The following is a 56,856-nucleotide window of genomic DNA, read 5'->3' as shown; positions in this document are numbered from 1 at the left end:
TGCTACCCGTTCTCCGCTGATCTTGACGTAATAGGTTTCACTGTGATCGATCACGGCCTGAGTATTTTCCTGGGTCAGCAAGGTCGGCCGAGACACCACCTGGGCATTTCCTTCATTTTCCAGCAGATTGACCCTGGCCAGCAGATAATCGAGTCCTCTGGAGTCCACCAGACTGCCGAGAGCGGCCCCCCCTTCTATCCCTTTGCGGTCCCCCGTGGTCTTGATAATCACCTGTTGGTTGGAACCGGTACGGATCCCCACTCGCCAATCAACCCCCAGCTGGGAGAGATCCTCGGCGTTGATGTCAATGATGGAGAGCGCAACTTCGATACGAGCGGCAGGTTTGTCCAGAGCCGCAATCAGCTTGCCATACATGGCCATCCGCTCCGGCGCATCACGTACCAGCACGGCATTGAGGGAAGGGTCTGCCTGGACAATGGCCTGGCCCGAATGGGTGCCAACCCCTTTTGCGCCTTCGCCATTGACCATCTGTACACCTGCATCGCTGAGCAACCGGGAAAGAATGGTGGCGACACCGGGGGCATCGACATCTTTGTCACGATATTGAATGGCCCGGTCGGTGGCTGACGCGTACTTGAGCGGAAAAATCTCGATGGCAAGTGGTCCAGTCTTTTCGCTGCGCAGTTGGGACTGCTGCTCCAGCGCCATGGCGGTCTGCTCAATAAGTTCGAGGTAACGCGGAGGACCGGAGACATAAACCAGACGATTATCTGCGTCCGGACGCCAGCCAAAACGAGGCTCCCAGATACCTGCACGCAACAGAGCCTGCTTCAGCTCCGCGGCACCGGTCTGTGCCAACTTGATGAGCCGGGACTGGACTTCACTGTTCTTGAACACATACAACACGTTGCCGTCGTAGTACCAGACCAGGTTGTAGAGGGATGCCAGCTGCTGCAAGAATGCCAAGGGTTCCTCATGTTCAAACTGGCCATTCACCTGATCGTTGATCTTGTCGCTCACCACTACGGAAACCTCGTAGTTAGCACCAAAATTGACCAGTACATCCCGCAGACTTTCCCCTTCAGCTACATAGCTGTAAGGCATGGGAAGCCAATCCAATTCTTGCGCCAGAGCGGGGCGAGACCATGCCATCGCTCCCATACAGAACCACAACAGAGGACGAAGCAGGCGTTGCACGCTCAGGGATGCCATATCATCTGTCTCCATTGGGGGGCCATGGCCGCCTCATTCAGTTGGGGCTCCAGTTTTTCCAGCAGGGTAATGTGCTGGCTCAAATGCACTTCCAGCACATGCTCATCCAACCACTCAAGGGTGAGTCGAGCCTCCAACTGCAGATTGCCCAATTCGTCCAGTACCAAAGCCTGGGGTGCATGGCGCGCCCAGGCGACAGCTTGTTGCAGAAGACGCTTCAACAGCGCCGGTTCCAACACTTGGCCTCGCTGCCCGGCGGCACTTGCCAGGGGCGTACTCACCAAGAGTTCATTTGGTCTTGGCAACAGAAAAAGAGGATAACCATCAAGCCGCAGATGGTACTTTCCCTGAACATCGGCAACAAAAGGCCCTTGGCCCAGCTTTTTGGCCAATCGATTGAGTAGAGTTTGCATAGGTCCTCGGGTTATCTAGCGGGCCTGTGGCAGCCAGTAGAAACGATCCTGGGAAAGGGCCAATCCTCTTTCTGCCAGCCACGCATGCAATGGCTCGGCAGCTGTGGACTGAACTGGCAGGGCTTCCAGCAAATGCCAGAATTTTTCCAGCTCCAGCGGGACCGGCATCAATGTCTGTAGCTCGCCCTCTGTTGTGTGCCGTGCATACCACGCAGGCCAAGCCAGATGAAGACGTGTTTCACATTCGGCTTGCAACTGCAGCAGCTCCTGTTCACGCCGAGTCAACTGGGCAAGCTGGGCGTCAATCTTGCTCTCGATACCGGATTGGACATCCACCACCGTCTGCCAGAAAACTGCTTGAGCATTCAATTGACGCCGCATGATCTGCAGTTGCGCCAATTCGGTTGTCCAGCCTGAGTGGAGAGGCTCCTGATGGCAAACCCACCAGCGATGCAGGGGGTAGAGCACCCAGTGCCACAGTAACGGGCGTTCAGCCAGGTTGATAGCATCTCCCAGTTGCTCGACCCAGGAGCCCTCTTCTGCGTTCGCAGCCGAGCGCAGGATCCGTTGCATGTCCTGACGTGACACAGCCATGGCAACCTCCATGCGGCGCTGCAGCCAGACAGATGCAAGCAGACCCTCCAATCGGGTTCTGGGCAACACACGCTGCAGCAGGTTCAGTTGCTGTGCCGTGAGCACACCGGCATCCTGGTAGCAGAGCACGGATTGCTGGCCAACCAGCTGCTCTAGAGAAAGACGCTCTGGCTGGACAACCGTAACCCGACGGCCTGCAAACAAGCCTCGTTTTGGGGAGTGGTGATCTTGCTGACTCATGCTATGCCTTGCTCATCTTGCTGCGGGCAATAATCGAATAGTGTGTTGATATGCGGGCTATTCTATCCATTACTCCCTCTTCCGACTTATAAAAAACGTCAGATTATTTTAGTCCGGCGTTAATCTTTGCCATGTCTGGCGCGGCTTGGCGTACAACCAAACCGGCGCCGATAACTTTGAGTGAAATAGGACTGGCTGGAGAAACCGGCCTCCATCGCAATATCCACTATGCTCATCTCGCTATTGAGCAATAACTGATGAGCATAGAGAATACGGCGCTCGCTGATCCAGGCACGAGGAGAGACACCATAGATAGAGCCGAAAAGCTCCTTGAAGGTGGTCAGTCCCATACCAAACTCTTTGGCAAACTCGCTGAGTTTCCACTCCATCAGGTAGTGCTTTTCCATGAAATGCTGCAAGCGCTCAACCTGTCGATTACTCAGTTGACGCAAGATGGACATCAATTGCGGACCGTGCTCCCCAAATGCCAGCAGAAACAGCAGTTCCTCGGTACGCAATTGGGCAAGGGCTGGTGGATATTCGTGTTCAGTCAGGCCATGCAACCCTTGGATGCATTGAGCCAGCAACGGTGAGGTGCCGAATGGCAATAAACTAGGTGCAATCGTGTCTATTCTGGGCACGTCACTCAACAGTGCACCAAAACGTTGCAAAAAACCTTGCAGAAAAGTATTTGAGAGGGGTAACCAAAGCAGGTGACAAGGCGCTTCACCGGTACAGACCGCATAATTGCCACGGCGCACGAACATCAACTCGTTAGCGGATAACTCGTAAGTATCGGTGCAGTCCTGCCAGGTCATAGTTCCATCCAAGAGGATATATATTCCCTCCTGCGAATGCTCAATGACACTAAAAGCAGACATGCACCACTGGAGCTGGGCTATATCGCCCTTCTCTGTGGTTGTAATGCCTTTCATATTGTCGTTTTCCTGAATCTGCGCGTGGTGCCTGTGACTCCTCAGCAAAGACAGGATTTCTGCCGGGCGTCTTATTATTGGCGTTTTATTTATTCTGTATTGAATTAACTGATTCCAATATAGGCAATTAATTAATCACCTTTGAAATGAGGGGGAGCATCCTACAACAGCTATGCGCAAGAAAACCAGTCATAAATTAGAGCCAATACACTATTGATGTATCATTTTGATGACTAAACTAAAGCTGTCGTTATATGAGGATGATAGTTTGTTACAAAAATAAACTTTTCCAATAAGACAGATTGTTGATAAACAATTGATTTTAGCGTCGTTTGTTAGTTCAGCATTTATTGACATTGTGGATAACAAGATCTTGGCCGCAATTCGAAATGATATGTATCCGGATTAAATTCCTTAAAAACTTTTTGTTGATACGCTGCTTGCACAACTGAACTGTCAAGGAAACGCAATCTGGCTCGCAGATATATATTGCCTTCTGCCATTTGCAGCGGTGTCAGACGTAGCTCGAATGTCAGTGGCAACATGGTTACTTCGTATTCCGTTGCAGCCACCACCAGAGGACGACCGTCGATAACGCTCAGCGCAGTGACCTCCACTCGGGCAGGCCGAGGGAGTGTTCCAGCCAGATGAACCTCTCCCTTCAATTGCCTCAACGCTGGCTTGACCATCGGCGTCGTGACGCAGCCTGTCAGCAGGCCCAACATCATCAACACCAGCCATTTTTTCATACGACCCTGATCCTCCGCTCCGACAGTGGCAAATGTTCTCCCTGCTGCAAGCGTTGCAACGCCACCTCATGAGTTTGATCAAGGTGGATGGAAGCACGCAATTGTACCGCCAACGGTTGAGGATCACTGCCAATCGAAACTATATGCATCTCCCGCCCGGCAAAGTTGCCATCTTGAGATCGTGCGGCACCTTGCGACAGGGCCGTCACTTGCTGCTCTTGTATCTTCATGGTTATACCCGAACACCCTGCATCTCATCATGATTCGTCTCAACGTGATGTGATGACCTCAGCAGCTCCTGCCAGAACTCGGCATGTTCAAGCATGCTGGCAAGGCTTGTTTCAAGAGAGGCCAACGTCAGCTGGCTGGCTGGCATCTGACGATAGAGCTGTACCATCAGTGACGATTCGTCAAAACCGAAGTGCAAATTGAATTGATACCAATGACGGTTGAAACTAGCCAACTGGCGGAATATACCCTCACCAACCTGATGCAGCTCGGCTACGTTGGCCTGCAAGACCAGCTGATCTCGCTCTGAAACCAGGATCAAGGCTAGTTGCAAGTGATCATCAAAACACAATGCCGCAACACCTTCCTGGTTCAAAACCAGAGATGGCAGGCCGTACTTGGTAGCAAACTCAGCAAGCAGCTGATTGATGATGAGGGGTAGATCCATGATGTCCTCCAGCAGAGAGGAGAGGATGGTAGCCTGCCATTCCACCTCAGGCTGTCACTCAAGGTCGGCTCTTTTATGAAAAATGGCCGGAAAACAAAAAGGCGCCCGAATGGGCGCCCCGACGATCATGGTGTTTATGCAACACCAAAGGCCGCTTTCCAAGCCTGGTTCTGGCTCTGAGCATACTGCTGCATCAGTTGCAGCACGTCTTTCATGAAGTTGACATTGAAGGACATGTTGTCCTCAATCTTCTGCTTCTCGGCCTGACTGATAGTCGCTTTGACCTCGTCTTCCTTGGCCTCTGCCTGGCTCGTCCCCTGCGATACCTGCACTGCAGAATTACTCATTTGTCCCACTGACTGGGTCACGGTGCCGGCAAGTTGTTGACGGCTATTGTTGGCATCAAACTTCTTGTTCAACGTCAGCAGGGCTGCCTTGTCGTTCTTGATCCTTGCAGTCAGATCCTGGCCAGCATCCCCCATCTCAAGACCCGCCGTCTTCTTGATATCCCCGATCTGCTTCAGCTCCTGCTGTCGCCCGGCAATATTGGCATTCAGCGCCTTGTCCTGTTTGATCGTCTTGGCCGATTTGGCCATGGAGAAGCCTCCCATGACCGCCGATGCAACAGCCATCACACCGGAGACCACGGCAGTGGCAATCATCAACATGGCGCCATGGCGCATCTCATCGACTTGCGCCTGCTGATGACCGATAACCAGCTTGTTCTCGGTATCCCGCTGTACCAGTCCCATTTCACGGGCCTGACGTGCCAGCTTGAAGAGCAGCGACATCATGTCCATCACGCTTTCAAGCTGTTCCGTCATCTGGGTAACGCCCTTGGTATCAAAGGGAACGGAGGGACGCGGAAGCACTGGCAGGCTCTTGTTCTCTGCCGCTCGCTGACCGCCCGAGCCAGCAGCCTCATGGATCGTTTCCGGGTGACGAACCTGTTGGCTCTCGCCGGTGCGCATTTCGGGTAACAGGCTGGTATGGTTTACGCCATTGGCATAATCACTGTTAATCATGAGCAATACTCCTTAGATAGCGGCCGGCCTGCGGGCCAGGTTGTTCATCATGTCACCCTTGGCGTTGAGCATCTGAAAGATCATCTCCATGGTCTGCTGAAACGCCTCGATCATCTGGGCAATCGCCTCTTTGAGTTTGTCGATCACCCCTTGCAGCGCCGTCATCTCTTGGCGGTTCTCCAGTAGATCCGCTTGCTTGAGCAACAGCTTGGCCTGGTTTGCACTATCAACGGTCTTGGTCACACCATTGCCCACATCGACGATGATATCCGCTGTTTGGGTACCTATCTTGGCCATTTTCGCCGTGGTACTCGCGGCATTCCCTGCTACTTTGGCCGAGATGTCGGCGGCCTTCATATAAACCTTGGCGGAGTTCTGGATAAGCTTGAGGCCCATTTCACTCGCCCCCTTGCCCGCCATCTTGAAGCCCATTTTTACCCCCAGCTTGGCAAGTCCCTTGACCGCTCCCGCGCCAAACGTCACCACCGCCGAGGCAACTGCGAGGATAATTTCCACCGCCATAAGCACAGGTCCCAGCTTCTCCATCACCTCCTTGGAGATAAGACCATCCTCAGCTGCCTGCTGTACCGCCATATTGACGACACCGACCGCACCAGCGGCAATCATCAGTGCACCTGCTGCGGCCCCGACACCGGTCGCCACCATGATGGCCCCGATGATCATGGACGCGATGGCACTGATCCAGCCAAAGATCTTGCTGGCCAGACCTGATTTTTTGGCCTTCTGGGCACTCTCTTCAGCCTCTTTGATCTTCTCCTGGTTCTCGGCGATCTTCTTCTCGTTCTGGGTGCGGGCCCGATCGAGATCGGCGAGTTTGAGCCTGTTCTGGGTCTTCTCCAGATCACTGGTCAACTTGCCCAGCTCAATTTCAAAGGCTTCCGGCGAGGTAAAGGCGGCCGAAACCAATGCGTTGGTGTGCGGCAGGAGCAGGGTGGCATTCTGCTTGACCTGTGTCAGCAATCTGCTGACGTCAGTCAATTGCTGAGAAGCGGGTTGACCATTGCTCACTGCCAGGGGGGCGTTCAAAGAAACACCCGGCTTGCGGACCTGCCCACTGGCTGAGGCCGTCGCGGCATCGAGCCGCGTTTCACTGTGAGGCTGAGCAACGGGCTTCAGACCCGTTACGTCACCTGTGTTTCCCAGCGAGGAAACGCTTCTTTCATTGCTGATCGGGTTCATCTTGCTGATCCCTTCTGATTGCGATGGCTTCCAACATGACCTTGGCGCTTGCCGCCAGATCGGCCTGCGACGGATCCGCGTCCGCCAGCAGGTGGGCCGAGTAGAAGCCACTCTCGGCCCCGTTCAAATCACCTTGTTGCAACCGGCACTCGGCGGCATGAAACGGGAAACGGGGATCGTTCAGATCGAGCATGGCGCCAAAGCTGTAGCTCTCGACCGCCGTCTCGAACTCTCCCATCGCCTGCCGGCAAGCACCGAGCCCGAGGAAATAGCGCGGCTCGTAGTGATCCAGCATGCAGAGGGCCTGAAAAATCTTGTGGGCATCCTCCCACTTGCCTGCCTGATACTGACCAAAGGCCAACGCATAAAGCTGCTCCAGGGTGTCACCTGAGATATCCTGCAGCATGGCCAGGGTGCCACCATCGGCCATAAAGGCTTCCAGCTTTGCTTCATATTCCGGAGTCTGGGTGGTATCGGTCTGCATGTTCTCTCCTCAAATGGCGCCAAGAATGTCGCGCATGATGCTGTCGTATTTCTGGATAAAGCGGTTGAGTGCCTCGATGGCGGCGTTGTAGCGCGAGCTGACGTCGTTGAGGCGGGTGGTTTTTTCACTGACCTGATCGTTGAGCGGCCGCGAGCGGTCACTCACGCTGGTGGAGAAGTTGCCAAGCTTGTTGTTGTCCTTGTTATAGGCATACTCGGCCTCTATACCACTCATGGCTCCGCTCTGCTTCTTGTCGCTTTCAAGAAATGCCTTCACCGTCACCTTGCCGGCACTATCTTGCATTTGCGCAAGCAACTTGAACTCAGCCCCCAGTTTGAATTGAGCCTCCGAGCCATAGCCATAGAGCTTGTAATCCATCAGGTTGAAGTCGGTCTTGAAGGTCTGGTCAGATTTTGCAGAGAGCGCCTTGTTGATCTCCGACTGGATCACCCCATAAATCTTCAGCTCGGCGGTCATCCCCTTGAGCTCGTCACTGAGCACCTTGCGCTTGTTGTCCTGAAACGCCATCACTCCGGTAAAGGTGGTGATGATGTCGTCATCCAGACGATCCATGGTCAACGCGCTGAGAGATAGCAGCATGAATTCAGATACGCTCCACTGTGTCTTCGGCGGAGTCTGATTCTTCCCCCGCTCGATCATGCCTTTGATGGCATCAATTGCCGCCTCTTGGCCTGCCTGGAACTGGCCTGTGGCCCAGCCCCCATGAATGGCGTCAGGGTTGGTCAGATAGGCGGCCAACAACTTCTCAAGCTGTGCCTTGGTCAGCAGTGTCGGTTGGTCGGCGCTGAGGGTGATCTTGCCGTCGAGCAAGGCGAGCAACTCGGCCAGTTTGGGATTTTTATTGCCAGGCAACTGGTCGAGCGATTGCCCGTCGAGCCAGCCGACGAACCCGCCGGGGTTGGTGTTGTAATCAGGGATAGTGCTCATCACGACTCCTTAAATCATCAGTCCGCGCATCATGGTAGGGCGACGGCTCTTGCGGGACTCTCCCGGCTGGGATGGAGATAACGCCTGCCGGCGCTGGATCTCCGCCAGCATCTCCTGTTCGGCCACAGCCACCTGTTCGGTCGGTGCATCGAACAGCAGTTGACAGGTCTGTTCTGACAGATCCAGTCCGGCCAGCATCTCCTGCAACAGGGCATGGCGGTGATCATTGTCTGCAATGGCCTGCTCCGCCTGGGCGACGGTTTCGCTATGGTGGGCATAACGCGGTTGTTTCATCTTGGCTCCTATTCTATGAGGCCCTTTTGGGCATGCCTGTCACGCAAGGCCGCCCTTTTGTCGTTTTCGCATATCTCGCAATGAACAGACGCGCTCGGCCGCCAACATGAACCAGCCCGGCTCGGGTTCGCTGGCGCCGGTCCAGCGCGAGTAGAAGCGGCTGAGCCGTTCGCCGCTCAAGGAGCTGCCGCGAAAGACATCGACGTTGCCGTAGAGAAAATGGCCCGGTCCGAGCACTGCCAGAGTGGCTTCAGCCAGCAGATAGAGGGCGGCGAAGGGGTTGGCCAGCCCGGGCCGCTCACCGTGGCGGCGTACCAACAGTATCCACACCCGCCGGGTTGCGGGATCGACCCGCCAGGCGAGATAGACACTGCGGTACCAAAAACCGTGACCAAGCTGGACTGGGGTATTGCCGAGATAGTAGGGCGCCACCTCTAGCCCCCTGGCATGCAACCAGGGTGTCAGGGGCTCGCAGGTCGGCCGCTCGACACTCACAGGCAGACCCTTCCTAGCGGCTGAATATTGATCTGCTGGGTCAACTCCTGATAGGAGAGCACCGGCAGGGCATTATAATCCCCCTCAATGAGCTTGCGCACATAGCGGCGGATATCCATGGAGACGATGAGCACTGGCTTGTTCTGCATCTGCGTCAAATCTCCCACCGTATGGCGAACCTGATCGAGAAAGCCTTGAGTAATGGTGGGATCGAGCGCCAGATAACTACCGGCACTGGTCTGGCGAATGCCACCGCGTATCTGCTCTTCCACCTGCTGATCGAGCAGATACGCAGGCAGTATGTTGTTGCCGTTGGCGTACTTGTAGCAGATGTAGCGCTTGAGACTGCTGCGGATGTACTCGGTGAGCTGCACCACATCCTTCTCCTTCTGACCCCACTCCACCATGGCTTCCAGGATGGCTCGCATGTTGCGGATGGAGATGTCCTCCCCCACCAGCCGCTGCAGGATTTCGGTCATGCGCTGCAACGGAATGATCCGCTGAGCCTCCTTCACCAGCTCCCCATAGCTGCCCTCCATCTGCTCCAGCAGATAGCGGGTCTCCTGAATGCCGATGAAGTCCTCGGCATACTCGCGCAATACATGGGAAAGATGCCAGGTCACCACCTGATCGGGGGTCAACGAAGCCAGCCTGGTCTTCTCAAGCCGCTCCTCGTGCTCCCTTGCCACCCACAGGGTCGGTTGTCCGGGCAGCAGAGGTGCCCCCTCTTCATAGGGAACCCCCAACAGATCGAGCTGGGAAGCACTCTCCTGCACCAGCAGATGACCCGGTCGCAACAGACCACGAGCCACCGGGACCTCTTGCAACTGGATCAGGTACTCACCCTGCCCCATGCCTTCATTGAAACGCAGATGAATACCCGGAAAGGGCACCCCGAGGTCGAGATACAGCGCCCGCCGCACCCGTACCAGCTCATCGTTGAGCGCGATGGCTTCCAGCTCGGCCTGCAGGGCGGCATCCACATCGATCAGAAGGGGCACCGTCATGGCGAACTCCTCCTTTTCAGCAAGCTTGCCGCGAGGTTTGCTGCCGGCCTTGGGCTTGCTACGGGCAGCGGGCGCCCCGGCCCCCTGCGCCAACACAGCAGGGAGATCCTGGCTGTTGTTGCTCAGCGCCTTGTGCTGGCGCACGCCGATAAAGTAGCCGCCTGCCGTGACCACAGCGGCCAAAGTAAAGAAGGTGATCATGGGGAAACCCGGGATCAACCCGAACAACACCAGCAGTACGCCGCCAATCAGCATAGCCTTGGGCTGGGCCACCACCTGGGCGCCGATATCGGAACCAAGATCGGCGGACTCTTCGGAAGAGACCCTGGTGACGATAATGCCCGCCGTAATGGCGATCAGCAGGGCCGGCACCTGAGACACCATGCCATCCCCCACCGTCAGAATGGAGTAGAGTTGCAGAGCCTCGGCTGCCGCCAGCCCCTTCTGGGTGACCCCTATGGTGACCCCGCCGAGGATGTTGACGAAGATGATGATGAGGCCCGCGATGGCGTCCCCTTTCACGAACTTCATGGCACCATCCATGGAGCCGAACATCTGGCTCTCCTTCTCGATGATGCTGCGCCGCTCCCGTGCTTCATGGACATCGATTACGCCAGCACGCATGTCGCCATCGATACTCATCTGCTTGCCAGGCATGGCATCCAGAGAGAAACGGGCACTGACTTCCGCCACCCGCTCCGACCCCTTGGTGATCACCAGAAACTGGACGATGGTGATGATGAGGAAGATGACGATCCCCACCACCAGATTGCCCCCCACCACGAAGTTGCCGAAGGTGTAGACGATCTGCCCCGCATCAGCCTGCAGCAGGATCATCCGGGTGGTGCTCACCGACAGGGCAAGCCGGAACAGGGTGGTGATCAGCAGCACCGCGGGAAAGGCGGAAAACTGCAGCGGCGAATTGATATAAACCGCCATCATCAACAGCACCACCGAGATGGTCATGTTGATGGCAATCAGAATATCGAGGGCCACCGGCGGCAGCGGCAAGACCATCATGAAGACGATGGCCAGCAGCAGCACCGCCAGCATGATGTCCTTGCGCTCGCCTATCCGGCGCAGCAGCTCAAGGGAGCGTTGATTCATTCTGCTCTTCCAGTTCGAGATAGTGTTGATAGGCGAAGCGGGCTTCATCCAGTCTTCCTGCCAACTGGCAGGCACGGCTGCGACAGAGCCACAAGGCCCCATCCGCCTCACCTTCAGCCACCAGCTGTTCCACGTGCGCCAGCGCCTCCTCGCCACGGCCCAGCTTGAGCAGTGACACCAGCAGCATGCGTCGTCCGGCCTGATGCGCCGGGTAGAGCTGCAACAGGGCGGCCAGCAGTGTGGTCGCACGATCGGCGTGGCCGTACTGCAGATGCAGCCAACCAGTGAGCAGCAACAGATCCTGCTGCTGTGACGAAAGAATCATGGTCATACCTTGTGCAACAGATGGAGGGTCATCTGCATCAATTGTTCATCCTCGTGCATCCGCTCGAGCAGTAATCCGGCCGCCTTTAGCTCGGCCGTCTGCCCCTCCATCAGCACGGCTCGTAGCCCCTGCATCGCCAGGCTGAAATCCCGCGGTCGCCGCAAGTCGTGAAAGCCACGGTCTGGCGCAGCGAAGTCCAGCAGCGCCCGCTCGGCCAGACGCTCGGGATAAAGCCTGGTGATATGGGGTTCGATGGATTGGCCATCCGGCAACAGGGCATAACGCCCCGGCAGGCTCTGATCCTGCTCGTCGAGCCGGATGGCACTCAGTTGCTCGATACCGATATGGGCCGCAGTAATACGACTCATGACACCAGGGCCTCACGCTGCAACTGGGTCAGGGTGTGCAGCGCCTGGTGCAGAAGAGGAAGGGTGACGTTTCGCTCATCCAGTGTGACGAACAGGATCAACTGATCCTCTTCCAGCCAGCCGCAACGTACCGGCAGGGCGGGAGCCTGAGCTGCGGCGGTGAGGCTCATGGCACGGCGGATGGCCTCACCACTCTGGTGCCATGGCACTCGGCGAGCCAGCCAGAGGGTCAGCTGCCCCTGATGACGTTCCAGTTGCAGGGTGCCGCTCTGCTCCAGTTCAAGCTGGATCAGGGAATGGGGGTTATCCCCGATGGTAATACCCAGATCCTGGCAAAATTGCACCAGCTGAGGTTCAATCCAGTTCATGACGGGTCTCCAGACAGCTCATCCTCTTCGCGCTCGATGGCGTTATCGAGCGCCCCCTGACAACATTGCAACAGGTTCTGACGCTGCTCTTCTTCACTGAAGAGCTCCACCGGCAGCAACCGGACCAATCGCTTGAGCTCCTGGTAGAGCAACACCTGCGTCTGGACCTCATCCAGTTCAAGCGCCGCCCCGACCTGCTCCACATCACGGACGGTTGCCCAGCGTTTTTCCACCAGTGCAATCAGATCGCCCATCAGATCAGAAGGCCCGTATGCCATGGGCCGTTCCCTCCTTCACTCGTTGCCACAGCTCATCTACCTGGGCCGACAAGGTATTGAGCAGCCGCAGTTTGTGCATGTCGCTCATCACCCGCTCCAGCTTGACCGGATCGAGCCAACGTTGCTGGCTATCCAGATCGGCGCTGAGGGCCTTCATCATGAAGCCGGTTACCTTTTCCAATGCACCGTTGCCAAAGCGGCTGTGAATATCACGCCAGGCCACCGAGAGTGCGCGATAGTCTTGTACCGCATCACGGTAGAGATCACGCAAGTCCTGCTCACTGCCGACTCCTTGTCTGGCTGCATCGGCCGCCGGCCCTGTGATACGGGCACCCAGCACGATAGCGGCACCTTGCTCCTCAGCCAGCTTGGCCAGCGCCTGCTCGATAAGATTGAGGGTTCCCTGCATCTCGGGCCGCCCGGCCAGCGCCTTGCGGGCCTGACAGAGCGCCTCAAACTGTTCACTGACTTCGCCGGAATAGCTTTCCAGATAAGCCAGCAGCTGAGAGAGATTGGCCAGCCTGCCGCTGCCAAGATGGCTGACCATCTCCTTGATCTTCTGCTGGCGCTCGAGCTCGGGCACCTTGTCCAGATAGTCGCCCACCAGTGCCTCGATCTCGCTGATACGGGCATGGCTGTCACTCAGCTTGCGCTTGGCGAGCGAGATCTCTGAACGTTCGGAGAAGACAAAGGTGAGCTCTTCCGCGGCATCTGCCAGGGATTGAGACGCAGAAGCCAGCACGACCCGCTCGCCCTGAAACAACCCTCCCGGCAGAGGAAGTTGTTGCCGAGAAGCCTCCTCCCCGCGTCCTTCATGTTGGGTAGCGGTAACGTAGGGGTTGCTCTGGATAATGGCCATGGAAACTCCCGTGATGAATGGTTTGATGAGGGTGGCATTATAAAAACCGCCTCATTGCACCTATGCCAAAATCAGCCGTGAATTTTTAGGCCTGCCCCAACCGTTTTCTAAAAAGTCCCGACTCGTGCTGAAATCCAGCACGACAGGGTTTCCTTATAGTGGCCACCGTTTCCACTGGTGCAGTTTCATGACCCTTTCCCTCGACCACATCTCCGGCCAATTACGTCATGCCATCGACGAGTGCCGTCTTATCCAGATCCGTGGCCGGGTCACCCAGGTGACCGGCACCCTGCTCAAAGCCGTGGTGCCCGGAGTGCGCATCGGCGAGCTCTGCCATCTGCGCAACCCCGACAACACCCTCTCCCTGCAGGCCGAGGTGATCGGTTTTGCCCAGCATCAGGCGCTGCTCACCCCGCTGGGCGAGATGTTTGGCATCTCTTCCAATACCGAAGTGAGCCCGACCGGTGCCATGCATCAGGTCGGGGTCGGCGAACATCTGCTGGGCCAGGTACTGGATGGCCTTGGCAACCCCTTCTCGGGCGGCCAGCTACCGGAGCCCGCCGCCTGGTATCCGGTCTATCGGGATGCACCGGCCCCCATGAGTCGCAAGCGAATAGAACAACCAATTTCGCTGGGCATTCGCGCCATCGATGGGCTGCTCACCTGCGGCGAGGGGCAGCGGATGGGGATCTTCGCCGCCGCCGGTGGTGGCAAAAGTACCCTGCTGGCATCGCTTATCCGCAGCGCCGAGGTGGATGTCACAGTGCTGGCGCTGATCGGTGAGCGGGGCCGGGAGGTGCGGGAATTTATCGAGGCAGATCTGGGGGAAGAGGGTCTCAAGAAAGCCGTGCTGGTAGTGGCCACCTCGGATCGCCCCGCCATGGAGCGGGCCAAGGCCGGCTTTGTCGCCACCTCCATCGCCGAGTATTTTCGGGATCAGGGCAAGCGGGTTCTGCTGCTGATGGACTCTGTCACCCGCTTCGCCCGCGCCCAGCGCGAGATTGGTCTGGCCGCCGGCGAGCCGCCGACCCGGCGAGGCTACCCGCCGTCCGTCTTCGCCGCCCTGCCCCGCCTGATGGAGCGGGCCGGTCAGTCGGACAAGGGCTCCATCACCGCCCTCTACACCGTGCTGGTGGAGGGGGACGACATGACAGAGCCGGTGGCCGATGAGACCCGCTCCATCCTCGATGGTCACATCATCCTCTCGCGCAAGCTGGCGGCGGCCAACCACTACCCGGCCATCGACGTGCTGCGCTCCGCCAGCCGGGTGATGAACCAGATCATAACGCCAGACCATCAGGCACAGGCCGGTCGCCTGCGCAGCTGGCTGGCCAAGTACGAAGAGGTGGAGCTGCTGTTGCAGATCGGCGAATACCAGAAGGGGCAGGACAAGGTGGCCGACGAGGCGATCGCCCGTATCGAGGCGATCCGGCAGTGGTTGAGACAAGGAACCCATGAGCCGAGCGCCCTGCCAGACGCGCTCGCCACCCTGGATGCACTGACCCAATGATCGGGCGTTTGCAAAAAATCAAGCACTTGCGGCTGGAACGAGCCGAGCAGCAGCTCGCGGCCCAGCAGGCCCGGCTGCAACAGGCCCACGCCCGTCAGCGGGAAGCCGAACAGGAGAGCCAGGACTACCGCCAGTGGCGCCTTGCCGAGGAGGACCGCCTGTTTGCCCTCTGTCAGCAAGAGCAGCTCGATCGCAAGGGGCTCAAGGCGTGGCAACAGAAGGTCGCCCTGCTGCGAGAGAAAGAGGCGCACCTCGAGCAGATGGCGGCCGAGCAAGGCGAACGGGTGGCCGAGGAGCGCACCCGCTTGCAGGCGTGCCAACTGGCGGTGCACCGCGCTCGCCAGCAGCAAGAGAAGTTTGCCGAATTACACCGACAGGAGCAGGCCGCCCGGCAAGCCCTGCGCGACTACAACGAAGAGCAGGAACAGGAAGAGTTCCGCCAGCAGATCAGGATGTGACCAGAGATGAACCGACTCATCACCCCCAGTGCAGACACCATGGCCGCCTCCGAGCCGCTGAGTCTGCGACAGGAGCTCATCAAGGCCGATCAAGCGCAGCAGCAGCGCTTCGAGCAGGCCCTGCGCCTCGTGTCCACACAGCAGAAGGCAAGTGGTCCACAGGAGCGGCTCGGCAAACCGAACGAGAGCCGCAGGTCGACACCGGATGACGACCTTGCCGGCCGCCAGGGCGCCGCCGAAGAGAGAAGACTCGCGCAGAAGCGGCAAGCTCGCCAGGCCCCACGGCCCAAGGAATCCTCCGACCTGCCAGAGGGAAGCGATCGGCAGGAAGCCCAACCACTGCCCGCCGCGTCACCATCAACAGGGGAAGGCAACACGGCGCAGGTTGCACAACAAGGGAGCGAGGACGCTCAGGAGACGAGGTTGCCGCGCGATATCGCAAGCGATGCCACGTCCCCTGTTGCAGCCGAACCCGGTGCGCAGGAACAACCCTATGTGCACGCACCGGCTCTGCAAGTAGAAAGCCAGCCCCCGACAGAGAGCGACACACTGCCGGAGCGCGGCGAGCTCGCATCCCTGCGATGCCTTGAGCCGTCACCACCAAAAGAGGAGCCGCTCGAGAGTGCGCCCATCAGCGACGAGGAAGTACCACCTGAGGGGGGAAGCTTTGTCGGCTCGCTCATCCGGGTGCCCCCCCTCACAGTGACACCGGGGGATCTGCTGTTGGCTCGGGTTGCCCCCAGTTCCGATAACCACGAGCTGAGTCAGCTGCTGCGCCGGCTTGCGGTAGACATTCAGCTGGAAGTGGGTCGCCCGGATCGCCCTCCCTTGCTGCAGCTCACCCTGCCTGCACTCGGCGATCTCGCCATCCGCATCGAGCACCATCAGGGGGCGCTGCAGGTGGAGATCCTCGCCAGCGAGCAGGGACAGCTGCTGCTCAATCAGGGGCGCAGTGAACTCATCGATCGCCTGCAGCGCCTCTACCCCGGTGAGCGGGTCGCCTTCGATCTCTTCACCCGAGGCGACAGCGAACAGGGATCGCGCCAGAAACGATCCATCTATGACGAGTGGGATGCCGACGCATGACATCGATTGCCTTTACCTTTGCCTCGCAGACTGAGCTGACCCTGCAGCAGCGGCTCAGCCAGTGCCGCCACCACTACGACTGGAGCGGCGGCGAGCTCCGACTCGCCATCGCGCCGCTGCCGGCCAGCCTCGACTGCCGCTTGCAACTGCAGTGGCAGGGGCTCTCTGTGCCACTTCTGTGCCATGGCGCCGAGCTGGCCCGCTGGCTGGCACCGGATCTGCAGCAGGCGGCCCTGCTGAGCCTGCCCGAATCCCTGCAGCTGGCACTGATCGAGCGGCTGGGGCAGCCCCTTGGCGGCCTCATCTGCTCGGCGCTGGCCGCTCATGCTATCGGTGAAGAAGCCGACGAGCCTGCGCTGCAACTCCTGCTCAAGCGCGAGGGGGCGACCCTCGCCCTCTGGCTCGCCAAGCCCGGCCCACTGCTTGGCAAACTGCCTCCCCGGCCTATCCAACAACGGTTGCCGCTGCCGCTCACCCTCTCCTTGCAATGGGGGACTATGCGCGTCGCCATCGCCGATGTCGAGACGCTGGCCTGTGGCGATGTGCTGCTGCCGCCGCCGAGCCCCTTGCTCGGCCAGCAACTACTGGTCTGCGTCGAGGGACGCCCCTTTGCCTACTGCCACCCCCATCAACAACATCTGGAACTGACTGCCATGCACAACGCCGCCCCCGATGACACCCTCGACGCCAGCCAGCTGGAGGGCCTGCCCGTTCAGGTCACCTTCGAAGTGGGCCGCCAGACGCTGGATTGGCACACTCTCACCACACTGCAACCGGGCTCCCTTGTCGATCTCGGCGCCCCCATCGATGGCGAGGTGCGTATCATCAGCAATGGTCACCTGCTCGGCAGCGGTCGACTGGTCGAAATCCAGGGACGGCTCGGGGTACGGGTCGAGCGCCTCAAGAGCGAGTCGCAATCATGATCCAGTTGCCGGACGAGCTCAATCTCATCGTCGGCTTGGCCCTGCTGGCCCTGCTCCCCTTTATCGCCGTGATGGCCACTTCCTTCGTCAAGCTGGCGGTGGTCTTCTCGCTGCTGCGCAACGCCCTCGGGGTGCAGCAGATCCCCCCCAACATGGCGATGTACGGGCTGGCCATCATCCTCAGCATCTATGTGATGGCACCGGTCGGGTTTGCCACCCAGGATTACCTGCGCCAGAACGAGGTATCGCTCACCAAGTCAGAATCGGTGGAGAAGTTTCTCGACGAGGGGATGGCACCCTACCGAGCTTTTCTGAAAAAGCAGATCAAGCCGCGGGAGCATGCCTTCTTCATCGACAGCACCAAGCAGCTCTGGCCCAGCGAATATGCCGACCGGCTGGAGCCAGACAGCCTGCTGATCCTGCTACCCGCCTTTACCGTGAGCGAGCTGAGCCGTGCCTTCGAGATTGGGTTTCTGATTTATCTGCCCTTTATCGCCATCGATCTCATCATCTCCAACATTCTGCTGGCGATGGGGATGATGATGGTCTCCCCCATGACCATCTCGCTCCCCTTCAAGCTGCTGCTGTTTGTGCTGCTCGATGGCTGGGCCCGCCTCACCCACGGGCTGGTTACCAGTTACGGAGGCTAGTCATGAGTCATGCCGATATTCTTCACTTCACCAGCCAGACCCTCTGGCTGGTGCTGATCCTCTCGATGCCCCCCGTGCTGGTGGCAGCACTGGTGGGCACCCTCGTCTCGCTGCTGCAGGCGCTGACCCAGATCCAGGAGCAGACGCTGGGCTTTGTCGCCAAGCTCGTCGCCGTAGTGATCACCCTGTTTGCCACCACCGCCTGGCTGGGAAACGAGCTCTACAGCTTTGCCGACATGGTGCTGCTCAAGGTACCGCAGATCCAATGACCTTCGAGAGTCTGCAGGGCCAGATGCTGGCCTACACCATGCTGCTGCCACGCTTTATCAGCTGCTTCGTCATGCTGCCTGTGCTGAGCAAACAGATGCTGGGGGGGGCGATGATCCGCAACGGCGTGGTCTGCTCGCTGGCGCTATTCGCCTATCCCATGGTGGCCGACACCCTGCCCCCCACCATCGATGCCCTCGATCTGGCGCTCTTGGTGGCCAAGGAGGTGCTACTCGGCCTGCTGATCGGTTTTGTCGCCGCCATCCCCTTCTGGGCCGTCGAGGCAAGCGGCTTTCTGGTAGACAACCAGCGCGGTGCGGCCATGGCCTCGCTTTTCAACCCGAGTCTCGCCAGCCAGACCAGCCCCACCGGCCTGCTGCTGACCCAGACCCTGATCACCCTCTTCTTCTCCGGAGGTGCCTTTCTCGCCCTGCTCTCGGCCCTGTTTCAGAGCTATGCCAGCTGGCCGGTCACCCGCTTTTTTCCCGCCATCGGCGATCTCTGGGTGAGCTTCTTCTACAGCCAGTTCAGCCAGATGTTGCTGCTCTGCGCCCTGCTGGCGGCGCCGCTCCTGATCGCCATGTTTCTGGCCGAATTCGGGCTGGCCCTCATCAGCCGCTTCGCCCCCTCCCTCAACGTCTTCGTACTGGCGATGCCGATCAAAAGCGCCGTCGCCAGCCTGCTGCTGGTCATCTACATCAAGCTGATGATGGATCACGCCTATAGGCAGGTGCTGGCGGTGATGGATCCCCTCCGGCTGCTTGCCCCCATACTGGAGCCACGATGAGCGGCGAGAAGACCGAACAGCCCACCGCCAAGAAATTGCGCGATGCCCGCAACAAGGGGCAGGTGGTCAAGAGCAAGGAGGTGGTCTCCACCGCCATCATCCTGAGCCTGGTCGGCATGCTGATGGCGATGTCCGATTACTACCTCGAGCATCTGGGCAAGCTGATGCTGATCCCGGAGTCCCACCTCAATCTCCCCTTTGCCCAAGCCCTCAACCATGTGGTTGAGAATCTGTTGCAGGAGCTCGCCTACCTCTGCATCCCCATTTTGGCGGTTTCGGCGCTGGTGGTGCTCGTCTCTCACATCGTCCAGTACGGCTTTTTGCTGAGCGGCGAATCGATCAAACCCGATATCAAGAAGATCAATCCGGTAGAGGGGGCCAAGAAGATCTTCTCCATCAAGAGCCTGATGGAATTCGTCAAATCGCTGCTCAAGGTGAGCCTCTTGAGCCTGCTGGTGTGGGTCACCATAGAGGGTAACCTGCAGGCCATGCTGCAATTGCCCGGCTGTGGCATGAGCTGCATCGCGCCTGTGCTGGGAGGCATGCTGGGCCAGCTGATGGCGATCTGCGCCATGGGTTTCGTGGTGATCGCCATCGCCGACTATGCCTTCGAGCATCATCAACACATCAAGCAGCTCAAGATGAGCAAGGACGAGGTGAAACGGGAGTACAAGGAGATGGAGGGGAGCCCCGAGATCAAGAGCAAGCGTCGTCAATTCCACCAGGAGCTGCAATCGAGCAACATGCGCGCCGACGTGAAGCGCTCCTCGGTCATCGTGGCCAACCCGACCCATATCGCCATCGGCATTCGCTATGAGCGGGGGGAGACCCCGCTGCCGGTGGTCACCCTCAAGTTCACCGATGCCCAGGCACTGTTGGTGCGCAAGATTGCCGAAGAGGAGGGTATTCCGGTGCTGCAGCGCATTCCGCTGGCCCGTGCCCTCTATCGTGATGCCCTGATCAATAATTACATCCCCGCCGATCAGATAGAGGCGACCGCCGAGGTACTGCGCTGGCTGGAGCAGTGGCGCCAGAGTGAAGGTCCGCAGTGGTAAACGCAGCCCCCCTGACACGAAAAACTGACAAATCCCCGACCGCGGATTGATATAGCACACATCCATGACTCGTTATGATTCGTACTCGTCAGCCATTTCAGGAACAACAGCATGGCCTTATCTGCCATCGGGGGACCCGTTCAGCAAGCCCCCGTCTCTTCCCAATCATCCCAGGGCAGTCCTCTGCTGGCTCGGGGGAACACACTGTTTGAGCAATCGGTACAGCGGGGCATCGGTCATTTTCAGAGCGGCGACCTGAAGAGTGTCATTCATGCGCTGCGCCAACTGCAGACCACCCCGGATGCAGGCAGGGCACAGCGGGTACAAGACGCCATCCAGCACTGGGAGCAGCATCACCCCAAGGAGGTGGCGGCCCGTGGCGCTCGTCTGACCGAGTTGAAACAGGCGCTGGCGGAGCAGGGTGCCATCGCCAGACCCCAGCAACAGACCACTCGCGTGGTCGGCGGCGGAGCACAGGCGTTATTGCAACGGAGCATGGCGGGCCTGGAAAAGTTGGGCAGCTATGCCTGTACCGATGCCCAGACCTTCGTGCAGCCGAGTAACCCGTCGTACCAGAAGATCATTGGCAAGCTCAATGCCTTCGGACAGGATCCACAACGTCTGGCCGCCAATCAGCGCGCCAATAACAGCGCCAACATGGCCGCCATTCAAATAACCCGTCACAAGCAGCCCATCTCACTGCGTACCATGGAGAACATCGCCAAGGCGGTGGATGAAGCCAAAGCGGGTTGCTGTTCAACCCTGGCCTACTCGGCCGCGGCCGAGCTGCTGCGCCACAACAGCGATCAGCGGATCGAAGTACTGGCTCATCGTGGCGCTCAGGGGCACTCCCAGACCCACTGCTTCGTGGTGATCGGTCGGGCCGAAGGGAGTGAACTCTCCAAGCCCCAGAGCTGGGGCCCTAATGCCAAGGTTATTGATCCTTGGGCTGCCACCATCGGCGCTCGCCTGGTCGGCACACCGGACAAGCCCCCGATCGCCAATCTCTGGCCGCCCACCGAGTCCGTTTTTGATACCACCAGTCAGGAGTCCCGATGATGTTCAATGCCCTGCTATCTGCCCTCTGCCGCCATCTCTCCCTGCCACAGGAGTATCTGCATGGGGATGGACTGGACATCCCGGTCGGCGCGCTCAGCCTCCATGTCCGACAGCGGGATCAGCTGGTTACCCTGTTCATTCCGCTGGGGGACGTTCAGGCAACATCGCTCGCCAATATGGCCGATTGGCCGGTGCTACAGCTTAGCAGCACGGATGAACACACAACCCTGCTCTGGGCTCGTGAGTGGCTGGACAAGCTCGATCTGGAGATCATGGTGGACCTGATCAGTCGCATGCTGCATCAAGCAGAGGCTTTGACTCTCGAGAGCCCCCCACTCACGGCCTTTGCAAGCTGCCAGCACTCGGCGACCATTCGCGGTTAAAAGTGCAAGGGGGCATCACGGGCCCTTCGTTCTATGGTCAAATCTGCATAGCAAAAAGCCCCGGCAACCAGGTTGCCGGGGCTTTTCTGAAGATGGCGGAGGAGGTGGGATTTGAACCCACGGATGGTCGCCCATCGCCGGTTTTCAAGACCGGTGCATTCAGCCGCTCTGCCACCCCTCCGAACGGCGTGCATACTACGTCAGCCCCTTGTTCATATGCAATACATATTTGATTTGGAATAGTAGGGGGCAACAGGCTGGGGTGGGGCTTGAAATCAGCGCTCGTCATCCCGACATTCAGTGCATACAATGCGTTAACGAGGCGGCGTTGCCGTCTCACCCCGGAAATCAAGAGGACACCCAAGATGGATACCCGTTCTATCTATACCGGCACCCAGAGTGCCGCGCGCGATACCAACAAGGTACTGCGCAACACCTATATGCTGCTCTCCCTCACTCTTGGCTTCTCTGCCGTGGTGGCCGGGGTCGCCACCGTGATGAACATGCCGCCCCTGCACTGGGCCATCTTCCTCATCGGCGTCTACGGTCTGATGTTCCTGACCGAGAAGAATCGTGACAACGGCATGGGGCTGGTGTTCACCTTCGCCCTGACCGGTCTGCTGGGCTATAGCCTGGGCCCCATCATCAACATGTACATGAACAACGGCGGCGGCGAGATCGTGATGACCGCGCTCGGCGGCACCGCGCTCACCTTCTTCGGTCTGTCGGCCTATGCCCTGACCACCAAGCGTGATCTTTCTTTCATCGGCGGCATGCTGTTCGTCGGTTTCTGGGTGCTGCTGGTGGCCATGATCGCCAACATCTTCCTGCAGATGAGCGCCCTGAGCCTGGCCCTCTCCGCCATGTTCATGCTGTTCTCCTCCGGCGCCATCCTGCTGACCACCCAGCAGATCGTGCGCGGCGGCGAGACCAACTACATCTCCGCCACCGTCACCCTGTATGTCTCCATCTACAACATCTTCCTGAGTCTGCTGAGCCTGCTTGGCGGCAACCGCAACTAATCAAATACCCCGCTTCGGCGGGGTTTTTATTGGCGCCTGTTTCTGTCAGGATAAGTTGCAAATCAAGGATATGAAGCGAAGTGGCCCTGATCCAAATCAGGGCCACTTCGTTGTTGACCGGTTATGCTCTCGCTTTCGTTTCGCTCAAGGGTTGCGCTCTCCCATGCCCACGGATTTCTCTGGCCTGCTGCGCCGGCTGCTGACTGACAGTCATATCTATTTCGCCCTCAAGGTGTTGCTGGCCATCATGGGGCTGCTCGCCTTCACCCTGGCGACCGGCGACATCCAGCTCACCGTGCTGCTCTCCCTCGGGGTGGTGGCCGGCGCCATCGCCGAGACCGACGACAGCCTGTGGGGCCGGGTCAAGAACCTCGCCATGACCCTGCTCTGCTTCCTGTTCGCCTCCCTCTGCGTGCAGTATCTCTTCCCCACCCCTTGGCTGTTCGCCATCGGGCTCGCGGGCTCCACCTTTATCTTCGTGATGGTGGGGGCGCTCGGTCAGCGTTACGCCACCATCAGCTTTGGCTCCCTGCTTATCGCCATCTACACCATGCTGGGAGCCGCCAAGGCGCCGGATCTCTTCTATCAGCCGCTGGCCCTCGGCGCCGGGGCGCTCTGGTATGGCCTGGTGTCGCTGGTCTGGCTCTGGCTGCTGCCCTACAAGACCCTGCACGAGCAGCTGGCCCAGAGTTACTTTGCTCTCTCCCGCTATCTGCTGGAAAAATCCCGCTTCTTTCCGGCCGACGAGCACGGCGCCCAGGCCATTCGCCACAACCTAGCCCAGCTCAACATCAATCTGGTCAATGCCCTGACGCTCACCAAGTCGGCGCTCAACGCCCGCCTCAGCACCCGTCACCGGGCCTCCCCCGAGCTGGCGAGCCTGCTGCGCCTCTACCTGCTGGCGCTGGAGATCCACGAGCGGGCCACCTCCAGCCACTACCCCTACAGCAAGCTGGAAGCCGAGCTCAAGCAGGGCATCGTGCTGGATGGCTTCCAGGAGGTCTTTTTGCAACTCTCCGAGGCGTGCCAACGGCTCGGCTACGCCATCCTGGTGCACAAACCCTATGCCCACAACAAGCGCATCCACTGGACGCTGGAGGCCCTCGGCGATCAGCTGGAGTTCACTCACCTCAAACAGCACTACCCGAAAACTCTGCTGACGCCGATGAAGTTTCTGCGCCGCAACCTGGCCAGCATCAACCAGCTGCTGCAAAGCGCCGAGGAGCTGCAAAATCCCGAGCAGGCCCCGCTGAGCCTGCCGCCCCTGGCCAGGCCCGCCCGCCTGCCGCTGCTGACCCAGCTCAAGCAGCACCTGACCCCCAATTCCATGGTGTTTCGCCATGCCCTGCGACTGTCCCTCGGGCTGGTGGTGGGCTATGGCATTCTGCAGGCCTTCCAGCTGGACAAGGGCTACTGGATCCTGCTGACCGTGCTGTTCGTCTGCCAACCCAGCTACAGCGCCACCCGTCGTCGGCTGGTGCAGCGCATGCTCGGCACCTTCGCCGGCCTGCTGGTGGGGATCCCGGTGCTCTGGCTCTTCCCCGAGCTGCACGTGCAGCTGGTGGTGATGGGGCTGGCCGCCTTCCTGTTTTTCACCCAGGTACGCAGCAACTACAGCGCCGCGGTCTGCTTCATCACCCTCTACGTGTTGATGGCGTTCAACCTGCTGGACGGCATCGGCTTTGCCATCCTGGGGCCGCGCATGCTCGATACCCTGCTCGGCTGCCTGCTCTCCTACGCCCTGGTGGCCTGGCTCTGGCCGGACTGGCAGTACAAACGGCTGCCGACCCTGATCGCCAATTCGCTCTCCGCCAACGCCCGTTACCTCTCAGCAGTGCTCGCCAGCCTGCAGCAGCAGCGGGATGAGTCACTCGACTACCGGGTGGCGCGCAAGAGCGCCCATCTGGCGGACAGCGAACTGGCCATGGCCTGGCAGAGCATGCTGGTGGAGCCGCAAAAGCGCCGTCGTTTCCTCGACCTCTGCTTCACCCTCACCTGGCGCAACCATGCCCTGCTCTCCTACATCTCGGCGCTGGGCGCCCATCGCGACAAGCTGGAGGCCATCGGTGAGCTGGACGAGATCAGCCGCCACCTGAGCCACACCCTGGAGCGGGCCGCCGGCCATCTGGCGGGAGAGATGCCGGAGCAGATCGAGGGGCAGTGCCCTGTCATCACCCCGGACAGCAGCGAGGAGCAGCTGATGCTGACCCAGCAGCTCAACCTCATCAGCCAGCTGGCGGATGAGTTGCTCACCCTGGCCAACGAGAGCCGGTTGCTCACCCGGGAACAAGGCGCTACCATGCCCGCCCAATCCTGACAGGCCACAAGGAGCCCACCATGTCCGAGCATCACCAGCTGGAATTCAACGGCCAACTCATCGAAATCGATGCCAAGGGTTATCTGCTCAACAGCAACGACTGGAGCGAGGCGCTGGCACTGGTACTGGCCGAGCAGGAAGGCATAGTGCTGGAGGAGCCGCACTGGGAAGTGGTGCGTTTCGTGCGCGCCTTCTATCTGGAGTTCAACACCTCCCCCGCCATTCGCGCCCTGGTCAAGGCGATGGAGAAGCAGTACGGCCCCGAGAAGGGCAACAGCCGCTACCTCTACAAGCTGTTCCCGGAAGGCCCGGCCAAGCAGGCCACCAAGATTGGCGGCCTGCCCAAACCGGTGAAATGCATCTAAAAAAATACCGCGCCCATCCAGAATGAAGCGCGGTATTTTTTTATCTTGTGGCCCCTCTTAAGGGTTGTAAGCCACCACGGAACCACTCAGGCCGGTCATCTGGCCGATGCGACTCTGCATGCCCTGCAGCTTGGTCTTGGAGACATCCGGTCCGATGAAGACCCGGTTGAGCTGACCCTGCACCGGCGTGCGCGGCGAGGTGTGCGCCGAGTAACCCGCCGCCCGCAGCTTGCCCACCAGCGCGTTGACGCTGTCGACGTTCTTGAAGGCGCCGAGCTGCAGGATCCAGCTGCCCTGGGCCGGTGCAGTAGCTGCAGGCGCCGGGGCTACGGTCGTGGTCGCTTGCCCCATCTTGCTGGCGATGAGATCGTCCATCGACCTGATCTGGCCCGCCTGCGGCTTGCTCTCCACCGGTTTTTGCACCTCTACCGGCTTGGGCGGCACCACTTTGGGCTTGGGCTGCTCCACCGGTTTCTTGGCGATCACTTCAGGCTTGGGCTGGGGCTTGGCCGCAGGCGGTGTAACGGGCTGGGTCACCGGCTTGGCGGCCGGCTGCTGCACCTGCGGCTGGCCCTGCTTGGCCCCCAGGGTGACCGGCTCGGGCACCTCTTCCACCTGCCACTGTTCGGCAGCCGACGCCTGCTGCTGGCTGGCCAGATGCTCCGCCGGCAGGGTGCTGGCGGCCGATACCTGCAAGGCGGGCTTGGCGGGTTCCAGCTCGGGGCGCAGCGGGATCTTGGCAAACGCCTCTTCCTTCTGCTCCAGCTTGTGGCCGTCCATCAGATCCGGCAGAAAAATGACTACCAGGGCCACCAGGATGACGGTCCCTACCAGACGGTTTTGAAACTTAGAGGCCAAGTTGAATCCTACCTTTACGTAACTCAATATGCGATCTGGCTCCCCGCCAAAGGGCCGGGGAGCCGGGGTGTGGCCTAGACGGCGACACCCGCCAGAATGTCGGCGACAGTGTAAAACGAACCAAACACAATGACCATATCATCAGGACTCGATGCGGCCAACGCGGCAGCATAGGCCTGCCCCACGTCGTCAAAGGGGGTCGCCGGCCCCCGCTCGCTGCCAAGAGCTGCCGCCAACTGGGCCGCGCTCGCCGCCCGCGGGCCGCTCAGGCTCGCCAGATACCACTCGCCGATAAGGCCATCGAGCTCGGCAAGCGAACCCGCCATGTCCTTGTCCTTGAGCATGCCGACCACGGCGCGGCGCACGCCGCTGCAGGGTTGCTTGCGCAGCTGGGCGGCCAGATAGGCGGCCGAATGGGGGTTGTGGGCCACGTCGACGATGACCAGCGGCGCAGTTTGCAACTGTTGCATCCGACCAGCCAGCCTGGCATTGGCCAGCCCGTCACGGATGGCGGACTCCGGCAGCGGCAAACCGAGGGATTCCAGCGCCGCCAGCACGGTCACCGCGTTCATCAGCGGCAGGGCTAGCTTGGGCAGCCCCAGCCAGTGGTGCAGGCCGTGGTAGTCCCAACTGTCGTCGTGCTCATCCCCGTGGAAGTCACGGCCGACCTGGCGCAAGGAGGCGCCGAGGCGGGCCGCCTCGCTGGCGATGGTGGCGGGCGGGTTGGGCTCACCGCTGATGGCGGGTTTGCCGGCGCGATACACGCCCGCCTTCTCCACCGCCACCGCCTCGCGGGTATCACCCAGCCAGTCGCAGTGATCCAGCGCAATGGAGGTGATCATGGCGACATCGGATTCCACCACATTGGTGGCATCGAGCCGGCCGCCCAGCCCTACTTCCAGCAAGAGCACATCCGGCGCGGCGCGGCGAAACAGCCACAAACCGGCCAGGGTGGCGAACTCGAAGAAGGTAAGGGCTATCTCGCCGCGGGCTGCTTCCACCTCGGCAAAGGCGGTGCAGTGATCGCGGTCGGCCAGCTCGGCCCCGTTGATCCGCACCCGCTCGGTGAAGCGTAGCAGATGGGGAGAGGAGTAAACGCCGACCTGGTAACCGGCGGCCATCAGGATGCTGGCCGCCATGGCGCAGCTGGAGCCCTTGCCGTTGGTGCCTGCCACCGTGATCACCTTGAACGGCAGTTGGGTAAGACCCATGCGGCGGGCCACGGTGCCGACCCGATCCAGTCCCATGTCGATGTTGACCGGGTGGATCTGCTCCAAATAAGAAAGCCAGTCGACCAGCGACCGGCTTTGGGATTGTTGCATGTTGGAACTCATCTTCACTCTTCGATGACGTGAGTATTCAGCATTTTGGCGAGCAGGCTGGCCAGACGGTTGCGCATGTCGCGGCGATCGATGATGAGATCGATGGCGCCCTTCTCCAGCAGGAACTCGGAGCGCTGGAAGCCTTCCGGCAGCTTCTCGCGCACGGTCTGCTCGATGACGCGGGGACCGGCAAAGCCGATCAGCGCCTTGGGCTCGCCCACGTTGATGTCACCCAGCATGGCCAGACTGGCGGAGACGCCCCCCATGGTGGGGTCGGTCAGCACCGAGATATAAGGCAGGCCGGCTTTGGAGAGTCGGTCCAGCGCCGCACTGGTCTTGGCCATTTGCATCAGGGAGAACAGCGCCTCCTGCATGCGGGCACCACCAGAGGTGGAGAAACAGACCAGACCGCGCCCTTCCTTGATGCTCTCCTCGACGGCGCGCACGAAGCGGGCGCCCACCACGGAGGACATGGAGCCACCGATGAAGGAGAACTCGAACGAACAGGCAACGACCGGCACCCCCTTGAGGGTCCCCTTCATCACCACCAGCGCATCTTTCTCGCCCGTATCCTTCTGGGCGGCTGACAAACGATCCTTGTAGCGCTTGGAATCCTTGAATTTCAGTACATCCTGCGGCTCCAGCTCGGCACCGACTTCGGTGCGGCCCTGCTCGTCGAGAAAGCTCTCGAGGCGGGCACGGGCGCTGATGCGCATATGATGATCACACTTGGGGCACACTTCGAGATTGCGCTCCAACTCTGCCCGGTAGAGCACCTGTTCACAAGCACTGCACTTGGTCCACACCCCTTCCGGAATGTTGTGGCGACGCGGGGCAGTGATCTTGCTCTTGGGAAGGATCTTCTCAAGCCAGCTCATGGAATTCCTTAATGCTTTTGTGCCTGACAAAACGCATCGAGCCTAGATTGTTCAATGACTTAATAGCTCGATGGCAATAAATGACGGATCATTAAACCACAAATTTTCGGGCCCAGTTACTAAAAACTGGTCGTACCCGGTGCCGAGTCCGGCAGCCACAACGGACCGAGCGGCACCCGCGGCAAGCCCAGTTCCAGCGGGTAATCCACGTCCACCAGATAGAGTCCCCCCGCCTTGGCGGTGGGGCCTGCCAGGTTGCGATCCCGGGCCGCCAGCACCTCGGCCACCCACTCCACCGGTTTGAGGCCCTGCCCCACCAGCAGCAGGGAGCCGGTGATGTTGCGCACCATGTGATGCAGGAAGGCGTTGGCCCGGATATCCAGCACGATATAGGGGCCCTGGCGGCTGACGCACAGGTGGGTCACATTGCGCCACGGGGTCTTGGACTGACAGCCGACGGCCCGAAACGAGCTGAAGTCCTGCTCGCCCAGAAGGCACTGGCCCGCCTGGTGCATCAGTGTCGCGTCGATCGCTTCGTGGTAGTGGCTGACGCCGCTGCCGAGGATGGCCGGCCGGTAGTTGTGGTTGTAGATGACGTAGCGGTAGCGACGGGCGGTGGCGCTGAAGCGGGCATGGAACCCCTCGTCCACCTCCTTGACCCAGCGCACCGCGATGTCGGGCGGCAGGTTGGAGTTGAGCCCCAGGGTCCAGGCCCCTTCGGCACGGTTCGCATCGGTATCGAAGTGGATGACCTGGCCGGTGGCGTGGACGCCGGCATCGGTGCGTCCTGCACACTGGATGGAGACGGGGTGATTGGCGATCCGGCTGAGGGCTTTCTCCAGCTCCTCCTGTACGCTGATCACTTCGCGCTGACGCTGCCAGCCGAAATACCGGCTGCCGTCGTATTCAATACCTAGGGCAATTCGCATGGATAAACTTGTCTTCTGATGAAAGGATGCGGTGAAAGAAACGGGGCGGATTATACCCATCTCGCTTCAAAAATCCCAAATCGCAGCGCCCAGGCCAGACCTGGCGCCAAAAAGAAGGGGCAGCCCGTCGGCTGCCCCTGCTGTCATCATGGTGCTTTGGCTACCTAGCCAAGGCGCTTGAGCAGCTTCTCGGCCTCGGCCCGCTGATGCTCGGTGCCCTGCTCCGCCGCCTCCTGCAGCAGCTCGCGGGCGCTGTCCTTGTCGTCGATCTCGAGGTAGGCGCGTGCCAGATCCAGCTTGGCCCCCACTCCGCCATCGTCGGCATCCACGTCAAATCCGGTGGACTCCGGCAGCACCTCGGGGAAGCCATCCAGCCCCACATCCAGCGAGAAGCCCTGATAGGGTTCCTGCTCCGTGGTGGTGGCATCGGCCTCGGCCAGCAGCTTGTCGATCTCGACATAACCGCTCTCCTGGGCCTGCTCGCGCGGCTTGACCTCGCCCTGATGGGGCTCCACTTCGGCGAAGGCATCCTCAAAATCGGAGAGGGCCATCTCGTTGGGATCCCAATCCGGTTCTGCCTCTTTCTTACCTTTGACCGGCTCGGGCTCCAGCCCCAGCTCAGCCAGCATCTCGTCGGCGCCGGCAGCGGCAGCCTGGTCGGCCCCCGGTTCGGCAAAGGCGGTCTCGAAATCGCTCAGATCGAAGGAGGCGAGATCCTCATCGCTCACCACCGCCTCGGCGTCCGGCTGGCCGTCATCGGCGCCATCCAGCGTCAGGTCGGCCTCCAGATCCGCATCCAGCTCGGCGAACAGGGCAGCCTGCAGCTCCTCTTCGCTCATGACCTCGTTGTCGGCCTTGGGCTTGGGATTGAACTCGCTGGCGAGATCGAGATCCGGCTCGGTGTCGAGGGTGATGGGATCGTCATGGGCCAGATCCAGATCGGGCACCAGATCCGGATCCCGGATGGCGGCCTTGGCGGCCGGTGCCGGCTCGGCATCGAAGCTGGCCAGATCCATCTCGCCATCGTCGCTGAACACCAGATCGGCCGGCGCGGCGGGCTCTTCCACCGCCATGTAGCCATCGGGCGTGTTGAGATCCGGTGTCGGCCGCATCGGTTCGTCATCTGTGATGCCGACCGTCATCAGCTCGTCAAACTCGCTGCTCTCCTGATCCATCACCATGGCGGTGGACTCGGACAGGCTCTTCTCCTGCTCTTCCAGCTCGCGGCGAGCCCGGGCCCGCAGCCAGAGGGTCACCAGCGCCAGCACCAGCAGCACAGGCAACAGGATGATCATGGCGAGGTTGAGCGGCGAGGAGAGCAGGTCCATCAGCCAGTTCTGCTTGGGCTCGGGGGCCGGCGCCGCCGGCGGAACCGGCTTGGCCTTGAGCTCGGCAATCTCTTTTTGCAGGGCGGTCTGATCCTGCAGCTGGGCCTTGAGGGTCTCCACCTCTTCGGTCAGCGACTGCAGTCGCAGCTTGAGCCTGTGGTTCATCTCGGTAACCTGACCGAGCTGGGCATTGGCATCTTCCAGCGCCAGCGCCATCTCGGTGGAGGGCTTGCCGACCGGCTTGTCGAGGTCGGCCGGCAGCGGGGCCGGTGCACTGGCGGTGGCGGCACTGGTTGCCGCGGCCTGGCTCGCGACCGGCTCGGGGGCCTTGGCGACCTCCTTGACCTCGGTGGCCGGCTGGGGCGCCTCCACCTTGGGAGCCGGGGCCGGAATGGGCGCAGCCTTGGCGGGCGCTACCTTGGCAACCTCGGGCTTGGCCGGCTCGGCTGCCTTGGTGGGGGCCGCCTTGGGCTGGGCCGGCTTGGTGGCCACCGGTTTGGCAGGTTGAACATGCTTGTTGGCCAGGTATTTCGGGCTCAGCCCTTTCCAGCTGGCGTTGTCACTGCGGAATTTGGCGCGGGCCTCGGCATCCGTGATGACGCTGGCCTCGGCGGCGGTGGGCAGCAGGATGCGCGAGCCCACCAGAATGTGGTTGATGTTGCCGTCAGCGAAACTGCGGGGATTCTTCTCGTAGATCGCCACCATGGTCTGGTAGACGCTGACACTGTTGGAGGGGCGGTACTTGCTCGCCAGGCTCCAGAGGGTGTCGGTGGGACGAATGGGACCATAACTGCCGGCATTGCTCGCAACCTGCCGCACGATCGGCTGGGCCGTCGCTCGGCTGGGCTGGGGCGTGGCGCTGGGTGTGGCGACGGGTTGTGCCAGCGGCAGGGAATTGACGGCGGGCGGAGCCGGCTCGTCCGGGCCTTTGAGCTCAACAAAAAAGGGCTCCCGCGTCGAGTCTTCGGCCTGGGCCATGCCCAGCAGACCCAATGCGAGTAGCGTTGCCAATGTTATGCGGGAATGTCCCATATTCGTTCCTTCGTATGACGGCCCTATCACATTGAAAAATCTGGATAGTTACCCCAAAACAGTCGGTTCAATATAAATCAGGCTCAGGTTGCAAGCCAGCAGTCCGACACATTTAGCACCCAACTTGCCCCTGAGTGTAGGAAAAAACTTAATCAGTTGATATCGCGAAACATTCCAGAAGTCGCACTGTGCGCCCCCGGTCACATCTGCCTCGCGCTCGGCGGTGCCATCTCTGGCGGGCATCCCTCCCCGCCAGCCCCTTGAACTCGCCGATCAGAGGTAATCACGCACCAGCAGTTCGGCAATCTGCACGCTGTTGGTCGCGGCACCCTTACGAACGTTATCGGCCACGATCCACATATTTATACCGCAGGGGTGAGAAATATCCTGGCGAACCCGGCCCACCTGTACCTCGTCCTTGCCGGTTGCATCGCGCACCGGGGTCGGATAGTCATGCTCGTCGTCAAACAGGGTGACGCCCGGCGCATTGCGCAGCAGCTCTTTTACCTGTTCGGCGTCGAGCGGCTGATGCAGCTCGACGTGGACAACCTCGGCATGACCATAGAACACCGGCACCCGCACGCAGGTGGGGTTCACGGCGATGCTGGCATCCCCCAGGATCTTCTGGGTCTCCCACACCATCTTCATCTCTTCCCGGGTGTAGCCGTTGTCGGTGAAGCTGTCGATCTGCGGAATGAGGTTGAAGGCGATCTGCTGCGGGTAGAGGCTGGGCTCCACCGGACGACCGTTGAGCAGATGGGCGGTCTGGCCGGCCAGCTCGCTCACCCCCTCCTTGCCGGAGCCGGAGACGGACTGATAGGTCGCCACGTTGATGCGAGCGATACCCACCTCATCGTGCAAAGGCTTCAGTGCCACCAGCATCTGGATGGTGGAGCAGTTGGGGTTGGCGATGATGTTGCGGTTGCGAAAATCGGCCAGGGCGTCCGGGTTCACTTCCGGAATGACCAGGGGGATCTCTTCGTCGTAACGGAAGCAGGAGGTGTTGTCGATGACGATGCAGCCGTGCTCGGCGGCAATCGGCGCCCACTTGGCAGAGACCTCGGCCCCGGCGGAGAAGAGGGCGATCTGCACCTGGCTCCAGTCAAACTCCTCCACATCCAGGATCTCGACGTTCTTGCCGGCAAAACGCACCGTGTCGCCGGCGCTGCGGCTGGAGGCCAGCGGATAGAGGGTGGCGATCGGGAAGGCACGCTCTTCCAGGATCTCGATCATTGCCTCGCCCACGGCGCCGCTGGCGCCCAATACCGCTACGTTGAATTGCTGACTCACTGCTGTTCTCTCCTATGATGGTGCCGGTGACGCGCGCTGGCATCACCGCTGGCAGGCGGACCTGCCTGATAGCGGGTCTGGCGTCAGCCAGACCGGGTATGGGCGGGACATGGCTCCCGCCCCTTCAAGTATGTAGAGCGCTCAGCCGGGCTGGCAGACAAACCCGAGCCGGGCCAGGGTATCGCTCGCAAACGGCCCCTTCAGCTGCAGGGCCGAGAGCTCGCGCCGCTCCGGATAATCTTTGCGTTGCTCATCGAAGCTGCCCGCCATACCGAGCCGGTTGCGAAAACGGGCGTCATCACGGCGCACGTCATAAATAAGGTGGACCAGTTGCTTGATCAATGCCTGATCCGCCGGCTGGCCCGGCGTCACCTCGCGCACCTCGGGGATGGGCAGCAGACTCTGCAGATCCTGGCGCGGCGTGCGCCCCAGTTGGCGGCAGAGCGCCTCATAGAGCATCCAGGTGCCACGGGCCTTGCCCTCCAGGCTGTAACCTGCAATGTGCGGTGTCGCCAGCTCGGTATGGGGCACCAGGGCCTGCAGCGGCTCCGGCTCCCCTTCCCACACGTCCATCACCAGTCGCAGCGGCGCCTGGCTCTGCTGGCGCGCCAGCAAGGCCTGGTTGTCCCACACCTCGCCGCGGGAGGCGTTGATAAGGATCTGCCCGGCCGGGCGGGCGGCAATCTGCGCCGCATCCAGCAGGTGGAAGGTGGCATCCGGCCCCTGACGGGTAATGGGAACGTGGAAGCTGACGATGTCGGCCTCAAGGGCCTGCAGGTAATCGACAAACTGCACAGCCTCGTTGGCTTCGGCGGCGCGGGCACGGGGCGGATCGCAGCGCAGCACCCGCATGCCGAGGGCTTCAGCCTTGCCTGCCACGCACTCGCCGGTATTGCCGGCGCCGATGACCGCGAGGCTCATCTCGCTCAAGTTGAGCTCATGGCGCTCGGCCAGCACCAGCAGGGCGGAGAGCACATAGTCGCCGACCGAATATTTGTTGCAGCCGGGGGCACTGAAGAAGGGAATGCCTCGTTCGGCCAGCAGCGCCTTGTCCACGTGATCGGTGCCGATGGTGGCGGTGCCGACGAAGCTCAGCTGCGGACAGCTGGCCAAGAGGGCGGCGTCCACCCGGGTGACGGAGCGCACCAGCAGCACGTCGGCCTCTTGCAGATCCGCCGCCTGCATCTGCCTGCCGGGCAGCGGGACGACCTCGCCAAACTCGGCAAACAACTCACGGGCGTGGGGCATATTTTCATCAACGACGATCTTCATCGGGCTCTCTCACTTCGCTAGCGGCCACAAGCGCGCCATTCTAGCCCAAACAGACCGAAGTTTCAGATGCTTATTCACCCATACGCGGCCGTCGCCGCGACTTTCTGCCGGGGTGGGTGCGCTGTTGCCTCATCTGCGCCCGATGAAGCGCCCTGCCCGGACCATATCTGCTGACCGCCCCCGTCATCAGCGGGCCTTGGTCAACAATCAGACCATCACCACACTCATTTGTAACCCCGTGTTACAGGGAGCGGGGCACGACTTGACCGACCGGGTTGGGCTGGCACAATGACGCCTCTTTTTTTTCTGCCCAGGAATGGGCACCTTGCCGAGCCTCGTTATGCCGACTCACGCCTCTTCTCTGCCGCGCCGCCAGGTGCTGTGTTTCAGTGCCGCCCTGATCCTGCCGCTGCTCCTGCTGGTCTGCCTGCCCTGGCAACCGTTCATGAGCCAGGCCCTGCACTCGAACTGGCTCTGGTGGCCCTACGCCCTCACCCGCATGGTGGATGTGCCCGGCATCGGCGTCAGCATCCTGGCCCTGCTGCTGCTGACCCGACACAAGCTGACGCTCAGCCTGCCGGCACTGCTGGCCCTCGGCGCCGCCCTGTTTGCCGTGCTGGCCGGCGACTGGCTCATCAAGAGCCTGATCAAGCATCTGACCGAGGAGCCCCGCCCCTACCTGCTCTGGCTGGAGAGCCAGAACCTGATCCCCGCCATCCAGCAGTTCTACGCCGGCAAGGTGGAGGTGCGCAGCGAACAGGTCCATGCGGCCAGCCAGCTGCTGGCGCTGCCCGAGTGGCTCGCCAACCACTGGCAGGCGGAGGTGAACTACGCCTTCCCCTCCGGCCACAGCATCGCCGCCATGAGCCTGGCCCAGTTCTTCGGCCTGATCTGGCTGGCGCGCGCCCCCGCCGGCGCCTGGTTGCTGCCGCTGTGGGCCATCGGTGTCGGCCTGTCGCGCATGCTGATCGGCATGCACTGGCCACTGGATGTGCTGGCAAGTGCCCTGCTCGGCAGCCTCACCTCGCTGTTCGCGGTGCGCTGGTGGCTGCGCCGTTACTAACATCCGCACGATACAAAAAACGGGCACCTGCGGGTGCCCGTTTTTGTTCTCTGCTCTCTCTGCCGTGGTGGCTCAGTTGCTGGCGCTCGCGCCCTGCCACCCCTGCGGGTACTTGTAGCCGACGAAGCGCTTGGCGGCATAGGCCTTGAAGGCGGCCGAGTTGTAGGCCTCTGCCACATCTTTGGCGAAGGGCTTGTCCGCATCGGCACTTTTTACCACCACCCAGTTGATGAAGTCGTAGCTGCGCTCAAGGAACAACCCGGAACTGAAAGGAATGCCGCTTGAGGCGGCAAAGTTGCCGTTGATGACCGAGAAGTCCACGTCTTCGCGCGAGCGGGGCAGCTGGGCCGCCTCCAACAGCACCAGCTTGAGATTGTGCGGGTTTTGCACCACGTCGAACTCGCTCGCCTTGAGCGGGTTGATCCCCTCCTTGAGGGTCAGCCAGCCCAGATCCTGCAGCATCAGCAGCGCCCGCGCCTGATTGGTGGGGTCGTTCGGTATGGCCACCGTGCTCCCCTTCTGCACCGCCTTCAGATCTCCCAGCTTGCCGGCATAGAGCCCCATGGGGCCGGTCGGCACCTGGGTGATGGGGGCAAGCGACAGCCCCCGATCCTTGGCAAAGCTCTCCAGATAGGGCTTGTGCTGGAAGCAGTTCACATCGAGCGAGCCGTCGGCCAGCGCAATATTGGGGGTCACATAGTCGGTGAACTCCACCAGTTTGACCTGATAACCCTTGGCTTCGAGCTGCGGCTTGATGGAGTCGGTCACCATGTCGGCAAAATCCCCCACAGTGGTGCCGATGACGATCGCCTGTTTGGCCGGATCGGCGGCCAGCGCGGCCAATGGCAGGGTTCCGGCCAGCAGGGCCAGGGCGGAAAGAGCAAAGAAGGAACGACGCTGCATAAAAACTCCCTGTAAAGATCTCAACGGCTGACTCGATGGCAGAGCCGTGCTTGAACCACCACAACCATCTAGCCATCCAAACGGCTAATTAAGTACACCATAACAGAGCCGTTTCTCTTCGCCAAGCAACAAAACCGGGCAAGGTTTGCCGGATGCTTGCTAACCCCGGCTTTCAACCTTGCTGGATACCCAAACAAGAAATCTTTGATAAACCACACAGTTATTGCTTTTGCCCTCTCCCCTAATCGGCCCTGGCTGGCTTATCGTGGTCACTTGATGGCTGTTGCGTGTGATGGACCTTGTTATTCAACCAGCAAAGAAACTGCTGTGGACACATATCTGGCACTCAATGCTCTCATTTTGCAGGCCAAGAATATTCCATACATAGAACAGACTGCAGCGCAGTTTTTATTTCGAACGGGAAAAGTGCCCAGACAGTGATAAATTTTTACAACTGAATTTATTGTGATGACAGGAGGTCACTTGAAAGATAAAGAGAAAATAGCGGTCTTTATCGATGCAGATAATGCACCAGCCAGCAAGATGGACAGGGTATTGTCAGAACTGGCTCGCTATGGTGTAGTCAATATTCGTAAGGCATATGGCAACTGGAAAAACCCCGCCCTCAAGTCATGGGAAGAAATATTGCACGAATTTGCCATTCAACCCGTGCAGCAATTCGACTTGACCAAGGGAAAAAATGCGACCGATATGGCTTTGGTCATCGATGTTATGGATGTGCTTTATACCAAGGATGTGGATGTCATCTGCCTCGTCTCTTCTGACTGTGACTTCACCCCTCTTGTTACCCGATGTCTGGCTGATGGCAAGTTTGTGATAGGTTTTGGCGAGCGTAAAGCCTCGATGCCTTTCGTCAATAGCTGCTCTCGCTTTCTCTATCTGGATGCAGAACTGCAGGATATTCAAGAAGAGCACCCCGTTACCAAGCAAGCCAAAAATCTCAAGAGTGATACACGCCTCATCAATTTGCTCAGACAAGCCATTGAAGCAGTTGAAGAAGGCGGAGGCTGGGCAAGGTTAAGCCCAATTGGCAGCCATATCTCAAATCATGCCTCATTCGATCAACGAAATTATGGCTTTAAAAAACTCAGTGACCTGTTCATGGCAATTGACTTGTTCGAGATGAAGAAGACAGACAACTCAGTATTATGGGTAAGAGATAAAAAACGGGCATCCCAATTAACCAAATCCAGATGAAGTGATGGTTGTTTTTTCAACTGGCAGGCAGGTGCAGGAAAAATACTTCGGCTCAGAGCTGCTACATTTTATGGCTTGGTTGCTACCAAATTTACAATTTGAATTACTTTATTTTTGACCTGCTCCGTCCCTGCCGGTAGGTTTATGCCTTATCGACACAGTGCCGTGACTCATATTTTATACGTCACCCTGTCAGTCGCGAACGACATGGAGGGTTCGCTAACTCACCAGCAGGGAGCACGACCCCCCCTATTCAAGGAGTATTCATGACCCCCAAACAACATCTGCTCGCCAAGGCCATCTTTATCCTTGCCACTCTGTTCTCCCTGGCCATGATCGCCTTCGTTGCCTGGGCCGTCGTCACGGTCAGTCCGCTCCACCCGGCTGACATGGCGCCGTCGCAGAGTCTCAGCCTTGGCCTGGCAACCGCCATCGCCATGTTTGTGCTCGCCTTCAACTATGTGGCCTACCGCGGGCTCACCGAACAGGTGACGACCTTCAAGGTGGTCTTCTGGTGCTTCGTCGCCCTGCAGTTGTTCGCCTTTCCGATCGGTACCGTCATCGCGCTGACCCTCATCTATCTGTGGAACCAGTCGCGCGCCTCCCTCGCCCGCCCACTCGGTGCCACTGTTTCACTCTGATCCGGGAGAGTATCCATGCTGACCACCACGAACACCGGCCTGCTGGTCGTCGATATTCAAGGCAAACTGGCCCGTCTGGTCGAGGGGAGCGATGCCCTCATCGCCAACACCGCCAGGCTGGTGGCGGGGGCCAGACTGCTGGGCCTGCCGGTTGTCTGGCTGGAGCAGAACCCGGACAAGCTCGGGGCCACCGTGCCCGAGCTGCAGCTGATGCAGGCAGGCGATCTGGTGCTGGCCAAGCACAGCTTCGGCGCGCTGGGGGAGCCGGCGCTGGCCGACGCCCTCGCCCGCCAGGGCGTCAGCCACTGGCTGGTGTGCGGCATCGAGGCCCATATCTGCGTCTACCAGACTGTGTTGGGATTGCTGGACGCGGGCAGCCAGGTGTCGCTGGTGGTGGATGCGGTGTCGTCGCGCAGCACCGCCAACCGGGAGCTCGCCATCCACAAGCTGGCGGCGCACGGGGCCGAACTCACCTCGGTGGAGATGTGCCTCTACGAGCTGCTGGGCGATTGTCGCCATCCGGCGTTTCGATCCATTCTGGCGTTGATCAAATAGCCCTCCTGCCGGCCAGCTACGTCATCCCACACGGCGCCATTGGCGCCGTGTGGCTTGCCTGCAGTGCTCCCTGTTTTCATCGCAGCGGCGCTCCCGCCAGCGCGAAGATTCCCCCATCCTGCGCAGATCCGCCCCGCCTCTCTCACACCGGTAACGGCCCGTCAGACGTTAACAAATGGTTACTAATCAATTGATATAAAAAGATAAACATCAATAGCAGCAAGCTGAGAAAAGTTCTCAATACAGCACAGAAAAGGATTCACAGGAACCCCCACATGGTCTGTCGATTATTTGTTGTGAGATTTCTTTGAGCCTTATCTCAGAATGAAAATGAGTGCTTTTTGACTCTGTTCTTCCCATGTATAGATGCCAGTCGCACCCAGGACGGTGCGATATAAGATGGAGTTTATTAATGAGAAAAACATCGTTAGCGTTGGCAATCTCGGCCCTGCTCTCGGCCCTGCCCATCGCTTCAGTTCAGGCGAGTGAGAGTTGCACCCCATTGACCGGCAAGGAAGTCGGCCTCGATACCGGCCGCAGCAGCGCCGAGCGCTGCCTGCCCGGCATCAACCCGCTGCAGGATCAGCAGTGGCACCTGCTCAACAGCGGCCAGAATGCCTTCAGCCCCCGCGGCGGCGTGGCAGGCAACGACCTCAACCTCTGGTGGGCACACCGTACCGGCGTGCAGGGCCAGGGCATCAACGTGGCCGTGGTGGATGACGGCCTGGCCATCGCCCACCCCGACCTGGCCGACAATGTGCGCCCCGGCTCGAAAAACGTGGTGACCGGCAGCAGCGACCCCACCCCGACCGATCCGGACAGTGCCCACGGCACCTCGGTCTCCGGCCTTATCGGGGCGGTCGACAACCGCATCGGCACCCTGGGGGTGGCCCCTCGCGTCCAGCTGCAGGGGTTCAACCTGCTGGATGAGCGCAGCAAGCAGCTGCAGAAAGACTGGCTCTATGCGCTGGGCGGCAGCCCCGCCACCGCCGACAACCGGGTCTTCAACCAGAGCTACGGCATGAGTCTGGTGGATCCGCAAAGCGCCAGCGGGCTGGATCAGGTACAGCTCGATCGCCTGTTCGAGCAGCAGACCCAGCAGGCGCAGGGCGCGGCCTATATCAAGGCGGCAGGCAACGGCTTCAACCGCATCGCCGCGGGCGACTACATGTTCAGCCGCACTGGCGTCCTGCCCAAGCTGCCGTTCGAGAACAGCAACATAGACCCCTCCAACAGCAACTTCTGGAACCTGGTGGTGAGCGCCATCAATGCCGACGGAGTGCGTTCCTCCTACTCCAGCGTCGGCAGCAACGTCTTCCTGAGCGCCCCCGGCGGCGAGTACGGTACCGATGCGCCGGCCATGGTGACCACGGATCTGCCCGGCTGCGACATGGGCTACAACCGCACCGACGATCCCAGCACCAACCGGCTGCACAACAACCCGCAGCTGGATGCCACCTGCGACTACAACGGCGTGATGAACGGTACCTCGTCGGCCACCCCCAACACCTCGGGCGCCATGGCGCTGCTGATGTCCGCCTACCCGGATCTGTCGGTGCGGGATCTGCGCGATCTGCTGGCCCGCAACGCCACCCGCATCGATGCCGGCCAGCAGCCGGTTCAGGTCAGCTATACCGCCGCCAACGGTCAACCCCGCCAGGTCACCGGCCTGGAAGGGTGGGAGCGCAACGCCGCCGGTCTCTGGTACAGCCCCACCTATGGCTTTGGTCTCATCGACGTGAACAAGACCCTGACGGCCGCCGCCAGCCACACCCCGCTGCCGCCGCTGGTACAGTTGCCGGCTCAGAAGGTGACTGTGCCGCGCAGTGAAGGGAGCATCGCGGATGTGGGCAGCAGTGCCACCCGCTCCAGCACCCAGGTGGCGCAAGCCTTGACCGTGGAAGCGGTCCAGGTCACGGTGAGCCTGGATCATCAGCGCCTGCCCGACCTGCTGATCGAGCTGGTCTCCCCATCCGGCACCCGCAGCGTGCTGCTCAACCCCAACAACAGCCTGGTGGGGCAATCCCTCGACCGGCAGCAGCTGGGTTATGTGCGCACCAAGGGGCTGCGCGACATGCGCATGCTCTCCCACAAGTTCTATGGCGAAGCGGCCCAGGGCGAGTGGCGACTGGAGGTGACCGACGTATCCAACAGCAGCCGCCAGCTGACCCTGGTTGACCTCAACACTAACCGCCGCAGCACGCTGACCGAGCGCAACAACAGCCAGCCGGGTCAACTGCTCAACTGGTCCCTGCGGGTGATCGGCCACGATGCCGCCCGCTCATGATCACAAGGAGTCACAAGATGAAACACAGCTTACTCGGCCTGGCCCTGGCCGGCTTTCTGGCTTCGGCCGGCGTGCACGCCGCCGATGAATCGGTGGTGATCGACGGCAAGCAGTACCGCACCATAGAGGTGAACGGTCAGACCTACCTCACCCCGGACAACGGCAGCAAGCAGCGGGTCGCCCGCAGCGCAGACGGCAAGACGCCCCGGCAAACCCTGCGCAGCGGCGACGTGCTGCTGCAAGGGGTGGCCAGCCCGGAGCTCACCGCCAGCGGCACCCTGCTGGTGGAAGCCGATGACAACCAGGCCAGCGCGTTGGCCAGCCGCCACGGCCTGCGCTTCAAGCAGAGCAGCGGCGGCATCGCCCTGCTGGAGGCCAAGCCGGGCACCGATCTGAACGCCGTCGCCACGGCGCTCAAGCAGGAGGGGGTCAAGGTACAGATTGAGCTCGCCGGGGCCCTCAAACGGCCCAAGTGAGCCGCTCCGGGCCAGCGCCCGGACGCTTTGATTTATCTTCGAGGGGGCCACCGGCCCCCTCGCGTATTGCCCGCGGCCAGCGTCATTGGCCATCAGGCCACCCGTTTTCCCGCATCTTTCCCGCCCTTTCCCCCTCTTGCCACCTTCCACCCTTGGTTTGGCACCGCCTTTCGATGCGACCTTGCTCACAACTCTGTCCCCTTGCTCCCGCCGGCACATTTCTCGCTCCCCCGGGGCAAGGCGGCCATCCCCCGGCTTGTTAACCTGCCTGCAGCCAAACGCCGGCCCACGGGCCCGTTCGGTCTTCCTTGCGATATCCAATGGCAGCCGCCAGCAGAGCGGCCCAGCCCGGGCTGATGCCTTGCGCCCGGTGTCGATATCTCCTTTTTATTTTTATTCAGACAGTTACGAGGACGTCTTCATGCCTATCACCACAAAATTGAAAGCGGTTTCACTGGGCGTCAGCCTGGCGCTGGCCGGCCTGCTGGTCGGTTGCAACCAGAATGACTCGGATCCCTTGGTCAAGGACGATGCCTATTACCGCGGCCAAGCCGAGGCCATGGTGGCCAGGCTGACCCTGAGCGAGAAGCTGGACCTGCTCTCCGGCCCCGGTTACGGCAGTGCCAACGGCGCCATCAACGTCAAGCAGGACGTGCCCGGCGTGGCGGGTTACATCAACGGCGTACTGCGCAGCGCAGACGGCATCGACATTCCGGCCCTCAAACTGGCGGACGGGCCGGCCGGGGTGCGGATCAACGCCAACCGCGACGGTGACAACGCCAGCTACTACGCCACCGCCTGGCCCATCGGCTCGCTGCTCGCCTCCAGCTGGGACGTCAAGCTTGTCAAGGCCGTCGGCGAAGCCATGGGGGACGAGGTGCGCCAGTACGGGGTCGACATCCTGCTGGCCCCGGGCATGAACATCCAGCGCAACCCGCTCAATGGCCGCAACTTCGAGTACTACTCGGAAGATCCCCTGCTGACCGGCAAAATCGGCGCCGCCATGGTCAACGGGGTAGAGAGCAACGGGGTAGGCACCACCATCAAGCACTACTTCGGCAACAACTCCGAGACCAACCGCAACCAGATCAACGACATCGGCGAGCCGAGAACCTTCCGCGAGATCTATCTGCGCGGCTTCCAGATAGCGGTAGACGAGGCCCAGCCCTGGGCGGTGATGACCTCCTACAACAAGGTCAACGGCACCTATGTCAACGAACGCAGGGATGCAGTGACCGACCTGCTGCGCGGCGAGTGGAAGTTCGACGGCCTGGTGATGTCCGACTGGTTTGCTGGCGATGTGGCCAACAACGCCTACAAGCAGGTGCTGGCGGGGCAGGATTTGATCGAGCCTGGCAACGTCAAGGAGCAGTTGCAGCAATCCATCGAGCACGGCGATCTCGACGAGGCCAAGGTGAACGAGGCCGCCATCCACATCCTGACCCAGGTGATGAAGAGCCCCTCCTACAACCAGCTGGCCATCAGCAACAGCCCGGATCTGACCGCCCACGCCAAACTGGCCCGTCAGGCCGGCGCCGAGAGCATGGTGCTGCTGCGCAACGAGGCCGCGGCCCTGCCGCTTTCGGCAAGCAGCACGCTGGCCAGTTTTGGCATCAACCAGATCAACACCTACAAGGGCGGCACCGGCAGCGGGGATGTGAACGCCGCCAGCACCGCCACCATCGCGCAGGGACTGGCGGCACGCTTCCCGGTCAACGAGGCGCTGCAGAGCTACTACCGCGATTTTTACGAGAACAACAAGGTCTACCACGAGGGGCAATTTGGCGCCAAGGGCTACTACACCTGTGCCGAGGCACCGATCAGCGGAGATCTGGAGGCCCTGATCGCCAGTGCGGCCGCCACCCAGCAAGCCGCCGTCATCAGCATCGGCCGCCAGGCCGGGGAAGGGGCGGATCGCAGCAGCGGCAAGGGGGACTATCTGCTCGGTGATGACGAGCGCGCCCTCATCGACGCAGTGAGCAGCGCCTTCCACGCCCAGGGCAAAAAGGTGGTGGTGGTGCTCAACGTCAACGGCGTCATCGACACCGCCCAATGGGGCGACAAGGTGGATGGCATCCTGCTGGCCTACATGGCTGGCCAGGAGACCGGCCACGCGGTGGCGGATGTGCTCTCAGGCGCGGTCAACCCGAGCGGCAAGCTGGCCCAGAGCTTCCCGCAAAGTTACGCCAGCGTCCCCTCCGCCGGCACCTTCCCGGGTGAGGACACCGACGGAGATGGCGAACCGGACGATCTCTACTACAACGAGGGGATCTACGTGGGCTATCGCTACTACAACACCTTCGAGCAGGCGGTCTCCTACCCGTTCGGCTTCGGTCTCTCCTACACCAGCTTCAGCTACACCAGCCCCGCCATCGCCAGCAATACCCTGGAGGGTGGCAGCGCCGGCAACCTGGTGCTGACCGCCACCATCACCAACACCGGCGCCGTGGCAGGCAAGGAGGCGGCCCAGGTCTATGTGACCGCCCCCGAGGTCAAGCTGAAGAAACCGCTCATCGAGCTCAAGGCCTTTGCCAAGACGGCGCAACTGGCACCGGGGGCCAGCGAACAGCTGAGCTTCACCATTCCGGCCAGCATCCTCGCCAGCTTCGATGAGGCCAGCAACCAGTGGATCGTGGAGCCGGGTCGCTACAGCGCCTACATCAGCCCCTCGTCGGATGTCTCCAGCAGTACGCCGGTCAGCTTCACGGTGAGCAAGGAGATAGTGGTGAGCAACACCACGCCAGGGGCACTGGCACTGCCGGCCGGGGTGGATCCCACCAGCGTCACCACCATCACCCGCTAACATGGGCAGGCACGGCCGGGCACCCAGCCTTGCCTTGCCTGACAGTTGCTCAACAATGACCCGACCACGGGACCGGCCTTGCGCCGGTCCCGTTCTTATTGGCGGGCGTTACGATAGGCCAGCGGCGTCATGCGGGTGTTGGCCTTGAAGAAGCGGTTGAAGGCGCTCTGGGACGAGAAGCCGACCCGATCGCTGATGTTCTGCAGCGGTTGATCCCCCTCCCCCAGCAAGCGGCAGGCTTCGCTCACCCTCGCGTCCCTCAGCAGGGTCGAGAAGCTGCTCCCCTCCCCCTGCAATTTGCGATTGAGGGTCCAGCGGCTGACGTTCATGGCCGCGCACACCTCCTTGAGCAGGCTCTCGTCGCTCTCCAGCTCCCCTTCCCGGATCTTGTGGCGGATCCGCTCCCCCACCAGACAGGCAAAGGGGGCCCGCTCGGCGATGTCAGCGCAGATCTGTGCCAGCTGAGCCAGTTGCAGACGACCCAGCGGTTCGTTGTAGCAGTGGCTGGGACAGTCGAGCTGGGCGTTGTCGATGGTCAGGGTGTTTTCCCCCTGCTCCCAGCGGCAACGGGTTCCAAAGAATTGGTCCAGCAGCTGATGGCGCGGTGGCGGCCGCCCCGTGAAGCCCACCGAGACCCGGGGATCCGCCAGATAGACCCGCAAAATCCGGTAGAGCATGATGAAGTTGGGGATGGCCTGACTCGCCCCCAGGCTGGCGGGCCCCTGATTGACATACAGGTATTGGCTGGCCTGCGCCCCCCGCCGCACCCGCAGTTCGTCACAACTGCCGATGATGGGGCGATAGGCCAGCAGCACCTCGAGTGCCGCCCGCGGCGAGGGCTGGTTCAGGCACAGGCTGATAAGGGGTGGATAGTGCTGGTAGAGCTGGCCGATGTCGTAGGAGAGGATGGTTTCGTGAAAACTGGCCAGATAGGGCTGCATCAGTTGCAGCATCCGGTAGTGGCTGTGGGCCGGCAGCCGGCCCTGCTCCCGCTCGATGTCGAACGACGTGAGGCCGCCCGCCATCAAAATGGCATCGGGATCGCCCCCCTGCTGCTGGCAGGCTCCCAGCATTCGTCTGATCACCTGGTTTGATACGCTCTGTGACATCTGCCGTCCTGGCCTCCGTGCTGACAGGAAACTGCTCGTGATCCCCCGGCCCGCCACTGCCGGAGGGCCTGCCACCCCGTGCTGCGGGCTGGCGGGACCATTATGGGGCGGTTGCAAAGCGAGCAGATGTAACGGAGTGTAAAAGCACGCGCCAGCGCGCCATTTTGGGCACATCTGGCTGCCATATCGGACCAGTTGTGTCAGGTTCGGCCATGAAAAATGGCGCCCGTGGGCGCCATTTTGATGGGGGCAGTACAGCCTGCGTCAGTTCGCCTTGTGCTGCTCGGCCAGATAGAGCCAGGTATCGACCACGGTATCCGGGTTGAGCGACACCGAGTCAATCCCCTGCTCGACCAGCCAGGCGGCGAAGTCCGGGTGATCGGACGGCCCCTGGCCGCAGATCCCCACGTACTTGCCCGCCTTGCGGGCGGCGGCAATGGCCATCGCCAGCAGCGCTTTGACCGCCTCGTTGCGCTCGTCGAACAGGTGGGCGATAAGGCCCGAGTCCCTGTCCAGCCCAAGGGTCAGCTGGGTCATGTCGTTGGAGCCGATGGAGAAGCCGTCCACGTGCTCGAGGAACTTGTCTGCAAGGAGGGCGTTGCTCGGGATCTCGCACATCATGATCACCTTGAGCCCCCGCTCGCCACGGCGCAGACCGTTCTCGGCCAGGATGTCGATCACCTGCTCTGCCTCGCCTACGGTGCGCACGAAGGGGATCATCACCTCGACGTTGGTCAGCCCCATGACATCACGCACCCGCTTGATCGCCTCGCACTCCAGGGCAAAGCAGGGGCGGAAGCTGTCGGCGATGTAGCGCGACGCACCACGAAAACCGATCATCGGGTTCTCTTCATGAGGCTCGTAGCCACGGCCGCCCACCAGGTTGGCGTACTCGTTGGACTTGAAGTCCGACATCCGCACGATCACCCGCTCCGGCCAGAAGGCGGCAGCCAGGGTGGCGATGCCCTCGGTCAGCTTGGCGACGTAGAACTCACGCGGGCTCTCGTAGCCGGCGATCATCTTGCCGATGGTGGCCTTGAGCTCGGGGCTCTGGCTGTCAAACTCCAGCAGCGCCTTGGGGTGTACCCCAATCATCCGGTTGATGATGAACTCGAGGCGGGCCAGCCCAACACCGGCGTTCGGCAGCTGGGCGAAGTCGAAGGCTCTGTCCGGGTTGCCGACGTTCATCATGATCTTGATGGGCAGGCGCGGCATGTTGCCCACCTCGGTCACCGCCACGTCGAAGTCGAGTTCACCGTCGTAGATGAAACCGGTGTCCCCTTCCGCGCAGGAGACGGTGATGAGCTGGCCCGGTTCGATGCGCTTGGTGGCATCACCGCAACCCACCACCGCCGGAATGCCCAGTTCGCGAGCGATGATGGCGGCGTGACAGGTACGGCCGCCCCGGTTGGTGACGATGGCGGAGGCCCGCTTCATGATGGGCTCCCAGTCCGGGTCGGTCATGTCGGTGACCAGCACGTCGCCGGGCTGTACTTCGTCCATCTGGCTGATGGAGGATATGACCCGCGCCGGGCCCGCCCCGATTTTGTGGCCGATGGCGCGCCCCTCGATCAGCACCTTGCCCGTTTGCTTGAGGGCGAAGCGCTCGAGGGTATTGGCCTCCTGGCGGCTGCGCACGGTTTCCGGACGTGCCTGCACGATGTAGAGCTTGCCATCCTGCCCGTCCTTGGCCCACTCGATGTCCATCGGGCGGCCATAGTGCTGCTCGATGATGAGAGCCTGCTTGGCCAGCTCCATCACCTCGGCATCCGTGATGCAGAAGCGGCTGCGCTCGGCCTCATCGGTGTCGACAATCTGCACCTGGCGGCCGTGGCTGGCATCGCCGGAATAGGTCATCTTGATGAGTTTGGAGCCGAGGGTCTTGCGCACCACCGCCGGGCGTCCTGCCTTGAGGGTCGGTTTGTGCACGTAGAACTCGTCGGGGTTGACCGCCCCCTGCACCACCATCTCGCCAAGGCCTTGGGCGCCGGTGATGAACACCACGTCGTTGAAACCCGACTCGGTATCCAGGGTGAACATGACGCCGGAGGCGGCGAGATCCGAGCGCACCATGCGCTGGATCCCGGCCGACAGGGCGACGCCCTTGTGGTCATAGCCCTGATGCACCCGATAGGAGATGGCGCGATCGTTGAACAGTGAAGCAAACACATGCTTGACGGCAATCATGACGGCGTCGATGCCGCGCACGTTGAGGAAGGTCTCCTGCTGGCCGGCAAAGGAGGCATCCGGCATGTCCTCGGCAGTGGCGGAGGAGCGCACCGCAAAGGACGCGTCAAGCCCGCCGCTGAGCTTGTCGTAGGCAACCCGGATCGCCTGCTCCAGCTCGCTCTGGAACGGGGCTTCAATCACCCAGTCACGGATCTGCTGGCCGGCCCGGTTGAGGGCGGCGATGTCGTCCACATCCAGGCTGTCGAGCAGATCGTGGATCTTGCCGTTGAGGCCGCTTGACTCCAGAAACTCGTTAAACGCAAAGGCGGTGGTGGCAAACCCGCCCGGCACCGACACTCCGGCACCAGAGAGGTTGCTGATCATCTCGCCAAGGGATGCATTTTTGCCGCCAACTCGTTCTACATCCTGCATTCCGAGTTGCTCGTACCAGAGTACGTACTGTTGCACTTGCATGTCTCCAGGTTGGTGGGCACTGTGCCGCTATGGCACCTTGTGCGCCAGTTTATGTGCGTTATTGTCTGTTTCTACTGTTGCCAACGACCATGAAAACGTTTTCTACTTATTGTCAAAAAAATCCCCGAGCAAGATTTGGGGATGGTCGAATGACACAGACATTCTACAATGCCAACACAAAAAGGTAACGACTCAGGTTTGCAAGCCACTTCACAACTTGGGCACGGCAGACCGGTTGACAAAAACGATATGGTTTCGAGAGATACTTCTTGCCAGCCAGCTCGCCGACCCCCTCACAGGAGCCCCCAGTGCACACCGTATTCTATGTTTCAGACGGCACTGCCATCACCGCCGAAGTGTTCGGCCACGCCGTGTTGAGCCAGTTTCCGCTGGCCTTCGAGCAGATCACCATCCCCTTTGTCGAAACCCTGGAGAAGGCGCGCCAGGTACGGATGCGCATCGACGAGCAGTTCCGCCAGACCGGGGTTCGCCCCATTCTGTTCCACACCATCGTCGATCATCAGGTGCGCGAGGAGGTGCTCAAGGCCCAGGCCAGCAGCCACGACTTTCTCAACACCTTCGTCAGCCCGCTGGAGCACGAGCTCGGGGTGAAGGCCGAGCCCAGGCTGCACCGCACCCACGGCATGGAGAACCGCAAGCTCTATGACGACCGCATCGAGGCGGTCAACTTCGCGCTGGCCAACGACGATGGCATCACCACCAAGGAGTATGAGGAGGCCGACATCATCCTGATCGGGGTCTCCCGCTGCGGTAAAACGCCGACCAGCCTCTACCTGGCGCTGCAGTTCGGCATTCGCGCCGCCAACTACCCCTTCATCGAGCAGGACATGGGGGTCCTGGATCTGCCGGCCGCCCTCAAGGCCAATCGCCACAAGCTGTTCGGCCTCACCATCGCCCCCCAGCGGCTGCACGAGATCCGCAACCAGCGCCGCGCCAACAGCCGCTACTCCTCGCTGGAGCAGTGCGAACAGGAGCTGGCCTGCGTCGAGCGGCTTTTTCGCCAGGAGGCGATCCGCTTCCTCGACACCAGCTCCCACTCGGTGGAGGAGATCAGCGCCAAGATCCTCGAGGCCACCGGCCTGCGCCGTCAGCTTTATTGAAGAGAGCCGCGCGCCGGCAAGCTGGTGACACGGCAAACAACCATAAAAAAGCGCCGGATACATCTGTATCCGGCGCTTGTGGACTGAACCTCAACGGGATTGGGAGCCCGGGCGGTTCAGCTCTCTGTTGTTCATCAGCATGGCGTAGAAGTTGAGCACACCGTGACGCCGCCGTACCCGTTCAGTCAGCCAGAGGGCCGGCAGCAGGCCGATGGCACCGGCGATCAACAAGACAGTCCGCAAGTGCATCACCAGATAGTCATCACCCTGCACGGCCCACACCAGCAGGCATCCCGCCGCCATGGTCAGCAGCAGGGGCGAAAGCCACACGGTCAGCCACAGCGCGACGGCCAGCAAACTGCCAATAATACGTTGCATGAAGCGCATCCTTGTTGCACAGGAGGCTTCATAAAACAGGAAATACCAGAAGAGTCAACCGAGCAGCATTCGATTGTTCACAATACAGCCAAACACTTCCCTGCCAGCTTCATCGCTCCCTAAAAACCTGCTTTTCGCCGAAAAAACCAGCGAATGATGAGGAAAACAGGTGCATCCGCGATGGATTATCACTATTCTGCTTCCGTTGGTAGTCGCCATAAAAAACAGAAAGCGACCAGCCGTAACGAAATAAATACGGATTTCGTCACGTTTCAGGCACGCTTTGCCGTGCACGGTCACATGGAGTGACCCGACGGACGAGATGACAGACGAATGACTTCAGAAGACGTAAGGAAGGAAGAATGGATCTTCAACAAAACGGCGAGGAGCTGAAGCGCGGTTTGAAAAACCGCCATATCCAGCTCATCGCACTGGGCGGCGCCATCGGCACCGGCCTGTTTCTCGGCATTGCCCAGACCATCAAGATGGCGGGCCCCTCCGTGCTGCTTGGCTATGCCATCGGCGGTTTTATCGCCTTCCTGATCATGCGCCAGCTGGGCGAGATGGTGGTGGAAGAGCCGGTAGCCGGCTCCTTCAGCCACTTCGCCTACAAATACTGGGGTGACTTCGCCGGCTTTGCCTCCGGCTGGAACTACTGGGTGCTCTACGTACTGGTGAGCATGGCCGAGCTGACCGCGGTGGGCATTTATGTTCAGTACTGGTGGCCCGAGATCCCGACCTGGATGTCGGCGGCCTTCTTCTTCGTGCTGATCAACGCCATCAACCTCTCCAACGTCAAGGCGTTTGGCGAGATGGAGTTCTGGTTCGCCATCATCAAGGTGGTGGCCATCATCGGCATGATTGGCTTTGGCGGCTACCTGCTGGCCAGCGGCAACGGCGGCCCGGACGCCAGCATCAGCAACCTGTGGGCTCAGGGCGGCTTCTTCCCCAACGGCATCAGCGGTCTGGTGATGGCGATGGCGGTGATCATGTTCTCGTTCGGCGGGCTCGAGCTGGTCGGCATCACGGCCGCCGAGGCCGACAATCCCGAGAAGAGCATCCCCAAGGCCACCAATCAGGTGATCTACCGGATCCTCATCTTCTACATCGGCGCCCTGGCCGTGCTGATGTCCCTCTACCCCTGGGGCAAGGTGGTAGAAGGTGGCAGTCCCTTCGTCATGATCTTCCACGCACTGGACAGCAATCTGGTGGCCACCGTGCTCAACATGGTGGTACTGACCGCAGCGCTGTCGGTTTACAACAGCTGTGTCTACTGCAACAGCCGCATGCTGTTTGGTCTGGCCAAGCAGGGCAACGGCCCGCGCAGCCTGCTCAAGACCAACAAGAGCGGTGTGCCGGTAGTGGCCATCTCCGTCTCCGCCGCGGCAACCCTGCTCTGCGTACTCATCAACTACCTGATGCCGGGCAAGGCGTTCGAACTGCTGATGGCGCTGGTGGTCTCCGCCCTGGTCATCAACTGGGCCATGATAAGTCTCGCGCACCTGAAGTTTCGCAAAGCCAAGGTCGCAGAAGGCGTTCAGCCCAAGTTCAAGGCGTTCTGGTACCCGTTCGGCAATTATCTCTGCCTCGCCTTCATGGCTGGCATCCTGGTCATCATGTACCTGACCCCGGGCATCCAGATCTCGGTACTGCTCATCCCGGTCTGGATCATCGTGCTGGCCATCGGCTATCAGCTCAAACAAAAACGCCAGAGACGGGTGGCGACCAACCTCGGCTAACCCCTTTCCTCGCACCTCTTCAATGCCGGTCACTGACCGGCATTTTTCTGGCCGGCGTTCCCTCCGCGAACCAACATCCATATCGGCCCCCCTCTTCACCTATGTAGATGACACCATATGCAGATGACCTGGGGCCGGGTTAGCCTCAAGCGCGGGCCGGCACAGCCCGCCAAAGTCTGTCAGCAAGAGGGCTTCTCCCTGAAAGCAACAAGCCCGAGACACTGGGCTCGGGCTTGGAGGCGACAAGGGTGAAAGCCGCTGGATTATTCCAGCAGGAAGACGGCTTCCACGTTGTCGGTAATGCTGATCTGCTGCTGTTGATAGCTGTTTTCCATCATGTCGGCGGCGGGCGACATGGCGGCAGCCTTGAGGGCCCGGCTGTAGATCGGCATGGGGGTATTGTTGCGATATTCGACGCTGTAAACCTTGCCGAGCTTCATGCCAAACGCCTTGGCCAGCGACTCCGCCTTGCTTCTGGCATCCTCAACCGCACCGAGGCGAGCCTGTTCTTTCATGGCTTGCGGTGTCTTTAGGCCGTATTCAATCTGGGAAACGGATTCCAGCCCGGCCTTGAGCGCGGTATCCATCAGCTCGCTCAGCTTGTCGAGTTGATAGAGCTTGACCGCCAGCTGGCGCTGAGCACGATAACCCACCAGTTCCGGTTTCTTGTTCTGCGGATACTGATACTCCGGGGAGATCACCAGATTGCCCGCCTCAACGTCAGTGCGCTTGATGCCCAGCCCTTCGAGCTGACCAAAGAAGGCGGCGACCTTGCCATCCACCTGCTGTTTGGCCTTGATGCCCTGCTTCTCCAGCGCTGTCACGGAGACATTCAGGGTCAGCATGTCGGGCTCTGCTTTTTGCTCGGCATAGCCGCTCACCACCAGATGGGGAGCCTGCGGCACTTCGATGGCAAACAGGGGAGCACTGACCACCAGAGCGGACAGGGTAAGAAGGGAACGCCACATAAAAAAAGACCTCAATCTATTGGAGTGAGGTCATTATGCCCGTCGCCGAATGGGATTCATATATCGTGCAACGGCGGGATCTGATCCAGTACCTGATTGGTCATGTCGATATTGATGCTGATCTCACTGCCAGCCGGCTCCGGATAGCCAGCCGCTACGGGGGAGGCACTGCGGGAGCTGAGCAACACATCATCATCGAAGTGGAAGGAGTCCCACGACAGAACGTGTCCGGCAAGCGGGGTAACCGGGTCTGCCATGGTATCCACCGTCAGAGGGGCGCAGTCGATGTTGTCGGAATGACCGAGCAGATCCTGCAGGCTGATATCGCTCAGACTTTGCAGCGTATACTCCTGCTCCCCCTGCTCATGGCCAACCAGCACCATCATATGAGGTGGCTGCTCACCCTGGGCCGGCGTGAAGGAAATGGTTACTGCAGCAAAGTCCACATTCAGTGAACCCGCCACCTCGCCATCATCGCTCTCCAGATCCAGCGCATCAATCCGATCACCCGCCATCGTGGCGTGATAGCCAAACTGGCCGGTACAGGTAATGCTGCCCTGCCCGTCCCAGCTGTAGCGAATGCCATCGATATCGATCCAATTAAATGACTGCATGGTGACCCTCTCCTGTACTGCCGCTATCTTAGCCGCCCCCTCAGTCAAAAAACAGGGGCCAGGCATGGCCCGGCCCCGTTCGCTGGTTACGGATCAACCTTGAGGTTGCCGTCATCCAGCAGCTGCTTGATGATGTCGTGGTTGGTTGTGAGCCCTCCGTTTTGATCCAGATCCAGGTTGCCCTGGAACTGGACGGTCAATTGAGAGCCACCACTCGCCGATCCGTTCGTGTCTATGGTCAGCTTGTTGGTCGTGGTGTCGAACTGCAGATAGTTGTTGAGCACCGTGGCCAGATCATTGTTGTTGAACCCCGAGGGGACACCGACCAGCAGATCCGACAGATCCAGCACATCCCCCCCGTTGGACGGGTTGCCCAGCGTGAAGTCGGTAATGGTGTCGGTACTGCCATCCGCATCGCCAGCAATCCACTTGAAGGTATCGCTGCCAGCGCCCCCCGTCATGGTGTCGCTGCCCAGACCACCGATCAACAGATCGTTGCCATCTCCTCCTTGCAATATGTCATTGCCAATTCCGCCGATCAGGGTGTCATTGCCGGATTCCCCATAGAGGGTATCGTTGCCGCTGCCACCATCCAGCACATCATTGCCCGACCCGCCAACCAGGGTGTCTTTGCCTCCCATCCCGTACAGCAGATCATCACCATCACCACCCGACAGGATGTTGTCCAGGCTGTTGCCCGTGATGCTGTCTCCAAAGTCGGACCCGATGGCATGCCCTTGCGTACTGGTCAGGGTCACATTCACCGCGCTGGCGGAGTCTTCGTAGTCCACGGTAAAGGGGGCATCCGGCAGCAGGCTCAGACCGATGTTGCTGTGAACGGCATCACCATCGCCGTCCGTCAGTGTGACCGGCAACTGCAAGTTGACCGGAACACCCGGAGTCGCCACGCTGGAGCCGAAGTCGCCAATCTTGAAGGTGCTCCCTGCGGCATAGTGGAACTCCAGGCTGTTGTAACCATCTGCGGTATACGCCGCCAGTTTGGTATTGGAGATCACCCCGGCAACTGTCGCGACATAGGCCACACCAGCGGTCGGATCGTCATCGGTAAAGTTGACCGTAAAGCTGTGGCCTCCCACCGAGACAACCTGGGACATGCCGGCTCCGATACTGACAATCCTGGTTGAACCGTTGTAGCTGATTGCCACGGCGGTCAGCGACTCCTTGTTGCCATCGCCAATATCGTTGTCATTGTCCACATCCTGACGGGCTACCAGTTTTACACTGGAGCTGCTATTGATCGCCGTAAACATGGCGGAGGCACCATTTACATCGTAGTGAGCCTCAAAGGCATGGGTCTGGTTCGCCAGGACGCCGTAGGAGCCACCACTGACCGGGTTGCCGGTCAGATCGATGACAAAGTCTATCCGCATCGCCTCACCCGACCCGACGGATGAACCGCTACTGATCCCCCCCGTGTTGGCAGAGGTGTTGACGGTACCGCCATCCACACCATTGGTCATCGCCGTCAGCAGCAGATCCTTGCTGTTGTCATTCGCTGCCGTATTAAAACCGGCCCAGGACGCATTGCCGCCAACGAAGTCGTAACCCCCGCCGTTGAAGTCGATGGTGGTTTGCCCGCCGTCCACTTCGCCAATCATCTGGATCTGATAGGTCCCGGATGCAGGTTGCAAGGTGGCAATGAACACGGTGCCGGCCGCCGTTGTAGCTGTCAGGGTGATACCATCCGACGACAAGGCGTAAGTGATGGGCAAGCCACCCGAGGTCAGGCCACTGCTGCCATTCAGACTGCTGTCAAAGCGGATCGAACCACCATCAGCCCCGTAGTTGTTCAACAGCGAGCCATCGCCATCCAGCAGGAAGGTCTCAGTAAGCCCGGACTGGTTCAGCATGACTCCCATTGCGGGCGTCATGACAAGGGGCACATCATCTTCAACCTGCACGATGAAATCCCGCACCAAAGTCACATTGTCCGGTCCTTCATGGGCAGTGATCGCACTGGAGAGGTTCAACGCCTTCAGTTCCAGATCATTGCCATCAGCCTGAGCATGATCTATCGGCCCCTGCAGGGTGAAGGTGTAATCACCATCCTCCTCCACCGCCAGCGTAAAGATCGGTTTGCTGCCGGCCATGGCCACTAGGGTATCCACCCCGACACCATGGACGATGCTGTAGGTGATCGGCACACCGCCTGAGGTCAACGCCGGCAAGCCTGCTGTGCTGCCAACACCGAAACTGACGCCGGCGCTGTCAATCACCATATGGGCCAGTGAGCCGCCCACGGTTGTCAGGGACGGGGCGTTGCCGGGCAGGCCGGTGGGCAAGCCATCCTCGAATACGGAGGCCGTGATCGGTGTGGTATCCAGCACCAGTATCTTCAGCAAGGCACTGGAGGTGTCACCATCTGTATCCACTATGGTGTAGGTAAAGGTCTCCAACGTATCCACTGCTACATCATTGGGCGGTGTGTAGGAGTAGGAGCCGTCGGCATTGACCACCAACTGGCCACCCAGAGGCGTAGTCATGGGACCCGTTGTTCCTCCTTGCACCAGGAAGGTCACGACATTGCCATTGATGCTGTCGGCAACCCCCACATACGCGGCCGGATTGCTGACGGTGAAGCTGACCTGGAACACGGTTGCGGGGGCATCGGCGCCTGCACTGTCCACGCCGGCAGTCGCATCCACATCCGTGATCACATTGCCGGTGGCAGGAGGCGGCACAGTCGCCTGCAAAGTGGCATCCAGGTCATAGATATTGTTGACCAGCGTCACCGCATCTCCGTTGTCTTCCACCAGTCCCAGCTGGGCGATCGCCGAGGCATTGCCGCTCACGTTCAGACCAACGGCGTAAACTTCAACGTTGTTGTTGTTCACAAAGCTGGTCCAGCCAGCGGGGACATTGCCTTCATTGGGCGCGCCATCCGACAGGAAATAGACCTTGGTTTCATACCCGGCCAAGGCAGGGTTTGCCAAATCCGTTGTCAGTTGATTCTGCGCCAGTACCAGGGGGGCGTTGTAGTTGGTACCACCGCCATCCGTCGGCAAACCGGAAATGCTGGCCTTGGCCACATCAGGATCACTGGTTTGCGGGATCAGGACTGCACCACTGGCAAAATCAATGACCGTAATGACCAATGGAACCCCCAGCGCCACATACGAGTCGATCATGTGGTTCAGGGCATCCTTGGCCAGTTCCAGACGGTTTGGCGAGCCATTTGACGTCGTACCTATCTGCCACAACATGCTGCCCGAGGTATCGATCACCATCACGAGGTTGAAAGGCGGCAAGCCCGCCTCAGTAATGACGATGCTGTTGTCCTTGGCTGTCGGCACATCGTCCTCAAAGTTGATGTTGCCGCCCAGGTCCGCACTCACCGTCCCGGTCGCGGTGTCGTTGTCGCCGTCCACCACCGTCACGGTCGCACTCAGCAGCACCTTGCCATTGGCCAAGCTGATGAGGTTGTTGTCGTTGCTGTTGTCCACGTCCTCCGGCAGATGGTCCAGCTCCGCCGACTGCGTCAGCGTCACCGTGCCGTTGCTCGCCACGCTGATACGGAATACCTCCCCGTCCGTGGTCGACCCCACGATATCGTTGCCCACCTTGGTCAGGGTGATGGCCAGCCCGTTGCTGGTCAGCCCGCTGTTGCTGTCGGTCACGCTCAGGCTGTAGCCGCTCACCGTGGTGCTGCCCGCACCGTCCGCCCCATAGTTCGGCACCGCCGCCGCCAGGAACGCCGCCGCAAAGCTGCCGGTCGCCGTGTCACTGGCCGCACCGATGGTCTGCGCATCCTGGGTGGTTAGGGTGATGCCACCGTCTGCCACCGCATTGATGGTCACGCTCGGCACATCGTCCTCAAAGTTGATGTTGCCACCCAGGTCCGCACTCACCGTCCCGGTCGCGGTGTCGTTGTCGCCGTCCACCACCGTCACGGTCGCACTCAGCAGCACCTTGCCATTGGCCAAGCTGATGAGGTTGTTGTCGTTGCTGTTGTCCACGTCCTCCGGCAGATGGTCCAGCTCCGCCGACT

55 protein-coding genes and 1 tRNA gene (1 of these 56 only partly in view) are annotated in these 56,856 nt (G+C 60.6%); 22 read left to right on the top strand and 34 right to left on the bottom strand.

Going from position 1 to position 56,856, the window contains the following annotated elements:
* From sctC to sctW, 19 genes are all read right to left on the bottom strand, one after another.
* On the bottom strand, window positions 1-1,188 hold the 5' portion of the coding sequence (sctC, locus tag BN1143_RS02205; RefSeq protein ID WP_197069837.1) for a type III secretion system outer membrane ring subunit SctC. Its footprint begins 657 nt before the window's first position; only the first 1,188 of its 1,845 coding nucleotides appear in the window; the start codon lies at window positions 1,186-1,188; the stop codon falls past the left edge of the window.
* Complete coding sequence (locus BN1143_RS21675) at window positions 1,161-1,586, bottom strand: YscB family type III secretion system chaperone (RefSeq protein WP_082038405.1); 426 nt, start codon at window positions 1,584-1,586, stop codon at window positions 1,161-1,163. The genes sctC and BN1143_RS21675 overlap by 28 nt, the downstream gene beginning before the upstream one ends.
* Before the next feature lie 15 nt (window positions 1,587-1,601).
* The gene (locus BN1143_RS02195; protein WP_042049496.1) at window positions 1,602-2,420 is read right to left on the bottom strand and encodes a T3SS regulon anti-activator ExsD domain-containing protein; all 819 of its coding nucleotides are present in this window, start codon (window positions 2,418-2,420) and stop codon (window positions 1,602-1,604) included.
* Window positions 2,421-2,539: 119 nt separating this feature from the next.
* A complete protein-coding gene (locus tag BN1143_RS02190; protein WP_005302423.1) occupies window positions 2,540-3,355 on the bottom strand; it encodes a helix-turn-helix transcriptional regulator in 816 nt (271 codons plus the stop codon).
* A 347-nt stretch (window positions 3,356-3,702) separates the two neighbouring features.
* Window positions 3,703-4,104, bottom strand: a complete 402-nt coding sequence (locus tag BN1143_RS21670) for a YscW family type III secretion system pilotin (protein WP_021468927.1) — start codon at window positions 4,102-4,104, stop codon at window positions 3,703-3,705.
* Window positions 4,101-4,334, bottom strand: coding sequence for a T3SS regulon translocated regulator ExsE family protein (locus BN1143_RS02185; RefSeq protein WP_017783016.1), 234 nt, complete (start codon window positions 4,332-4,334; stop codon window positions 4,101-4,103). The genes BN1143_RS21670 and BN1143_RS02185 overlap by 4 nt, the downstream gene beginning before the upstream one ends.
* Before the next feature lie 2 nt (window positions 4,335-4,336).
* The gene (locus BN1143_RS02180) at window positions 4,337-4,780 is read right to left on the bottom strand and encodes a type III secretion system chaperone (protein WP_042049529.1); all 444 of its coding nucleotides are present in this window, start codon (window positions 4,778-4,780) and stop codon (window positions 4,337-4,339) included.
* A 134-nt stretch (window positions 4,781-4,914) separates the two neighbouring features.
* The gene (gene aopD, locus BN1143_RS02175; protein ID WP_017784900.1) at window positions 4,915-5,805 is read right to left on the bottom strand and encodes a type III secretion system translocon subunit AopD; all 891 of its coding nucleotides are present in this window, start codon (window positions 5,803-5,805) and stop codon (window positions 4,915-4,917) included.
* Between the two features lie 12 nt (window positions 5,806-5,817).
* Window positions 5,818-7,005: a type III secretion system translocon subunit AopB gene (aopB, locus tag BN1143_RS02170; RefSeq protein ID WP_042049494.1), complete on the bottom strand. Its 1,188-nt coding sequence runs from the start codon at window positions 7,003-7,005 to the stop codon at window positions 5,818-5,820.
* On the bottom strand, window positions 6,986-7,489 hold the full coding sequence (locus BN1143_RS02165; RefSeq protein ID WP_017784902.1) for a SycD/LcrH family type III secretion system chaperone: 504 nt from the start codon (window positions 7,487-7,489) through the stop codon (window positions 6,986-6,988). The genes aopB and BN1143_RS02165 overlap by 20 nt, the downstream gene beginning before the upstream one ends.
* Window positions 7,490-7,498: 9 nt before the next feature.
* Window positions 7,499-8,437, bottom strand: a complete 939-nt coding sequence (locus tag BN1143_RS02160; protein ID WP_005302437.1) for a virulence-associated V antigen — start codon at window positions 8,435-8,437, stop codon at window positions 7,499-7,501.
* Window positions 8,438-8,446: 9 nt separating this feature from the next.
* A complete protein-coding gene (locus BN1143_RS02155) occupies window positions 8,447-8,731 on the bottom strand; it encodes a hypothetical protein (protein ID WP_005302440.1) in 285 nt (94 codons plus the stop codon).
* A 39-nt stretch (window positions 8,732-8,770) separates the two neighbouring features.
* On the bottom strand, window positions 8,771-9,226 hold the full coding sequence (locus tag BN1143_RS02150; protein WP_042049493.1) for an LcrR family type III secretion system chaperone: 456 nt from the start codon (window positions 9,224-9,226) through the stop codon (window positions 8,771-8,773).
* Window positions 9,223-11,388: a SctV family type III secretion system export apparatus subunit AscV gene (gene ascV / locus BN1143_RS02145; RefSeq protein WP_269430113.1), complete on the bottom strand. Its 2,166-nt coding sequence runs from the start codon at window positions 11,386-11,388 to the stop codon at window positions 9,223-9,225. The genes BN1143_RS02150 and ascV overlap by 4 nt, the downstream gene beginning before the upstream one ends.
* Window positions 11,321-11,665 (bottom strand): type III secretion system chaperone AscY, encoded by a 345-nt coding sequence (gene ascY / locus BN1143_RS02140; protein ID WP_021464323.1) that lies wholly within the window; start codon window positions 11,663-11,665, stop codon window positions 11,321-11,323. Before ascY ends, ascV begins: the two co-directional genes overlap by 68 nt.
* Before the next feature lie 2 nt (window positions 11,666-11,667).
* Window positions 11,668-12,033 (bottom strand): type III secretion system protein AscX, encoded by a 366-nt coding sequence (ascX, locus tag BN1143_RS02135; RefSeq protein WP_021464322.1) that lies wholly within the window; start codon window positions 12,031-12,033, stop codon window positions 11,668-11,670.
* Complete coding sequence (acr2, locus tag BN1143_RS02130; protein WP_042049488.1) at window positions 12,030-12,401, bottom strand: SycN family type III secretion system chaperone Acr2; 372 nt, start codon at window positions 12,399-12,401, stop codon at window positions 12,030-12,032. Before acr2 ends, ascX begins: the two co-directional genes overlap by 4 nt.
* The gene (locus tag BN1143_RS02125) at window positions 12,398-12,679 is read right to left on the bottom strand and encodes a TyeA family type III secretion system gatekeeper subunit (protein WP_017786716.1); all 282 of its coding nucleotides are present in this window, start codon (window positions 12,677-12,679) and stop codon (window positions 12,398-12,400) included. The genes acr2 and BN1143_RS02125 overlap by 4 nt, the downstream gene beginning before the upstream one ends.
* On the bottom strand, window positions 12,660-13,538 hold the full coding sequence (gene sctW / locus BN1143_RS02120; protein WP_042049487.1) for a type III secretion system gatekeeper subunit SctW: 879 nt from the start codon (window positions 13,536-13,538) through the stop codon (window positions 12,660-12,662). Before sctW ends, BN1143_RS02125 begins: the two co-directional genes overlap by 20 nt.
* 187 nt (window positions 13,539-13,725) lie before the next feature.
* Between sctW and ascN the strand changes: the two genes are divergently transcribed.
* From ascN to BN1143_RS02070, 10 genes are all read left to right on the top strand, one after another.
* Entirely contained in the window at window positions 13,726-15,048 is a 1,323-nt protein-coding gene (gene ascN, locus BN1143_RS02115; protein ID WP_042049486.1) for a SctN family type III secretion system ATPase AscN, read from the top strand.
* Complete coding sequence (gene sctO, locus BN1143_RS02110) at window positions 15,045-15,506, top strand: type III secretion system stalk subunit SctO (protein WP_042049485.1); 462 nt, start codon at window positions 15,045-15,047, stop codon at window positions 15,504-15,506. The genes ascN and sctO overlap by 4 nt, the downstream gene beginning before the upstream one ends.
* Window positions 15,507-15,512: 6 nt before the next feature.
* Window positions 15,513-16,592: a type III secretion system needle length determinant gene (locus BN1143_RS02105; protein ID WP_042049484.1), complete on the top strand. Its 1,080-nt coding sequence runs from the start codon at window positions 15,513-15,515 to the stop codon at window positions 16,590-16,592.
* Window positions 16,589-17,515 carry a type III secretion system cytoplasmic ring protein SctQ gene (gene sctQ / locus BN1143_RS02100; RefSeq protein ID WP_042049483.1) on the top strand — a complete coding sequence of 309 codons (927 nt, stop codon included), beginning with the start codon at window positions 16,589-16,591 and terminating at the stop codon, window positions 17,513-17,515. The genes BN1143_RS02105 and sctQ overlap by 4 nt, the downstream gene beginning before the upstream one ends.
* Entirely contained in the window at window positions 17,512-18,165 is a 654-nt protein-coding gene (gene ascR, locus BN1143_RS02095; RefSeq protein WP_005302476.1) for a SctR family type III secretion system export apparatus subunit AscR, read from the top strand. The genes sctQ and ascR overlap by 4 nt, the downstream gene beginning before the upstream one ends.
* A 2-nt stretch (window positions 18,166-18,167) precedes the next feature.
* Window positions 18,168-18,434 carry a SctS family type III secretion system export apparatus subunit AscS gene (gene ascS / locus BN1143_RS02090; RefSeq protein WP_005302482.1) on the top strand — a complete coding sequence of 89 codons (267 nt, stop codon included), beginning with the start codon at window positions 18,168-18,170 and terminating at the stop codon, window positions 18,432-18,434.
* Window positions 18,431-19,219: a type III secretion system export apparatus subunit SctT gene (gene sctT, locus BN1143_RS02085; RefSeq protein ID WP_042049482.1), complete on the top strand. Its 789-nt coding sequence runs from the start codon at window positions 18,431-18,433 to the stop codon at window positions 19,217-19,219. Before ascS ends, sctT begins: the two co-directional genes overlap by 4 nt.
* Entirely contained in the window at window positions 19,216-20,274 is a 1,059-nt protein-coding gene (gene sctU, locus BN1143_RS02080) for a type III secretion system export apparatus subunit SctU (RefSeq protein WP_042049481.1), read from the top strand. The genes sctT and sctU overlap by 4 nt, the downstream gene beginning before the upstream one ends.
* A 111-nt stretch (window positions 20,275-20,385) precedes the next feature.
* Window positions 20,386-21,333, top strand: coding sequence for a hypothetical protein (locus tag BN1143_RS02075; RefSeq protein ID WP_042049480.1), 948 nt, complete (start codon window positions 20,386-20,388; stop codon window positions 21,331-21,333).
* On the top strand, window positions 21,330-21,716 hold the full coding sequence (locus BN1143_RS02070; protein ID WP_042049479.1) for a type III secretion system chaperone family protein: 387 nt from the start codon (window positions 21,330-21,332) through the stop codon (window positions 21,714-21,716). Before BN1143_RS02075 ends, BN1143_RS02070 begins: the two co-directional genes overlap by 4 nt.
* A 93-nt stretch (window positions 21,717-21,809) precedes the next feature.
* On the opposite strand, the gene BN1143_RS02065 is transcribed toward BN1143_RS02070, so the two are convergent.
* A tRNA-Ser gene (locus BN1143_RS02065) sits at window positions 21,810-21,897 on the bottom strand.
* A 184-nt stretch (window positions 21,898-22,081) separates the two neighbouring features.
* Here BN1143_RS02065 and BN1143_RS02060 point away from each other — a divergent pair.
* The 3 genes from BN1143_RS02060 (at window position 22,082) to BN1143_RS02050 (ending at window position 25,420) form a co-directional block, all read left to right on the top strand.
* Window positions 22,082-22,738, top strand: coding sequence for a Bax inhibitor-1/YccA family protein (locus tag BN1143_RS02060; RefSeq protein WP_010633601.1), 657 nt, complete (start codon window positions 22,082-22,084; stop codon window positions 22,736-22,738).
* A gap of 163 nt (window positions 22,739-22,901) precedes the next feature.
* On the top strand, window positions 22,902-25,055 hold the full coding sequence (gene yccS, locus BN1143_RS02055) for a YccS family putative transporter (RefSeq protein ID WP_042049478.1): 2,154 nt from the start codon (window positions 22,902-22,904) through the stop codon (window positions 25,053-25,055).
* A 20-nt stretch (window positions 25,056-25,075) separates the two neighbouring features.
* On the top strand, window positions 25,076-25,420 hold the full coding sequence (locus BN1143_RS02050) for a TusE/DsrC/DsvC family sulfur relay protein (protein WP_042049477.1): 345 nt from the start codon (window positions 25,076-25,078) through the stop codon (window positions 25,418-25,420).
* Window positions 25,421-25,477: 57 nt separating this feature from the next.
* Here BN1143_RS02050 and dedD read toward each other — a convergent pair whose 3' ends face one another.
* From dedD to BN1143_RS02015, 7 genes are all read right to left on the bottom strand, one after another.
* Window positions 25,478-26,278, bottom strand: a complete 801-nt coding sequence (dedD, locus tag BN1143_RS02045; RefSeq protein WP_010633598.1) for a cell division protein DedD — start codon at window positions 26,276-26,278, stop codon at window positions 25,478-25,480.
* Window positions 26,279-26,352: 74 nt separating this feature from the next.
* The gene (gene folC, locus BN1143_RS02040; RefSeq protein WP_042049476.1) at window positions 26,353-27,612 is read right to left on the bottom strand and encodes a bifunctional tetrahydrofolate synthase/dihydrofolate synthase; all 1,260 of its coding nucleotides are present in this window, start codon (window positions 27,610-27,612) and stop codon (window positions 26,353-26,355) included.
* A 2-nt stretch (window positions 27,613-27,614) separates the two neighbouring features.
* Window positions 27,615-28,478 carry an acetyl-CoA carboxylase, carboxyltransferase subunit beta gene (accD, locus tag BN1143_RS02035; RefSeq protein ID WP_005302503.1) on the bottom strand — a complete coding sequence of 288 codons (864 nt, stop codon included), beginning with the start codon at window positions 28,476-28,478 and terminating at the stop codon, window positions 27,615-27,617.
* A 119-nt stretch (window positions 28,479-28,597) separates the two neighbouring features.
* Window positions 28,598-29,407, bottom strand: a complete 810-nt coding sequence (gene truA, locus BN1143_RS02030; RefSeq protein WP_029305766.1) for a tRNA pseudouridine(38-40) synthase TruA — start codon at window positions 29,405-29,407, stop codon at window positions 28,598-28,600.
* A 164-nt stretch (window positions 29,408-29,571) separates the two neighbouring features.
* A complete protein-coding gene (locus BN1143_RS02025; protein ID WP_042049474.1) occupies window positions 29,572-31,767 on the bottom strand; it encodes a FimV/HubP family polar landmark protein in 2,196 nt (731 codons plus the stop codon).
* 273 nt (window positions 31,768-32,040) lie between these two features.
* Window positions 32,041-33,057 (bottom strand): aspartate-semialdehyde dehydrogenase, encoded by a 1,017-nt coding sequence (locus BN1143_RS02020; RefSeq protein ID WP_042049473.1) that lies wholly within the window; start codon window positions 33,055-33,057, stop codon window positions 32,041-32,043.
* A 141-nt stretch (window positions 33,058-33,198) separates the two neighbouring features.
* Window positions 33,199-34,329 (bottom strand): 4-phosphoerythronate dehydrogenase, encoded by a 1,131-nt coding sequence (locus tag BN1143_RS02015; RefSeq protein ID WP_042049472.1) that lies wholly within the window; start codon window positions 34,327-34,329, stop codon window positions 33,199-33,201.
* 316 nt (window positions 34,330-34,645) lie between these two features.
* On the opposite strand from BN1143_RS02015, the gene BN1143_RS02010 reads away from it, so the two are divergent.
* Window positions 34,646-35,392, top strand: coding sequence for a phosphatase PAP2 family protein (locus tag BN1143_RS02010; RefSeq protein ID WP_082038403.1), 747 nt, complete (start codon window positions 34,646-34,648; stop codon window positions 35,390-35,392).
* Window positions 35,393-35,464: 72 nt separating this feature from the next.
* On the opposite strand, the gene BN1143_RS02005 is transcribed toward BN1143_RS02010, so the two are convergent.
* Complete coding sequence (locus tag BN1143_RS02005; RefSeq protein WP_017786700.1) at window positions 35,465-36,295, bottom strand: MetQ/NlpA family ABC transporter substrate-binding protein; 831 nt, start codon at window positions 36,293-36,295, stop codon at window positions 35,465-35,467.
* Window positions 36,296-36,778: 483 nt separating this feature from the next.
* Between BN1143_RS02005 and BN1143_RS02000 the strand changes: the two genes are divergently transcribed.
* The 6 genes from BN1143_RS02000 (at window position 36,779) to BN1143_RS01975 (ending at window position 44,275) form a co-directional block, all read left to right on the top strand.
* The gene (locus tag BN1143_RS02000) at window positions 36,779-37,513 is read left to right on the top strand and encodes an NYN domain-containing protein (protein WP_017764172.1); all 735 of its coding nucleotides are present in this window, start codon (window positions 36,779-36,781) and stop codon (window positions 37,511-37,513) included.
* A gap of 266 nt (window positions 37,514-37,779) precedes the next feature.
* Complete coding sequence (locus tag BN1143_RS01995; RefSeq protein ID WP_025201488.1) at window positions 37,780-38,154, top strand: hypothetical protein; 375 nt, start codon at window positions 37,780-37,782, stop codon at window positions 38,152-38,154.
* A gap of 15 nt (window positions 38,155-38,169) precedes the next feature.
* Window positions 38,170-38,709: an isochorismatase family protein gene (locus BN1143_RS01990; RefSeq protein WP_042049470.1), complete on the top strand. Its 540-nt coding sequence runs from the start codon at window positions 38,170-38,172 to the stop codon at window positions 38,707-38,709.
* A gap of 412 nt (window positions 38,710-39,121) precedes the next feature.
* A complete protein-coding gene (asp, locus tag BN1143_RS01985) occupies window positions 39,122-40,996 on the top strand; it encodes a serine protease Asp (protein WP_042049468.1) in 1,875 nt (624 codons plus the stop codon).
* 17 nt (window positions 40,997-41,013) lie between these two features.
* Entirely contained in the window at window positions 41,014-41,472 is a 459-nt protein-coding gene (locus BN1143_RS01980; protein ID WP_042049467.1) for a serine protease chaperone, read from the top strand.
* A 421-nt stretch (window positions 41,473-41,893) separates the two neighbouring features.
* Complete coding sequence (locus BN1143_RS01975) at window positions 41,894-44,275, top strand: beta-glucosidase family protein (protein ID WP_042049465.1); 2,382 nt, start codon at window positions 41,894-41,896, stop codon at window positions 44,273-44,275.
* Between the two features lie 95 nt (window positions 44,276-44,370).
* Here the strand turns inward: BN1143_RS01975 and BN1143_RS01970 are convergent, their stop codons facing one another.
* Window positions 44,371-45,348 (bottom strand): AraC family transcriptional regulator, encoded by a 978-nt coding sequence (locus BN1143_RS01970; protein WP_042049464.1) that lies wholly within the window; start codon window positions 45,346-45,348, stop codon window positions 44,371-44,373.
* Between the two features lie 300 nt (window positions 45,349-45,648).
* Entirely contained in the window at window positions 45,649-48,027 is a 2,379-nt protein-coding gene (gene ppsA, locus BN1143_RS01965; RefSeq protein ID WP_042049463.1) for a phosphoenolpyruvate synthase, read from the bottom strand.
* 308 nt (window positions 48,028-48,335) lie between these two features.
* Here ppsA and ppsR point away from each other — a divergent pair, with 308 nt between their 5' ends.
* A complete protein-coding gene (gene ppsR / locus BN1143_RS01960; protein WP_005302533.1) occupies window positions 48,336-49,148 on the top strand; it encodes a posphoenolpyruvate synthetase regulatory kinase/phosphorylase PpsR in 813 nt (270 codons plus the stop codon).
* Window positions 49,149-49,238: 90 nt separating this feature from the next.
* Here the strand turns inward: ppsR and BN1143_RS01955 are convergent, their stop codons facing one another.
* Window positions 49,239-49,526: a hypothetical protein gene (locus BN1143_RS01955; RefSeq protein WP_005302535.1), complete on the bottom strand. Its 288-nt coding sequence runs from the start codon at window positions 49,524-49,526 to the stop codon at window positions 49,239-49,241.
* Between the two features lie 362 nt (window positions 49,527-49,888).
* Between BN1143_RS01955 and BN1143_RS01950 the strand changes: the two genes are divergently transcribed.
* A complete protein-coding gene (locus BN1143_RS01950; RefSeq protein WP_042049462.1) occupies window positions 49,889-51,265 on the top strand; it encodes an amino acid permease in 1,377 nt (458 codons plus the stop codon).
* Between the two features lie 263 nt (window positions 51,266-51,528).
* On the opposite strand, the gene BN1143_RS01945 is transcribed toward BN1143_RS01950, so the two are convergent.
* The 3 genes from BN1143_RS01945 to BN1143_RS01935 all read right to left on the bottom strand — a co-directional run bounded on the left by BN1143_RS01945 (window position 51,529) and on the right by BN1143_RS01935 (window position 56,824).
* Window positions 51,529-52,233 (bottom strand): SIMPL domain-containing protein, encoded by a 705-nt coding sequence (locus BN1143_RS01945; protein WP_042049461.1) that lies wholly within the window; start codon window positions 52,231-52,233, stop codon window positions 51,529-51,531.
* A 56-nt stretch (window positions 52,234-52,289) separates the two neighbouring features.
* Entirely contained in the window at window positions 52,290-52,847 is a 558-nt protein-coding gene (locus BN1143_RS01940; protein WP_042049460.1) for a hypothetical protein, read from the bottom strand.
* An 86-nt stretch (window positions 52,848-52,933) separates the two neighbouring features.
* Window positions 52,934-56,824 (bottom strand): DUF5801 repeats-in-toxin domain-containing protein, encoded by a 3,891-nt coding sequence (locus tag BN1143_RS01935; RefSeq protein ID WP_231570554.1) that lies wholly within the window; start codon window positions 56,822-56,824, stop codon window positions 52,934-52,936.
* Between the last annotated feature and the right edge of the window lie 32 nt (window positions 56,825-56,856).

The organism is Aeromonas dhakensis, from assembly GCF_000820305.1.
In the GTDB taxonomy this organism is placed as follows: Bacteria; Pseudomonadota; Gammaproteobacteria; order Enterobacterales; family Aeromonadaceae; genus Aeromonas; species Aeromonas dhakensis.
Note: the sequence above shows the minus strand (reverse complement) of the source record. Positions and strands in the feature narration are given on the sequence as shown.

Bases quoted from the DNA above. Each gene is read 5' to 3' on its own strand.
- BN1143_RS01990 (WP_042049470.1), top strand. From the start codon at position 38,170: ATGCTGACCACCACGAACACCGGCCTGCTGGTCGTCGATATTCAAGGC.
- ascN (WP_042049486.1), top strand. From the start codon at position 13,726: ATGACCCTTTCCCTCGACCACATCTCCGGCCAATTACGTCATGCCATC.
- sctU (WP_042049481.1), top strand. From the start codon at position 19,216: ATGAGCGGCGAGAAGACCGAACAGCCCACCGCCAAGAAATTGCGCGAT.
- ascR (WP_005302476.1), top strand. From the start codon at position 17,512: ATGATCCAGTTGCCGGACGAGCTCAATCTCATCGTCGGCTTGGCCCTG.
- BN1143_RS01975 (WP_042049465.1), top strand. From the start codon at position 41,894: ATGCCTATCACCACAAAATTGAAAGCGGTTTCACTGGGCGTCAGCCTG.
- BN1143_RS02070 (WP_042049479.1), top strand. From the start codon at position 21,330: ATGATGTTCAATGCCCTGCTATCTGCCCTCTGCCGCCATCTCTCCCTG.
- BN1143_RS02075 (WP_042049480.1), top strand. From the start codon at position 20,386: ATGGCCTTATCTGCCATCGGGGGACCCGTTCAGCAAGCCCCCGTCTCT.
- BN1143_RS02195 (WP_042049496.1), bottom strand. From the start codon at position 2,420: ATGAGTCAGCAAGATCACCACTCCCCAAAACGAGGCTTGTTTGCAGGC.
- BN1143_RS01970 (WP_042049464.1), bottom strand. From the start codon at position 45,348: ATGCTGGGAGCCTGCCAGCAGCAGGGGGGCGATCCCGATGCCATTTTG.
- BN1143_RS02025 (WP_042049474.1), bottom strand. From the start codon at position 31,767: ATGGGACATTCCCGCATAACATTGGCAACGCTACTCGCATTGGGTCTG.
- asp (WP_042049468.1), top strand. From the start codon at position 39,122: ATGAGAAAAACATCGTTAGCGTTGGCAATCTCGGCCCTGCTCTCGGCC.
- aopB (WP_042049494.1), bottom strand. From the start codon at position 7,005: ATGAACCCGATCAGCAATGAAAGAAGCGTTTCCTCGCTGGGAAACACA.
- BN1143_RS02185 (WP_017783016.1), bottom strand. From the start codon at position 4,334: ATGAAGATACAAGAGCAGCAAGTGACGGCCCTGTCGCAAGGTGCCGCA.
- BN1143_RS02165 (WP_017784902.1), bottom strand. From the start codon at position 7,489: ATGCAGACCGATACCACCCAGACTCCGGAATATGAAGCAAAGCTGGAA.
- BN1143_RS02160 (WP_005302437.1), bottom strand. From the start codon at position 8,437: ATGAGCACTATCCCTGATTACAACACCAACCCCGGCGGGTTCGTCGGC.
- BN1143_RS01950 (WP_042049462.1), top strand. From the start codon at position 49,889: ATGGATCTTCAACAAAACGGCGAGGAGCTGAAGCGCGGTTTGAAAAAC.
- BN1143_RS02005 (WP_017786700.1), bottom strand. From the start codon at position 36,295: ATGCAGCGTCGTTCCTTCTTTGCTCTTTCCGCCCTGGCCCTGCTGGCC.
- accD (WP_005302503.1), bottom strand. From the start codon at position 28,478: ATGAGCTGGCTTGAGAAGATCCTTCCCAAGAGCAAGATCACTGCCCCG.
- acr2 (WP_042049488.1), bottom strand. From the start codon at position 12,401: ATGAACTGGATTGAACCTCAGCTGGTGCAATTTTGCCAGGATCTGGGT.
- ascV (WP_269430113.1), bottom strand. From the start codon at position 11,388: ATGAAGCCCGCTTCGCCTATCAACACTATCTCGAACTGGAAGAGCAGA.
- truA (WP_029305766.1), bottom strand. From the start codon at position 29,407: ATGCGAATTGCCCTAGGTATTGAATACGACGGCAGCCGGTATTTCGGC.
- sctQ (WP_042049483.1), top strand. From the start codon at position 16,589: ATGACATCGATTGCCTTTACCTTTGCCTCGCAGACTGAGCTGACCCTG.
- BN1143_RS02060 (WP_010633601.1), top strand. From the start codon at position 22,082: ATGGATACCCGTTCTATCTATACCGGCACCCAGAGTGCCGCGCGCGAT.
- BN1143_RS01995 (WP_025201488.1), top strand. From the start codon at position 37,780: ATGACCCCCAAACAACATCTGCTCGCCAAGGCCATCTTTATCCTTGCC.
- BN1143_RS02190 (WP_005302423.1), bottom strand. From the start codon at position 3,355: ATGAAAGGCATTACAACCACAGAGAAGGGCGATATAGCCCAGCTCCAG.
- sctO (WP_042049485.1), top strand. From the start codon at position 15,045: ATGATCGGGCGTTTGCAAAAAATCAAGCACTTGCGGCTGGAACGAGCC.
- BN1143_RS02180 (WP_042049529.1), bottom strand. From the start codon at position 4,780: ATGGATCTACCCCTCATCATCAATCAGCTGCTTGCTGAGTTTGCTACC.
- ppsA (WP_042049463.1), bottom strand. From the start codon at position 48,027: ATGCAAGTGCAACAGTACGTACTCTGGTACGAGCAACTCGGAATGCAG.
- BN1143_RS01955 (WP_005302535.1), bottom strand. From the start codon at position 49,526: ATGCAACGTATTATTGGCAGTTTGCTGGCCGTCGCGCTGTGGCTGACC.
- sctT (WP_042049482.1), top strand. From the start codon at position 18,431: ATGACCTTCGAGAGTCTGCAGGGCCAGATGCTGGCCTACACCATGCTG.
- BN1143_RS01940 (WP_042049460.1), bottom strand. From the start codon at position 52,847: ATGCAGTCATTTAATTGGATCGATATCGATGGCATTCGCTACAGCTGG.
- BN1143_RS01945 (WP_042049461.1), bottom strand. From the start codon at position 52,233: ATGTGGCGTTCCCTTCTTACCCTGTCCGCTCTGGTGGTCAGTGCTCCC.
- BN1143_RS02155 (WP_005302440.1), bottom strand. From the start codon at position 8,731: ATGAAACAACCGCGTTATGCCCACCATAGCGAAACCGTCGCCCAGGCG.
- BN1143_RS02010 (WP_082038403.1), top strand. From the start codon at position 34,646: ATGGGCACCTTGCCGAGCCTCGTTATGCCGACTCACGCCTCTTCTCTG.
- folC (WP_042049476.1), bottom strand. From the start codon at position 27,612: ATGAGTTCCAACATGCAACAATCCCAAAGCCGGTCGCTGGTCGACTGG.
- ascX (WP_021464322.1), bottom strand. From the start codon at position 12,033: ATGAGTCGTATTACTGCGGCCCATATCGGTATCGAGCAACTGAGTGCC.
- aopD (WP_017784900.1), bottom strand. From the start codon at position 5,805: ATGATTAACAGTGATTATGCCAATGGCGTAAACCATACCAGCCTGTTA.
- ascS (WP_005302482.1), top strand. From the start codon at position 18,168: ATGAGTCATGCCGATATTCTTCACTTCACCAGCCAGACCCTCTGGCTG.
- BN1143_RS02125 (WP_017786716.1), bottom strand. From the start codon at position 12,679: ATGGCATACGGGCCTTCTGATCTGATGGGCGATCTGATTGCACTGGTG.
- sctW (WP_042049487.1), bottom strand. From the start codon at position 13,538: ATGGCCATTATCCAGAGCAACCCCTACGTTACCGCTACCCAACATGAA.
- BN1143_RS02105 (WP_042049484.1), top strand. From the start codon at position 15,513: ATGAACCGACTCATCACCCCCAGTGCAGACACCATGGCCGCCTCCGAG.
- yccS (WP_042049478.1), top strand. From the start codon at position 22,902: ATGCCCACGGATTTCTCTGGCCTGCTGCGCCGGCTGCTGACTGACAGT.
- BN1143_RS01980 (WP_042049467.1), top strand. From the start codon at position 41,014: ATGAAACACAGCTTACTCGGCCTGGCCCTGGCCGGCTTTCTGGCTTCG.
- ascY (WP_021464323.1), bottom strand. From the start codon at position 11,665: ATGATTCTTTCGTCACAGCAGCAGGATCTGTTGCTGCTCACTGGTTGG.
- BN1143_RS02050 (WP_042049477.1), top strand. From the start codon at position 25,076: ATGTCCGAGCATCACCAGCTGGAATTCAACGGCCAACTCATCGAAATC.
- BN1143_RS02015 (WP_042049472.1), bottom strand. From the start codon at position 34,329: ATGAAGATCGTCGTTGATGAAAATATGCCCCACGCCCGTGAGTTGTTT.
- BN1143_RS21670 (WP_021468927.1), bottom strand. From the start codon at position 4,104: ATGAAAAAATGGCTGGTGTTGATGATGTTGGGCCTGCTGACAGGCTGC.
- BN1143_RS21675 (WP_082038405.1), bottom strand. From the start codon at position 1,586: ATGCAAACTCTACTCAATCGATTGGCCAAAAAGCTGGGCCAAGGGCCT.